The organism is Pseudomonas sp. PS01300 (assembly GCF_029960155.1).
GTDB classification, from domain to species: Bacteria; Pseudomonadota; Gammaproteobacteria; order Pseudomonadales; family Pseudomonadaceae; genus Aquipseudomonas; species Aquipseudomonas palmensis.
Genome location: NZ_JASCPN010000007.1, coordinates 56385 through 108900, shown reverse-complemented (window position 1 = coordinate 108900; position 52516 = coordinate 56385). Strand labels below are relative to the sequence as shown.

66 protein-coding genes and 1 pseudogene (2 of these 67 only partly in view) are annotated in these 52516 nt (G+C 63.5%); 31 read left to right on the top strand and 36 right to left on the bottom strand.

Annotation, left to right across the window (positions count from 1 at the left end; translation table 11 throughout):
- Together sulA and lexA are read right to left on the bottom strand one after the other, a co-directional pair.
- A protein-coding gene (gene sulA, locus QMX96_RS06580; RefSeq protein WP_054916190.1) for an SOS-induced cell division inhibitor SulA crosses the window boundary here: on the bottom strand, positions 1 to 207 show its beginning. It extends 276 nt beyond the left edge of the window; 207 of the gene's 483 nt are visible here — the first part of the coding sequence; the start codon lies at positions 205 to 207; its stop codon lies off the left edge, out of view.
- A 12-nt stretch (positions 208 to 219) separates the two neighbouring features.
- A complete protein-coding gene (lexA, locus tag QMX96_RS06575) occupies positions 220 to 828 on the bottom strand; it encodes a transcriptional repressor LexA (protein ID WP_043864563.1) in 609 nt (202 codons plus the stop codon).
- 228 nt (positions 829 to 1056) lie between these two features.
- Here lexA and QMX96_RS06570 point away from each other — a divergent pair, with 228 nt between their 5' ends.
- The 3 genes from QMX96_RS06570 to nagZ are packed head-to-tail and all read left to right on the top strand — an operon-like array spanning position 1057 to position 3361.
- Entirely contained in the window at positions 1057 to 1770 is a 714-nt protein-coding gene (locus tag QMX96_RS06570) for a TetR/AcrR family transcriptional regulator (RefSeq protein WP_043864562.1), read from the top strand.
- 45 nt (positions 1771 to 1815) lie between these two features.
- Positions 1816 to 2340, top strand: coding sequence for a L,D-transpeptidase (locus QMX96_RS06565; RefSeq protein ID WP_177333000.1), 525 nt, complete (start codon positions 1816 to 1818; stop codon positions 2338 to 2340).
- A gap of 22 nt (positions 2341 to 2362) precedes the next feature.
- Positions 2363 to 3361, top strand: coding sequence for a beta-N-acetylhexosaminidase (gene nagZ / locus QMX96_RS06560; RefSeq protein ID WP_173925092.1), 999 nt, complete (start codon positions 2363 to 2365; stop codon positions 3359 to 3361).
- 73 nt (positions 3362 to 3434) lie between these two features.
- Here the strand turns inward: nagZ and QMX96_RS06555 are convergent, their stop codons facing one another.
- From QMX96_RS06555 to mfd, 3 genes are read right to left on the bottom strand one after another with little or no spacing between them, the layout of a single operon-like run.
- Positions 3435 to 6089 (bottom strand): DEAD/DEAH box helicase, encoded by a 2655-nt coding sequence (locus QMX96_RS06555; protein WP_282361459.1) that lies wholly within the window; start codon positions 6087 to 6089, stop codon positions 3435 to 3437.
- Between the two features lie 4 nt (positions 6090 to 6093).
- The gene (locus QMX96_RS06550) at positions 6094 to 6666 is read right to left on the bottom strand and encodes a CsiV family protein (protein WP_043864559.1); all 573 of its coding nucleotides are present in this window, start codon (positions 6664 to 6666) and stop codon (positions 6094 to 6096) included.
- Positions 6667 to 6676: 10 nt separating this feature from the next.
- Positions 6677 to 10126 carry a transcription-repair coupling factor gene (gene mfd, locus QMX96_RS06545; RefSeq protein WP_043864558.1) on the bottom strand — a complete coding sequence of 1150 codons (3450 nt, stop codon included), beginning with the start codon at positions 10124 to 10126 and terminating at the stop codon, positions 6677 to 6679.
- Between the two features lie 180 nt (positions 10127 to 10306).
- On the opposite strand from mfd, the gene QMX96_RS06540 reads away from it, so the two are divergent.
- From QMX96_RS06540 to sthA, 3 genes are all read left to right on the top strand, one after another.
- Positions 10307 to 11770, top strand: coding sequence for a glyceraldehyde-3-phosphate dehydrogenase (locus QMX96_RS06540; protein ID WP_043864557.1), 1464 nt, complete (start codon positions 10307 to 10309; stop codon positions 11768 to 11770).
- A 166-nt stretch (positions 11771 to 11936) separates the two neighbouring features.
- Positions 11937 to 12848, top strand: a complete 912-nt coding sequence (locus QMX96_RS06535) for an FAD:protein FMN transferase (RefSeq protein WP_282361465.1) — start codon at positions 11937 to 11939, stop codon at positions 12846 to 12848.
- A gap of 187 nt (positions 12849 to 13035) precedes the next feature.
- Entirely contained in the window at positions 13036 to 14430 is a 1395-nt protein-coding gene (gene sthA / locus QMX96_RS06530) for a Si-specific NAD(P)(+) transhydrogenase (protein WP_043864555.1), read from the top strand.
- A 42-nt stretch (positions 14431 to 14472) separates the two neighbouring features.
- On the opposite strand, the gene QMX96_RS06525 is transcribed toward sthA, so the two are convergent.
- Positions 14473 to 15195, bottom strand: coding sequence for a glycerophosphodiester phosphodiesterase (locus tag QMX96_RS06525; RefSeq protein WP_043864554.1), 723 nt, complete (start codon positions 15193 to 15195; stop codon positions 14473 to 14475).
- A 27-nt stretch (positions 15196 to 15222) separates the two neighbouring features.
- On the bottom strand, positions 15223 to 15810 hold the full coding sequence (locus QMX96_RS06520; RefSeq protein ID WP_043864553.1) for a PilZ domain-containing protein: 588 nt from the start codon (positions 15808 to 15810) through the stop codon (positions 15223 to 15225).
- Between the two features lie 94 nt (positions 15811 to 15904).
- On the opposite strand from QMX96_RS06520, the gene QMX96_RS06515 reads away from it, so the two are divergent.
- From QMX96_RS06515 to QMX96_RS06505, 3 genes are all read left to right on the top strand, one after another.
- The gene (locus QMX96_RS06515; protein ID WP_054916186.1) at positions 15905 to 17155 is read left to right on the top strand and encodes a lipoprotein-releasing ABC transporter permease subunit; all 1251 of its coding nucleotides are present in this window, start codon (positions 15905 to 15907) and stop codon (positions 17153 to 17155) included.
- A 7-nt stretch (positions 17156 to 17162) separates the two neighbouring features.
- The gene (gene lolD, locus QMX96_RS06510) at positions 17163 to 17846 is read left to right on the top strand and encodes a lipoprotein-releasing ABC transporter ATP-binding protein LolD (RefSeq protein WP_173925058.1); all 684 of its coding nucleotides are present in this window, start codon (positions 17163 to 17165) and stop codon (positions 17844 to 17846) included.
- A gap of 72 nt (positions 17847 to 17918) precedes the next feature.
- Positions 17919 to 19163, top strand: coding sequence for a lipoprotein-releasing ABC transporter permease subunit (locus tag QMX96_RS06505; RefSeq protein ID WP_043864660.1), 1245 nt, complete (start codon positions 17919 to 17921; stop codon positions 19161 to 19163).
- 36 nt (positions 19164 to 19199) lie between these two features.
- Here QMX96_RS06505 and QMX96_RS06500 read toward each other — a convergent pair whose 3' ends face one another.
- Positions 19200 to 20558 carry a heavy metal sensor histidine kinase gene (locus QMX96_RS06500; protein ID WP_088514228.1) on the bottom strand — a complete coding sequence of 453 codons (1359 nt, stop codon included), beginning with the start codon at positions 20556 to 20558 and terminating at the stop codon, positions 19200 to 19202.
- Complete coding sequence (locus QMX96_RS06495; protein WP_043864549.1) at positions 20555 to 21235, bottom strand: heavy metal response regulator transcription factor; 681 nt, start codon at positions 21233 to 21235, stop codon at positions 20555 to 20557. The genes QMX96_RS06500 and QMX96_RS06495 overlap by 4 nt, the downstream gene beginning before the upstream one ends.
- 152 nt (positions 21236 to 21387) lie before the next feature.
- Here QMX96_RS06495 and QMX96_RS06490 point away from each other — a divergent pair, with 152 nt between their 5' ends.
- Together QMX96_RS06490 and queF are read left to right on the top strand one after the other, a co-directional pair.
- A complete protein-coding gene (locus QMX96_RS06490; protein ID WP_123752344.1) occupies positions 21388 to 21909 on the top strand; it encodes a cupredoxin family protein in 522 nt (173 codons plus the stop codon).
- A 57-nt stretch (positions 21910 to 21966) separates the two neighbouring features.
- On the top strand, positions 21967 to 22797 hold the full coding sequence (gene queF / locus QMX96_RS06485; RefSeq protein WP_282361457.1) for an NADPH-dependent 7-cyano-7-deazaguanine reductase QueF: 831 nt from the start codon (positions 21967 to 21969) through the stop codon (positions 22795 to 22797).
- Positions 22798 to 22846: 49 nt separating this feature from the next.
- On the opposite strand, the gene QMX96_RS06480 is transcribed toward queF, so the two are convergent.
- Both QMX96_RS06480 and QMX96_RS06475 read right to left on the bottom strand, forming a co-directional pair.
- Complete coding sequence (locus tag QMX96_RS06480; RefSeq protein ID WP_043864546.1) at positions 22847 to 23110, bottom strand: DUF4404 family protein; 264 nt, start codon at positions 23108 to 23110, stop codon at positions 22847 to 22849.
- Positions 23111 to 23234: 124 nt separating this feature from the next.
- Positions 23235 to 23822: a phosphonoacetaldehyde phosphonohydrolase-related protein gene (locus QMX96_RS06475; protein ID WP_282361456.1), complete on the bottom strand. Its 588-nt coding sequence runs from the start codon at positions 23820 to 23822 to the stop codon at positions 23235 to 23237.
- Between the two features lie 206 nt (positions 23823 to 24028).
- On the opposite strand from QMX96_RS06475, the gene QMX96_RS06470 reads away from it, so the two are divergent.
- Entirely contained in the window at positions 24029 to 24733 is a 705-nt protein-coding gene (locus tag QMX96_RS06470; RefSeq protein ID WP_043864544.1) for a VacJ family lipoprotein, read from the top strand.
- Between the two features lie 50 nt (positions 24734 to 24783).
- Here QMX96_RS06470 and QMX96_RS06465 read toward each other — a convergent pair whose 3' ends face one another.
- On the bottom strand, positions 24784 to 25083 hold the full coding sequence (locus QMX96_RS06465) for a PilZ domain-containing protein (RefSeq protein ID WP_043864543.1): 300 nt from the start codon (positions 25081 to 25083) through the stop codon (positions 24784 to 24786).
- A 270-nt stretch (positions 25084 to 25353) separates the two neighbouring features.
- Between QMX96_RS06465 and rssB the strand changes: the two genes are divergently transcribed.
- The gene (gene rssB, locus QMX96_RS06460) at positions 25354 to 26538 is read left to right on the top strand and encodes a two-component system response regulator RssB (RefSeq protein ID WP_282361455.1); all 1185 of its coding nucleotides are present in this window, start codon (positions 25354 to 25356) and stop codon (positions 26536 to 26538) included.
- Positions 26535 to 27017 (top strand): anti-sigma factor antagonist RssC, encoded by a 483-nt coding sequence (rssC, locus tag QMX96_RS06455; RefSeq protein ID WP_043864541.1) that lies wholly within the window; start codon positions 26535 to 26537, stop codon positions 27015 to 27017. The genes rssB and rssC overlap by 4 nt, the downstream gene beginning before the upstream one ends.
- Positions 27018 to 27057: 40 nt before the next feature.
- On the opposite strand, the gene QMX96_RS06450 is transcribed toward rssC, so the two are convergent.
- The 3 genes from QMX96_RS06450 to dusA form a co-directional block, all read right to left on the bottom strand.
- Positions 27058 to 28944, bottom strand: a complete 1887-nt coding sequence (locus tag QMX96_RS06450; protein ID WP_282361454.1) for an alkaline phosphatase D family protein — start codon at positions 28942 to 28944, stop codon at positions 27058 to 27060.
- A gap of 174 nt (positions 28945 to 29118) precedes the next feature.
- A complete protein-coding gene (tal, locus tag QMX96_RS06445; RefSeq protein ID WP_236176614.1) occupies positions 29119 to 30045 on the bottom strand; it encodes a transaldolase in 927 nt (308 codons plus the stop codon).
- 120 nt (positions 30046 to 30165) lie between these two features.
- Complete coding sequence (gene dusA, locus QMX96_RS06440; RefSeq protein WP_282361453.1) at positions 30166 to 31176, bottom strand: tRNA dihydrouridine(20/20a) synthase DusA; 1011 nt, start codon at positions 31174 to 31176, stop codon at positions 30166 to 30168.
- Between the two features lie 101 nt (positions 31177 to 31277).
- Here dusA and QMX96_RS06435 point away from each other — a divergent pair, with 101 nt between their 5' ends.
- Positions 31278 to 32420 carry a tyrosine-type recombinase/integrase gene (locus QMX96_RS06435; protein WP_282361451.1) on the top strand — a complete coding sequence of 381 codons (1143 nt, stop codon included), beginning with the start codon at positions 31278 to 31280 and terminating at the stop codon, positions 32418 to 32420.
- Here QMX96_RS06435 and QMX96_RS06430 read toward each other — a convergent pair.
- From QMX96_RS06430 to QMX96_RS06410, 5 genes are read right to left on the bottom strand one after another with little or no spacing between them, the layout of a single operon-like run.
- Positions 32389 to 32667, bottom strand: a complete 279-nt coding sequence (locus tag QMX96_RS06430; RefSeq protein WP_253086303.1) for a pyocin activator PrtN family protein — start codon at positions 32665 to 32667, stop codon at positions 32389 to 32391. The two genes, QMX96_RS06435 and QMX96_RS06430, sit on opposite strands and share 32 nt — an antisense overlap.
- Positions 32668 to 32705: 38 nt before the next feature.
- Complete coding sequence (locus QMX96_RS06425; protein WP_282361450.1) at positions 32706 to 33023, bottom strand: hypothetical protein; 318 nt, start codon at positions 33021 to 33023, stop codon at positions 32706 to 32708.
- Between the two features lie 52 nt (positions 33024 to 33075).
- Positions 33076 to 33273 (bottom strand): hypothetical protein, encoded by a 198-nt coding sequence (locus QMX96_RS06420; RefSeq protein WP_176515927.1) that lies wholly within the window; start codon positions 33271 to 33273, stop codon positions 33076 to 33078.
- A 43-nt stretch (positions 33274 to 33316) separates the two neighbouring features.
- Positions 33317 to 33703, bottom strand: a complete 387-nt coding sequence (locus QMX96_RS06415; protein ID WP_282361449.1) for a phage protein NinX family protein — start codon at positions 33701 to 33703, stop codon at positions 33317 to 33319.
- On the bottom strand, positions 33700 to 34026 hold the full coding sequence (locus QMX96_RS06410) for a hypothetical protein (RefSeq protein WP_282361448.1): 327 nt from the start codon (positions 34024 to 34026) through the stop codon (positions 33700 to 33702). The genes QMX96_RS06415 and QMX96_RS06410 overlap by 4 nt, the downstream gene beginning before the upstream one ends.
- A 183-nt stretch (positions 34027 to 34209) precedes the next feature.
- Here QMX96_RS06410 and QMX96_RS06405 point away from each other — a divergent pair, with 183 nt between their 5' ends.
- Complete coding sequence (locus tag QMX96_RS06405; protein WP_282361447.1) at positions 34210 to 34506, top strand: hypothetical protein; 297 nt, start codon at positions 34210 to 34212, stop codon at positions 34504 to 34506.
- Between the two features lie 3 nt (positions 34507 to 34509).
- Here QMX96_RS06405 and QMX96_RS06400 read toward each other — a convergent pair whose 3' ends face one another.
- From QMX96_RS06400 to QMX96_RS06325, 16 genes and pseudogenes are all read right to left on the bottom strand, one after another.
- Positions 34510 to 34803, bottom strand: coding sequence for a hypothetical protein (locus tag QMX96_RS06400; RefSeq protein WP_078479657.1), 294 nt, complete (start codon positions 34801 to 34803; stop codon positions 34510 to 34512).
- Positions 34804 to 34893: 90 nt separating this feature from the next.
- Positions 34894 to 35721, bottom strand: a complete 828-nt coding sequence (locus QMX96_RS06395) for a hypothetical protein (protein ID WP_282361446.1) — start codon at positions 35719 to 35721, stop codon at positions 34894 to 34896.
- Positions 35718 to 35891 carry a hypothetical protein gene (locus tag QMX96_RS06390; protein WP_282361444.1) on the bottom strand — a complete coding sequence of 58 codons (174 nt, stop codon included), beginning with the start codon at positions 35889 to 35891 and terminating at the stop codon, positions 35718 to 35720. Before QMX96_RS06390 ends, QMX96_RS06395 begins: the two co-directional genes overlap by 4 nt.
- The gene (locus QMX96_RS06385) at positions 35888 to 36202 is read right to left on the bottom strand and encodes a hypothetical protein (protein WP_282361443.1); all 315 of its coding nucleotides are present in this window, start codon (positions 36200 to 36202) and stop codon (positions 35888 to 35890) included. The genes QMX96_RS06390 and QMX96_RS06385 overlap by 4 nt, the downstream gene beginning before the upstream one ends.
- 39 nt (positions 36203 to 36241) lie before the next feature.
- Positions 36242 to 38113 carry a DNA cytosine methyltransferase gene (locus QMX96_RS06380; protein WP_282361442.1) on the bottom strand — a complete coding sequence of 624 codons (1872 nt, stop codon included), beginning with the start codon at positions 38111 to 38113 and terminating at the stop codon, positions 36242 to 36244.
- Positions 38114 to 38183: 70 nt separating this feature from the next.
- Entirely contained in the window at positions 38184 to 38795 is a 612-nt protein-coding gene (locus QMX96_RS06375) for a 3'-5' exonuclease (RefSeq protein WP_282361441.1), read from the bottom strand.
- A gap of 372 nt (positions 38796 to 39167) precedes the next feature.
- Positions 39168 to 39344: pseudogene (locus tag QMX96_RS26955) on the bottom strand (DNA translocase FtsK); the annotation flags it as partial.
- Positions 39345 to 39872: 528 nt separating this feature from the next.
- Positions 39873 to 40073, bottom strand: coding sequence for a hypothetical protein (locus tag QMX96_RS06365; protein ID WP_282361439.1), 201 nt, complete (start codon positions 40071 to 40073; stop codon positions 39873 to 39875).
- A gap of 14 nt (positions 40074 to 40087) precedes the next feature.
- Positions 40088 to 41722, bottom strand: a complete 1635-nt coding sequence (locus QMX96_RS06360) for a YqaJ viral recombinase family protein (protein ID WP_282361438.1) — start codon at positions 41720 to 41722, stop codon at positions 40088 to 40090.
- On the bottom strand, positions 41709 to 42470 hold the full coding sequence (locus QMX96_RS06355) for a hypothetical protein (protein ID WP_282361437.1): 762 nt from the start codon (positions 42468 to 42470) through the stop codon (positions 41709 to 41711). Before QMX96_RS06355 ends, QMX96_RS06360 begins: the two co-directional genes overlap by 14 nt.
- A 124-nt stretch (positions 42471 to 42594) precedes the next feature.
- Positions 42595 to 42954, bottom strand: coding sequence for a hypothetical protein (locus QMX96_RS06350; protein WP_282361436.1), 360 nt, complete (start codon positions 42952 to 42954; stop codon positions 42595 to 42597).
- Entirely contained in the window at positions 42951 to 43100 is a 150-nt protein-coding gene (locus QMX96_RS06345; RefSeq protein ID WP_253086321.1) for a hypothetical protein, read from the bottom strand. The genes QMX96_RS06350 and QMX96_RS06345 overlap by 4 nt, the downstream gene beginning before the upstream one ends.
- Positions 43090 to 43239: a hypothetical protein gene (locus QMX96_RS06340; RefSeq protein WP_282361435.1), complete on the bottom strand. Its 150-nt coding sequence runs from the start codon at positions 43237 to 43239 to the stop codon at positions 43090 to 43092. The genes QMX96_RS06345 and QMX96_RS06340 overlap by 11 nt, the downstream gene beginning before the upstream one ends.
- The gene (locus tag QMX96_RS06335) at positions 43236 to 43487 is read right to left on the bottom strand and encodes a hypothetical protein (RefSeq protein WP_282361434.1); all 252 of its coding nucleotides are present in this window, start codon (positions 43485 to 43487) and stop codon (positions 43236 to 43238) included. The genes QMX96_RS06340 and QMX96_RS06335 overlap by 4 nt, the downstream gene beginning before the upstream one ends.
- A 402-nt stretch (positions 43488 to 43889) precedes the next feature.
- A complete protein-coding gene (locus QMX96_RS06330) occupies positions 43890 to 44231 on the bottom strand; it encodes a Rap1a/Tai family immunity protein (RefSeq protein WP_282361433.1) in 342 nt (113 codons plus the stop codon).
- A 12-nt stretch (positions 44232 to 44243) separates the two neighbouring features.
- Positions 44244 to 44882 carry an XRE family transcriptional regulator gene (locus QMX96_RS06325; protein ID WP_282361432.1) on the bottom strand — a complete coding sequence of 213 codons (639 nt, stop codon included), beginning with the start codon at positions 44880 to 44882 and terminating at the stop codon, positions 44244 to 44246.
- 120 nt (positions 44883 to 45002) lie between these two features.
- Between QMX96_RS06325 and QMX96_RS06320 the strand changes: the two genes are divergently transcribed.
- The 15 genes from QMX96_RS06320 to QMX96_RS06250 all read left to right on the top strand — a co-directional run.
- Positions 45003 to 45248 carry a helix-turn-helix transcriptional regulator gene (locus QMX96_RS06320; RefSeq protein WP_282361431.1) on the top strand — a complete coding sequence of 82 codons (246 nt, stop codon included), beginning with the start codon at positions 45003 to 45005 and terminating at the stop codon, positions 45246 to 45248.
- 2 nt (positions 45249 to 45250) lie between these two features.
- Entirely contained in the window at positions 45251 to 45559 is a 309-nt protein-coding gene (locus QMX96_RS06315; RefSeq protein ID WP_349016781.1) for a CII family transcriptional regulator, read from the top strand.
- Between the two features lie 3 nt (positions 45560 to 45562).
- Complete coding sequence (locus tag QMX96_RS06310) at positions 45563 to 46543, top strand: DnaT-like ssDNA-binding domain-containing protein (RefSeq protein WP_282361430.1); 981 nt, start codon at positions 45563 to 45565, stop codon at positions 46541 to 46543.
- On the top strand, positions 46536 to 47066 hold the full coding sequence (locus QMX96_RS06305) for a hypothetical protein (protein WP_282361429.1): 531 nt from the start codon (positions 46536 to 46538) through the stop codon (positions 47064 to 47066). Before QMX96_RS06310 ends, QMX96_RS06305 begins: the two co-directional genes overlap by 8 nt.
- A complete protein-coding gene (locus QMX96_RS06300; RefSeq protein ID WP_282361428.1) occupies positions 47059 to 47229 on the top strand; it encodes a hypothetical protein in 171 nt (56 codons plus the stop codon). The genes QMX96_RS06305 and QMX96_RS06300 overlap by 8 nt, the downstream gene beginning before the upstream one ends.
- Positions 47222 to 47662: a RusA family crossover junction endodeoxyribonuclease gene (locus tag QMX96_RS06295; RefSeq protein WP_282361427.1), complete on the top strand. Its 441-nt coding sequence runs from the start codon at positions 47222 to 47224 to the stop codon at positions 47660 to 47662. Before QMX96_RS06300 ends, QMX96_RS06295 begins: the two co-directional genes overlap by 8 nt.
- A gap of 43 nt (positions 47663 to 47705) precedes the next feature.
- Positions 47706 to 48335, top strand: coding sequence for a hypothetical protein (locus QMX96_RS06290; RefSeq protein WP_282361426.1), 630 nt, complete (start codon positions 47706 to 47708; stop codon positions 48333 to 48335).
- Positions 48332 to 48673 (top strand): hypothetical protein, encoded by a 342-nt coding sequence (locus QMX96_RS06285; RefSeq protein ID WP_282361425.1) that lies wholly within the window; start codon positions 48332 to 48334, stop codon positions 48671 to 48673. Before QMX96_RS06290 ends, QMX96_RS06285 begins: the two co-directional genes overlap by 4 nt.
- A 176-nt stretch (positions 48674 to 48849) precedes the next feature.
- A complete protein-coding gene (locus QMX96_RS06280; protein WP_282361424.1) occupies positions 48850 to 49095 on the top strand; it encodes a holin in 246 nt (81 codons plus the stop codon).
- Complete coding sequence (locus QMX96_RS06275) at positions 49092 to 49616, top strand: glycoside hydrolase family protein (RefSeq protein ID WP_282361423.1); 525 nt, start codon at positions 49092 to 49094, stop codon at positions 49614 to 49616. Before QMX96_RS06280 ends, QMX96_RS06275 begins: the two co-directional genes overlap by 4 nt.
- Positions 49613 to 50068, top strand: coding sequence for a lysis system i-spanin subunit Rz (locus QMX96_RS06270; protein WP_282361422.1), 456 nt, complete (start codon positions 49613 to 49615; stop codon positions 50066 to 50068). Before QMX96_RS06275 ends, QMX96_RS06270 begins: the two co-directional genes overlap by 4 nt.
- Positions 50065 to 50301, top strand: coding sequence for a hypothetical protein (locus tag QMX96_RS06265; protein ID WP_282361421.1), 237 nt, complete (start codon positions 50065 to 50067; stop codon positions 50299 to 50301). Before QMX96_RS06270 ends, QMX96_RS06265 begins: the two co-directional genes overlap by 4 nt.
- Positions 50302 to 50308: 7 nt before the next feature.
- Entirely contained in the window at positions 50309 to 50851 is a 543-nt protein-coding gene (locus QMX96_RS06260) for a terminase small subunit (protein WP_253086338.1), read from the top strand.
- Positions 50829 to 52325 (top strand): terminase, encoded by a 1497-nt coding sequence (locus QMX96_RS06255; RefSeq protein WP_253086339.1) that lies wholly within the window; start codon positions 50829 to 50831, stop codon positions 52323 to 52325. The genes QMX96_RS06260 and QMX96_RS06255 overlap by 23 nt, the downstream gene beginning before the upstream one ends.
- 12 nt (positions 52326 to 52337) lie before the next feature.
- On the top strand, positions 52338 to 52516 hold the 5' portion of the coding sequence (locus tag QMX96_RS06250) for a hypothetical protein (protein ID WP_282361420.1). It continues 85 nt past the right edge of the window; the window shows 179 of its 264 coding nt (coding positions 1–179); its start codon is at positions 52338 to 52340; the stop codon falls past the right edge of the window.

Below are 52516 nucleotides of genomic sequence, written 5' to 3'. Positions count from 1 at the left end.
ACTCAGTTCGCTCAGGTCGCGTAGCACCGGTGCCAGCAGGCTTTGGCAGTGCTCCAGCGCGCCACGCAAGGACAGCTCGCTGAATGCCTGAGGCTTGTTGCTTTGCCGGGCGGGCTGCCTGGTTTTGACCCGCGGCAGTACCGGCTGGGCCAGGAATGCTTCGAACAAGGGCAACTGTGCTTGCTGTGGTACGTGGGGGAACTGCATGACGCCTCCTTATTAGCGGCGGATAACGCCGACGCTCAAGCCCTCGATGACCAGGTCCTGCTCTTTCAGGTTGACTTCGATAGGGGCGAATTCGGGGTTCTCGGCGATCAGCCAGACCTTGTTGCCTTCCCGTTTGAAGCGCTTGACCGTGACTTCGTCACCCAGGCGGGCTACGACGATCTGACCATTGCGCGCTTCGCGGCAGGTGTGTACGGCCAGCAGGTCGCCGTCGACGATGCCGACGTCCTTCATGCTCATGCCGTGCACGCGCAGCAGGTAGTCGGCGCGGGGGTGGAAGAAGGCCGGGTTGATGGCGCAGGATTCCTCGATGTGCTGCTGGGCGAGGATAGGGGCACCCGCGGCCACGCGGCCAATGATGGGCAGGGCGTTTTCATCGGGCTTGCTCTCGAGCCCCGGAATGCGGATGCCGCGCGAGGCACCAGGGGTCATCTCGATTGCACCCTTGCGGGCCAGTGCCTTCAGATGCTCTTCGGCGGCGTTGGGGGATTTGAACCCCAGTTCCTGGGCGATTTCCGCGCGGGTGGGCGGGAAGCCGTTGTCTTCGAGGCAGCGCTTGATGAAAGCCAGAATCTCAGCTTGGCGTGGCGTCAGTTTTAGCATGTCGATCGCTCTGTCTTTTTATACAGTGACTGGGATTATATACAGTGATAGCGGCAAGCTACAAGCGGCAAGCTTCAGGCATGCCCGCAGCTGCCTGCCGCTTCCGGCTTGTGGCTTGTCGCTGCCTTCAATACCATGACCGGCCGGGCACAAAACGCCCGTGCGTACTTGACAGAACCCTGCCTTGAAACGTATGTTTCAAACAAGTGTTTGTCTCGCGGAGTAGTCATGGCCCAGTCGGAAACCGTTGAACGCATTCTCGATGCTGCCGAGCAGCTGTTCGCGGAAAAAGGTTTCGCCGAAACCTCATTGCGGCTGATCACCAGCAAGGCCGGCGTCAACCTGGCGGCGGTGAACTACCATTTCGGTTCGAAGAAGGCGCTGATTCAGGCGGTCTTCTCGCGTTTTCTAGGGCCGTTCTGCCAGAGCCTGGAGCGTGAGCTCGAGCGGCGCCAGGCGCGCCCCGAGCACAAGCCCAGCCTTGAAGAACTGCTGGAGATGCTGGTCGAGCAGGCGCTGGTGGTGCAGCCGCGCAGCGGCAATGACCTGTCGATCTTCATGCGCCTGCTGGGCCTGGCCTTCAGCCAGAGCCAGGGCCACTTGCGTCGTTACCTCGAAGACATGTACGGCAAGGTGTTCCGCCGCTACATGCTGCTGGTCAACGAGGCCGCGCCGCAGATTCCTCCCCTTGAACTGTTCTGGCGCGTGCATTTCATGCTCGGCGCTGCAGCGTTCAGCATGTCGGGCATCAAGGCCCTGCGCGCGATTGCCGAGACCGATTTCGGGGTCAATACCTCGATCGAGCAGGTCATGCGCCTGATGGTGCCGTTCCTGGCCGCCGGCATGCGTGCCGACAGCGGGGTCACGGACGAGGCGATGGCGGCGGCGCAGTTGCGTCCGCGCAGCAAGACCAGCCACGCCCCGGTGCCGGCAAAGGCCTGATTCCCCGGCTGGGCGGCACAGCCGGCTTCGGCTAAGCTAGCGCCCATGCCTATTCTCGATTTGCTGCACATTTCCATCGCCGACCAGTGCCTTTATGGGTTCGCCCAGGGGCGACTGGCGGTGCGTCTTGCGGTGTCCACCGCACTCAATGGCCCGGGCGAGCACAACGGCTCCGGTTGTACACCGCGCGGGCTGCATCAGGTGCGTGCGAAGATCGGCGCGGGCTTGCCCCAGGGCGCGGTGCTGCGCGGGCGTCGCTGGACCGGCGAGGTCTGGACGCCCGACCTGCACGCGCAGTTCCCTGGGCGCGACTGGATCCTCTCGCGCATTCTCTGGCTCAGCGGTCGCGAGCCGGGGCGCAACCGCCTCGGGCCGGTGGATACGTTCCGCCGCTATATCTACCTGCACGGCACGCCCGACAGCGAACCCATGGGTGTGCCGTTGTCCCACGGCTGCATACGCCTGCGCAACGCCGACCTGGTAGCGCTGTTCGACCGGGTGCCTGTGCATTGCCCGGTACAGATCGAAGAAGCCGCCTGCCCCCAGTGGGCGAGCGCGCCCCTCAACTGAAGGATCATTTATGAGTACCCGCCTGCAAGGCTCCCTGATGGTCGACGTGGCCGGCACCTGGCTGACTGCCGAAGACCGCCACCTGCTGCGTCAGCCCGAAGTGGCCGGCCTGATCATCTTTGCCCGCAACATCGAATGCCCGCGCCAGGTGCGCGAACTGAGTGCGTCTATCCGTGCCGTGCGCCCGGACCTGATCCTGGCCGTGGACCAGGAGGGTGGTCGCGTACAGCGCCTGCGCCAGGGCTTCGTGCGCTTGCCCGCGATGCGTGCGATTGCAGACAACCCCAATGCCGAGCGCCTGGCCGAACACTGCGGCTGGCTGATGGCAACCGAAGTGCTGGCGGTAGGGCTCGACTTGAGCTTTGCCCCGGTGCTGGACCTTGACCACCAGCGCAGCGCGGTGGTTGGCAGTCGCGCCTTCGAGGGTGACCCGCAGCGCGCCACCTTGCTTGCCGGTGCCTTCATTCGCGGCATGAACGCGGCGGGCATGGCGGCCTGCGGCAAGCACTTCCCGGGGCATGGCTGGGCCGAGGCGGATTCGCATGTGGCGATACCCACCGACGAGCGCAGCCTGGAGCAGATCCGCGCAGCCGACCTGGTGCCGTTCACGCGCCTGAGCGGGCAGCTGGCGGCGGTGATGCCCGCGCACGTGATCTATCCACAGGTCGATAACCAGCCGGCCGGCTTCTCGCGGCGCTGGCTGCAGGAGATTCTGCGTGGCGAGCTGGGCTTTGACGGGGTGATCTTCAGCGATGACCTGTCGATGGCCGGTGCGCATGTGGTGGGGGACGCCGCCAGCCGTATCGAGGCGGCGCTGAGTGCCGGTTGCGACATGGGCCTGGTGTGCAATGATCGGGCGGCTGCCGAGCTTGCGTTGTCCGCGGCGCAGCGGTTGAGGGTGAGGCCGTCGCCGCGGATCGCGCAGATGCGCGGGCAGGGTTTTGCGCGTACCGATTACCGCCAGCAGCCCCGCTGGCTGGAGGCGCTTGGCGCGCTGAAGGATGCACAACTGATCGACTGAGGTCCTGCGCCGGCAAGGCTGGCTCCTGCAGGTGCTGCGATACCTGTAGGAGCCGGCCTTGCCGGCGAAAGGCTCAACTAGTTTTCGCGGCCTGCCGCTTCCCGGGCAACGGCGCAAACAGCGCATCAATGTCTTCATCCGCCAGCTTCCAGTCCCCCGCCTGACGCCCCTCCAGCAAGCCTGCAGCCAGCGCTGCCTTCTCCTGTTGCAACTTCTGGATCTTCTCTTCCACCGTGCCCCGTGTAATCAGCTTGTAGACGAACACCGGCTTGTCCTGGCCGATGCGGTAGGCGCGGTCGGTGGCCTGGTTTTCGGTGGCCGGGTTCCACCACGGGTCATAGTGGATCACCGTGTCGGCCGCGGTGAGGTTGAGGCCGGTGCCGCCCGCTTTGAGGCTGATCAGAAACAGTGGCGTCTGCAGGCTCTGGAACTGCTGCACCGGGGTGCGCCGGTCGCGGGTTTCACCGGTCAGCAGGCTGTAGCGGACGCCACGCTTGTGCAGCTCCTGCTCGATCAGTTCGAGCATCGAGGTGAACTGCGAGAACAGCAGGATGCGTCGCCCTTCGCTGAGCAGTTCGTCGAGCATCTGCATCAGGCTGCCCAGCTTGCCCTTGTCCGAATGGGTGGTTCTTGGCGCAATGCTTTTGACCAGGCGCAGATCGCAGCACACCTGACGCAGCTTGAGCAACGCATCCAGAATCACGATCTGGCTGCGTGCCGCGCCGTTGCGGGTGATTTCCTCGCGGACCTTCCTGTCCATCGCCACCCGCACCGTTTCGTAGGTGTCGCGCTGCGCGTCGCTCAGCTCCACCCAATGCACGATCTCGGTCTTGGCCGGCAGTTCGCGGGCCACCTGTTCCTTGGTGCGGCGCAGCAGGAATGGCTTGATGCGCGCGGCAAGATGCGCCATGCGCTCGACGTCGCCATGGCGTTCGACAGGGGTGCGGTAGTCGCGGCTGAAGGCCTTGCTGTCGCCCAGCCATCCGGGTAGCAGGAAGTGGAAGATCGACCACAGTTCGCCCAGGTTGTTTTCCATCGGTGTGCCGGTCAGGCACAGGCGCTGGTTGGCCTGGATCTCGCGCGCCGCTTCGGCGGCCTTGCTGTTGGCGTTCTTGATGTTCTGCGCTTCATCCAGAATCAGCAGGTGCCAGGGCTGCGCGGTGAAGTGAGCCAGGTCGCGGGGCAGCAGGGCGTAGGTGGTCAGTACCAGGTCGTACTGGTCAAGGTCGGCGAAGTGTCGGGTGCGGCCGGGGCCATGCAGGGCCAGCACGCGCAGCTGCGGGGTGAAGTGCTGCGCTTCGTCGAGCCAGTTGGGGATCAGGCTGGTCGGCATCACGGCCAGGGCAGGGCGCTGCAGGCGCCCCGCGTTCTTTTCGGTGAGCAGGTGCGCCAGGGTCTGCAGGGTCTTGCCCAGGCCCATGTCGTCGCCCAGGATCCCGCCGACCTCCAGTTCGCGCAGGGTCTGCAACCAGTTCAGGCCTTCGAGCTGGTAGGGTCGCAGCGTGGCGTTCAGGCCCTCGGGGGCGGCGATGTCGGTACGCCTGGACTCGCGCAGGCGGCGGGCAAAGTCGCGTACCCGGTCGCCGCCGCGCCAGGTCAGCGCCATGTCGTCGATGCTGCTCAGGCGCGCGGCATCCGGCGCTGCCAGGCGCAGCGAAGGCCCGCTGTCATTGCCCAGGTACAGCTCGCCCAGGGTGGCCATCAGCGGCTTGATGCGTGCGTAGGGCAAGGCCACGCGCAGCGCCGGGCTGTCATGGCGGGCGCGGTTCAGGTCGATCAGCAGGTGCTCGTCGTCGCTGCGCCGGGCCAGTTCGCTGGGGCGCAGCAGTTCGGGGTTGCTGCGCAGCAGGTGCAGCACGATCGGCAGCAGGCTGTGGCGCTGGCCGTTGACCACGATGCCCAGCTCCAGGTCGAACCATTCGCGCCCCGGCGCTTCCTCGACATCGGCGTACCAGTCGTCGATGTCATGCAGGTTGAAGGCGAAGTCGGGCCTCACTTCCACCTCCCAGCCGGCTGCACGCAGGGTATCGATGCCGGTGCGGGCGAACTGCAGCCAGGCCTGGTCGTCGGCCATCTGCAGCATTTCGCCGGCGCTGTCGGGCAATGCCTTGCTCTGGCGCGTGGCAACGCTGAAGCCCATTTTCTTCAAGGTCTGGCGCAGCGCCTTTTCGGCGTCTGGCTGACGCTGGATACGCTGGCGGACGTTGCCGTCGATACGGATGACTTCGCTGCTGCTCTTGTCGCTGGTGCGCTGCCCGTCATAGGTGAACGCCAGTGCCGCACGGTGTTGCAACTGGCGCTGCATCTTGCCGGTCTTGGGCATGTAGGCGGTGAATTCGTAGCTGCCCAGGGTGAGGTGCGCAACAGCCGGTACATTTTCGATGACCTGGTTCTGGTAGGTCGCCGTGGCTGGAGGCGGCGGAAAGTCGTTGGCCGTCAGCCGCTCCGTCAGGGTGTACAGCGCCGCTGCGCAATGCTTGCAGTTCTGGCGGACAGGGCAGCTGCAGGTGGCGATCAGGAGGGGGTGAACGTCGCCTTCGATCAGCAGGGTCTGCCGGTAGAGGTTGCCGCCGGACCCGTGGCACAGGGTGGTCGCGCCCTTGTCGTCAACCGAAACGAGCCTGACGCGCTTGTTGTCTGCATAGTCAAGCCCTCGGGTGAGGGTCTTGGGGCCGAATTGTTCGCGCCAGAGCTTGCTCTTGAGCGCGCGCTGCAGTGTGGTCGACATGGCTCTACTGTTCCATCATCTCCGCTTCAGCAGGAGAGGTGGTGCGTGTGCCGGCGGCGATCACTTTGAACAGGACCGCCAGGTGCCCGCCATCGAGGAAGGTCAGTTCGTTGTTCTTCACCGTGCTGTTGACCTGCCTGAGCTGTTCGCTCTGGATCACGCTGCCATTGCCATCGAGCTGGTTGACCCAGAAATTGGCCTGCACTTCGATGAAACGGCCCTGCCTGAGGCTGACATTGCCTTCGACCGGGAAGTGGCCGAACTGCTCCTGGCCCTCGCTGATGGCAACCCGCGACGGTTCGCTGCCTACCTGCTGCTGCCAGGCCTTGTGCAGCAGCACGGTGTAGTTGCTGTCGGCGGCCAGCTTTTCGGCCTGTGCGGTCAGCACCGGCTTGCGCACGTCGTAGTCGCTGGGGGCCTTGGCGCCCTGGCGCCAGTCTTCCGGGGCGAACTGGCTGGTGATCGCGGGCACCGCATTCTGGCGCAGCAGGAACATCTCGACCTGGTACTGGCTGTCGGCAAAGGCGGCCGGCGCAATCAGCGCCAGCAGCAGGGTCAAGCTACGAATTGCACGCATGGATCATCCTTCAAGCGGGTTTCGGGGCGAGTCGTTCGAACAGCGCCTCCACTGTAGTAAAGCGTTCATCGGCGCGTTCCATGGGCACCATGAACTTGAACATCGTCGCGCCTTCGAACTTGTAGCGCTTGGGCTGGCCCTGGATCAGCTTGATCAGCACCAGCGGGTCGACCGGGGTCTCGGCCTCGAATTCCACCCGTCCGCCTTGCGGGCCGGCGTCGACCTTCTTGATGCCCAGCTTCTCGGCCTGCAGCTTGAGCAGGGTCAGGCGCACCAGGTTCTTGGTCGGCTCGGGCAGCAGCCCGAAACGGTCGATCATCTCCACCTGCAGATCCTTCAGGCCATCTTCGTCCACCGCCGAGGCGATGCGCTTGTACAGGATCAGGCGCGCATGCACGTCGGGCAGGTAGTCCTCGGGGATCAGTGCCGGTACGCGCAGGTTGATCTCCGGGCCGCCGCCCAGGGGCTGGTCGAGGTTGGGCTGGGTGCCCTTGCGAATCGCCTTGACGGCGCGTTCGAGCATTTCCATGTAGAGGGTGAAGCCCACCGCCTGGATCTGCCCGCTCTGGCCTTCACCCAGCAGTTCGCCGGCGCCGCGGATCTCCAGGTCGTTGGTGGCCAGCACGAAGCCTGCGCCCAGGTCCTGGGTATTGGCGATGGCCTCCAGGCGCTTTTCGGCGTCGGGGGTGATCTGCTGGCGTGGGGGCGTCAGCAGGTAGGCATACGCCTGGTGGTGGCTGCGCCCCACGCGGCCGCGCAACTGGTGCAACTGGGCCAGACCGAACTTGTCGGCACGCTCGATGATGATGGTGTTGGCGCTGGGCACGTCGATGCCGGTCTCGATGATGGTCGAGGCGATCAGCACGTTGAAGCGCTTGTGGTAGAAGTCGCTCATCACCTGTTCGAGTTCGCGTTCGCGCATCTGCCCGTGGCCGATACCGATGCGCGCCTCGGGTACCAGTTCGGCGAGGTCGGCGGCGCACTTCTCGATGCTCTTCACGTCGTTGTGCAGGTAGTACACCTGGCCGCCACGCAGCAGTTCGCGCAGCAGCGCCTCCTTGATGGTGCTCTTGTTCTGCTCCATCACGAAGGTGCGCACCGACAGCCGGCGTGCCGGCGGGGTGGCGATGATCGACAGGTCGCGCATGCCCGCCACCGCCATGTTCAGCGTGCGCGGGATCGGCGTGGCGGTCAGGGTCAGGATGTCGACTTCGCTGCGCAGCGCCTTGAGCTGCTCTTTCTGGCGCACGCCGAACCGGTGTTCCTCGTCGATGATGACCAGGCCCAGGTCCTTGAACTTGACGTCGTCCTGCAGCAGCTTGTGGGTACCGATGACGATGTCGATCTTGCCTTCGGCAAGGTCCGCCACGGCGGCACCGACTTCCTTGGCCGACTTGAAGCGGCTCATCACTTCGACAGTTACCGGCCAGTCGGCAAAGCGGTCGCGGAAACTGTTGTAGTGCTGCTGGGCGAGCAGGGTGGTGGGCACCAGGATCGCGACCTGGCGCCCGCCGTGCACGGCGATGAAGGCGGCGCGCATGGCCACTTCGGTCTTGCCGAAGCCGACATCGCCGCACACCAGGCGGTCCATCGGCTTGGCGGCGAGCATGTCCTCGCGTACCGCTTCGATGGCCGACTGCTGGTCCGGGGTTTCCTCGAACGGGAAGCCGGCACTGAAGGTGGCGTAGTCCACCGACGGGTCGGCAAACGCATAGCCCTTGCGCGCGGCGCGCCGGGCATAGATGTCGAGCAGCTCGGCAGCCACGTCGCGCACTTGTTCGGCTGCCTTGCGCTTGGCCTTCTGCCAGGTCTCGGAGCCCAGACGGTGCAGCGGTGCCAGCGCATCGTCGCTGCCGGTGTAGCGCGCGATCAGGTGCAGGTTGGCCACCGGCACGTACAGCTTGGCGCCTTCGGCGTATTCAAGGGTGAGAAACTCGGCGGCCTGGCCGTCGATCTCCAGTGTCGCCAGGCCCAGGTAGCGGCCCACGCCATGGTCGATATGCACCACCGGGGCGCCTTCGCGCAGCTCGGTAAGGTTCTTGATCACCGCGTCGTTGTTGACGTCGCTGCGCTTTTCGCGGCGCCGACGCTGCATCACGCGCTGGCCGAACAGCGGGCTCTCGGCAACCAGAGCCAGGGCCGGATCGTCCAGCAGCAGGCCGTCGTCCAGTGGTGCGATGGTGATTGCCAGGCGCTGCTTGCTGGCGACGAACTCGTGCCAGCCATCGACGGTTTGCGGGCGCAGTTTCAGGCGTTCGAGCAGTTCCAGCAGCACTTCGCGGCGCCCGGCCGATTCGGCGGTGAACAGCACGCGGCCGGGGAATTGCTCGAGAAACCCCGACAGCGCCGCCAGGGGCTGGTTGGCCTTGGCTTCGATGGCGAGGTTGGGCAGCGTCTGCGCGGCAAAGCGCTCGCGGCCGGGGCCGGCGTCGATGTCGTCCTGGCTGACCACCACCCGTGGCCAGCCCTTGAGCCGGGCGAAGCAGTCTTCCACCGGCATGAACAGCTCGGCAGGCGGCAGCAGAGGGCGGTTAGGGTCGATGCGCCGCTCTTCATAGCGGTTGCGTACATCGCTCCAGAAGTGCTCGGCGGCCTGTTCCACGCCGGGCAGGGAGAACACCTGGGTGTTTTCCGGCAAGTAGTCGAACAGGGTCGAGGTTTCCTCGAAAAACAGCGGCAGGTAGTACTCGATGCCGGCCGGCACGATACCGCTGCTCAGGTCCTGGAAGATCGGGCTGCGGCGAAAATCCACGTCGAAGCGTTCGCGAAAGCGCGCTTTGAAGCGGGTGACTTCGTCTTTTTGCAGCGGGAACTCGCGGGCCGGCAGCAGGCGTACCGAGTCGACCTTGTCGATCGAGCGCTGGCTCTCCGGGTCGAAGGTGCGCAGGGTCTCGATCTCGTCATCGAACAGGTCGATGCGGTACGGCAGCTTGCTGCCCATCGGGAACAGGTCGATCAGGGCACCGCGCACGGCGAACTCGCCATGCTCGTACACGGTGTCGACGCAGCGGTAGCCGCTGGCCTCCAGGCGCGTGCGCATCTGTTCCACATCCAGCTTCTGGCCGATGTCCAGCACCAGGCTGCTGCCCAGCAGAAAGCGCGTGGGCGCCAGGCGGTGCAGTGCGGTGGTGATCGGCACCACGAGGATGCCGTGGTCCAGCTCCGGCAACCGGTACAGGCTGGCGATCCGCTGCGAAATGATGTCCTGGTGCGGCGAGAACAGGTCGTAGGGCAGGGTTTCCCAGTCGGGGAACGGCAGCACGGCCAGTTCCGGGGCGAAGAAACGCAGCTCCTGCTCCAGCCGGTCGGCGCTCTGGCTGTCGGCGGTCAGCAGCAGGGTGAAGCGCTTCGCGGCGCTGGCGGCCTCGGCGATGGCCAGGCTCAGGGCGGCACCGGGCAGGTTGCCCCAGGTGTGTTTGCCGGCACTGGCCGGCAGGTGAGGTAGACGCAGAACAGGCACGGGAGGTCGAGCTCCAAGCGTTGCGACAAAACGCCGATTGTACCGGGCGCGGGGCATTGCTGTCAGGTTTCAGCCGCCTGAATGTGGGGCCCGGATCATGCCGTGCGGCGCCGGCGACAGGCGCTCATTGCTCGAAGCGACGCGGGGCGTCATAATGTAGCCCCTTTTTTCTGTCCCTACATGTGGAAGGTTCCCGTGACTCAGAAGCCCGACCAGTGTCTTGGTGAGTGGATCGATCGTGAAGCGCTTGCAGAAGCGATGATCCCGCTTATCGGTCAGCTCTACCGCAATAACAATGTGGTGAGCTCGATCTATGGCCGTAGCCTGATCAACCGTTCGGTGATCGCGATCCTCAAAGCCCACCGCTTTGCCCGTCATCGCCAGACCGACGAAACCGAACTGTCTGTCCACGAGACATTCCCGCTGCTCAAGGCCATGAGCGAGCTCAAGCTGGGCGCCGCTTCGGTCGACCTGGGCAAGCTGGCCAACAAGTTCAAGCAAGAAGGCAACGGCCGCAGCGCCGAGCAGTTCGTGCGTGAAGAAATGGCCGACGTGGTTGGCCAGCAGAACGCCTCCGCACGCAAGGGCACCGACGTGGTCCTGTACGGCTTCGGTCGTATCGGCCGTCTGCTGGCGCGTATCCTGATCGAGAAGACCGGTGGTGGCGACGGCCTGCGCCTGCGTGCCATCGTGGTACGCAAGGGCGCCGAGAACGACCTGATCAAGCGTGCCAGCCTGCTGCGTCGCGACTCGGTGCACGGTCCGTTCGATGGCACCATCACCATCGACGAAGAAAACAACACCATCACCGCCAACGGCAACCTGATCCAGGTTATCTACGCGAAGAACCCGAGCGAAGTCGACTATACCCAGTACGGTATCGAGAACGCCCTGGTGGTCGACAACACCGGCGTCTGGCGCGATGCCGACGGCCTGGGCCAGCACCTGGCCTGCCCGGGTGCCGCACGCGTTATCCTCACCGCACCGGGCAAGGGCGCGCTGAAGAACATCGTGCACGGCATCAACCACGCCGACATCAGCCCTGACGACAAGATCATCTCGGCGGCTTCCTGCACCACCAACGCCATCGTGCCGGTGCTCAAGGCAGTCAACGACAAGTTCGGCATCGTCAACGGTCACGTCGAAACCGTTCACTCGTACACCAACGACCAGAACCTGATCGACAACTTCCACAAGGGCAGCCGCCGTGGTCGTTCCGCTGCGCTGAACATGGTCATCACCGAGACCGGCGCCGCCACTGCCGCCGCCAAGGCGCTGCCAGTGCTCAAGGGCAAGCTGACCGGTAACGCGATCCGCGTTCCGACGCCGAACGTCTCGATGGCGATCCTGAACCTGAACCTGGAAAAGGCCACCAGCCGCGACGAGATCAACGAGTACCTGCGCCAGATGGCCATGCACTCGGACCTGCACAAGCAGATCGACTTCGTCAGCTCGCAGGAAGTGGTTTCCAGCGACTTCGTCGGCTCGCGTCACGCCGGTGTGGTCGATGCCGAGGCCACCATCTGCAACGACAACCGCGTTGTACTGTACGTTTGGTACGACAACGAGTTCGGTTACAGCTGCCAGGTAGTGCGCGTGATGGAAGACATGGCCGGGGTCAACCCGCCAGCGTTCCCACGCTAAGCATCACGTTGCGTTGAAAGAACGGGAGCCTGCGGGTTCCCGTTTTTTTGGGCTTCAGAAAAGGAGGCGTCGTGTGAAAAAGGGATGGGCTGCGCTGCCTGCCCTGGTGGCATTGCTGGTCGGTTGCGAGCACAGGGATTCGATCGAGCGCATCAGTGGCCCGACCATGGGCAGCAGCTACACCGTGCAGTACGTGCGCAAGGCCGGCGGCCCGACGCCTGGGCAGGTGCAGCAGGAGGTCGAGGCGATCCTGCAGGGCATCGACCAGCGCTTCTCCACCTACCGCAGCGATTCACTGGTGGGGCAGTTCAACCAGTTGCCCGCCCACCGCTGCCAGGCGATGCCGGCCGACGTGCTGCAGCTTGTGCGGGTAGGTGAGCAGCTCTCGCGCCAGAGTGACGGGGCCTTCGATCTCACGGTGGAGCCGCTGCTCGACCTGTGGGGCTTCGGCCCCCAGGCGCGTGAAGAGAAGGTGCCCGATGCCCGGCGGCTGGCGCAGGTGCGCGAGCGGGTGGGGTATACCCACTTGCGTATCGAAGGCCAGCAACTGTGCAAGGACGCTGGCGTCGAGGTCGACTTCAACAGCATCGCCGCCGGGCATGCGGTCGACCTGATCGTGGCACGTATGCAAGCCCTGGGGGTCGAAAGCTTTCTGGTGGAGGCTACCGGTGAGCTCAAGGCAATGGGGCGCAAGCCCGATGGCAGTGCCTGGCGCATTGCACTCGAACTGCCGCGCGACGATCTGCAGATAGCCCAGCAGGTGTTGCCGCTGGAGGGGTACGGGGTGTCCACGTCGGGTGACTACCGCAATTATTTCGAGGAGAATGGCCAACGTTATTCGCATACCTTCGATGCGCGCCTGGGCACCCCGGTGGCCCATGCGTTGGCGGCGGTGACGGTGCTGGCGCCCACTGCGCTGATGGCTGACGGGTACTCGACCCTGTTGCTGATCCTGGGCCCGGAGCAGGGTTGGCGCTTCGCGCTCGAGCATCGGATTGCGGCAGTGTTCGTGAATCGGGTCGAGGGTGGGTTCGTTTCCCGGGCCACGCCAGCATTCAACAGCATTGCGGGGAGATGAAAGGCTTCGCCAGCAAGGCGGCCTACATGTAGTGCAGAGAAAAATAGCCTACGACGCGACCAAGGGTTAATGTGCGCGGCGTTCAAGCTTGATTAGACTGCACCCGAATTTTTGCATGGCGCCGATGGCGGCATGATGTAGCCCCGGAGGTCAATCTGGCGTCCGGGCCTGTTCTGAAGGAGTACGCATGGCTGTCTACAACTACGACGTAGTGGTGCTGGGTTCCGGCCCGGCAGGAGAAGGGGCGGCAATGAACGCCGCCAAAGCAGGACGCAAGGTAGCGATGGTCGATAGCCGTCGCCAGGTCGGCGGTAACTGCACCCATCTGGGCACCATCCCGTCCAAGGCCCTGCGTCACTCGGTGCGCCAGATCATGCAGTTCAACACCAACCCGATGTTCCGGGCCATCGGTGAGCCGCGCTGGTTCTCCTTCCCCGACGTGCTCAAAAGCGCCGAGAAGGTCATCTCCAAGCAGGTCGCCTCGCGCACTGGCTACTACGCCCGCAACCGCGTTGACGTGTTCTTCGGCACCGGCAGCTTCGCCGACGAGCAGACCATCGAAGTGGTCTGCGCCAACGGTGTGGTCGAGAAGCTGGTAGCCAAGCACATCATCATCGCCACCGGCTCGCGCCCGTATCGCCCGGCCGATATCGATTTCCACCACCCGCGCATCTACGATAGCGACACCATCCTGAGCCTGGGTCACACCCCGCGCAAACTGATCGTGTACGGCGCCGGCGTCATCGGCTGCGAGTACGCCTCGATCTTCAGCGGCCTGGGCGTGCTGGTGGAACTGGTGGACAACCGCGGCCAGCTGCTGAGCTTCCTGGACTCGGAAATCTCCCAGGCCCTGAGCTATCACTTCAGCAACAACAACATCACCGTGCGCCACAACGAAGAGTACGAGCGCGTCGAAGGCCTGGACAACGGTGTGATCCTGCACCTGAAGTCGGGCAAGAAGATCAAGGCCGACGCCTTGCTGTGGTGCAACGGGCGTACCGGCAACACCGACCGCCTGGGCCTGGAAAACATCGGCGTGAAGGTCAACAGCCGTGGCCAGATCGAAGTGGACGAGGCCTACCGCACCTGCGTGCCGAACATCTATGGCGCCGGTGACGTGATCGGCTGGCCAAGCCTGGCCAGTGCCGCCCACGACCAGGGCCGCTCGGCCGCAGGCAGCATCGTCGACAATGGCAGCTGGCGCTTCGTCAACGACGTGCCGACCGGCATCTACACCATTCCGGAGATCAGCTCGATCGGCAAGAACGAGCAGGAGCTGACACAGGCCAAGGTGCCGTACGAAGTGGGCAAGGCGTTCTTCAAGGGCATGGCCCGGGCGCAGATCGCCGGCGAGCCGCAAGGCATGCTCAAGATCCTGTTCCACCGCGAGACGCTGCAGATCCTCGGCGTGCACTGCTTCGGCTACCAGGCCTCGGAGATCGTGCACATCGGTCAGGCGATCATGGGTCAGCCGGGCGAGCAGAACACGTTGAAGTACTTCGTCAACACCACCTTCAACTACCCGACCATGGCCGAAGCCTATCGGGTTGCCGCCTACGACGGTCTCAACCGGCTTTTTTGAGCGGCTCCGGCCGGTGGCCTGAGCCGGCCGGGGAGACCGATTTCAGCGATTCTCGAGGGTGGCGCTGGCCAAACCGGGAAAGTCTGTAATCAGGCTGTCTACGCCGAAGTCGGCGAGTCGGAGCATCAGCGCCGGCTCGTTGACTGTCCACACCGACACATGCAACCCCTGACGCTGGGCCTTGGCCAGGCGCTCGGGGGTGCAGTGCGTCCAGTTCAGCGCCAGCAGTTCGCAACCGTAGTTCTGCGCGACCTTCAACGGGTCGAGCCAGGTGTATTCCGCGACCAGCCCGCGGGACACGTCCGGGGTCAGCTCCAGGGCGGCGCCCAGCACCTCCCGCGAGCTTGAGGTGATGGTGACCTTGTCCAGCAGGCCGAAGCGCTGGGCCATTTCGCGAATCGCCAGCACCGTGGTGGCAGCGCGGGTGCGCGAGGCACTCTTGACCTCCAGCTGCCAGTGGTCGAAATCACATTTCTCGAACAGCTCTTCCAGGCGTGGAATCGGGCAGGGGTTGACCCAGCCTGGGCCGCCCTTGCGCGCATCGTAGGTCACCAGGTCGGCGGCGCTGTGCTCCACCACCTTGCCGCCACGGCCGGTGGTGCGCTTGAGGCTGGGGTCATGAATGACCATCAGCTCGTTGTCGGAGGACAGGTGCAGGTCCAGCTCGCAACGGCGAACGCCGTGGCTCAGGCATTGCTGGAAACTGGTCAGGGTATTCTCGGGGGCTTCGCCCTTGGCGCCGCGGTGGCCGTAAATCAGGGTCACGTTCGTTCCTTCAAGCAAGACGGAAAATCAGGAGGCAGGCGGGGTGTTCTGTTCCAGTGCCTGGCGGCGTTGCAGTGCCTGTTTCTGCAGGATATAGCGCGCCAGCAACTGGCGCTGGGCGTCGGTCATCTCGACGAATTCGGCGCCGATGTCGAACAGGCCATCAGCGGCCTTGTCGCAGTGGGTCACCTTGGCCCGCAGCAGCAGGCCCAGGGCCTGGGGCATCAGCACCATCTTCACCGAGACGCGGCTGCCGGCGGTGATGGCCTGGGCCTGGTGCACCTCGACGCCACCTTCGGAGAGAGTCACCGGGCGCGCCTCGCCGATCTGCCCCAGCAGGGTTTGCGCAACCACGGCGCTGAGCAGGTCGATGCGTTTGTTCTGGGCCTTGAGAAAGGCTGCCAGGGTGCGGTCCTTGTCACTGAGCTGGCGCAGCAGGTGCTGGGACTCGAACTCGCTCAGGTGCAGTTCGCTGAGCAGGTTGAAGAGTGGTGAAGCATCTTGCAACAACTCGCCGCCCAAGGCCTCGGCGGCGCTCAGAGGGGTAATTTCCAGTGCGATCCTGTCCTCGATACGGTAGTATTCGCGGCGATCTTCTTCATCTAATGTCGACATGGCGAACCCATGGTAGCGGCGGTGGTCTGAGTGTAAAGCTGCTATTCAAGCCCCGCCACAAGGACGTTCCTCTTTCCTCCGAACAAGCCCCGACATGTTCAGACCTCTTTTCGTATTTATCGGTACGCGTTACACCCGTGCCAAACGTCGCAATCACTTCGTCTCGTTCATTTCGCTGACCTCGATGATCGGCCTCGCCCTGGGCGTGGTGGTGATGATCGTGGTGCTGTCGGTGATGAATGGCTTCGATCATGAAATGCGTACCCGCGTATTGGGCATGGTGCCCCATGCCACCCTCGAGACCGGACAGCCGATCAGCGACTGGCCAGCCCTTGCCGATACAGTAAAGCAGAACCCGGCGGTGCTGGCGGTGGCGCCGTTCACCCAGATGCAGGGCCTGCTGACCCATGACGGCAAGGTACAGAAGGTGCTGCTCAACGGTATTGACCCGGCGCAAGAGCGCAAGGTGTCGATCATCGACGACTTCGTGCGCGAGGGTAAGCTCGACGCGCTGGCGCCGGGCAGCTTCGGCATCATGATCGGCGACAAGGCCGCAGCCAAGCTGGGCGTGGGCATCGGCGACAAGCTGACCTTCGTCGCCCCCGAGGTTACCGTGACCCCGGCCGGCATGTTCCCGCGCATGAAGCGCTTCACCGTGGTCGGCATCTTCCACGTGGGCGCCGGCGAGATCGACGGCTACCTGGGCCTGACCAACCTGTCGGACCTGTCGCGCCTGCACCGCTGGAAGGCCGACCAGGTGCAGGGCCTGCGCCTGAAGTTCGACGACCTGTTCCAGGCACCCCGCGAGGCCTGGAACATCGCCCAGAAGCTGGGCGAGCACGAGTTCTACGCCCGTGACTGGACCCGCAGCCACGGCAACCTGTACCAGGCCATCCGCATGGAAAAAGCCATGATCGGCCTGCTGTTGCTGCTGATTGTCGCGGTGGCGGCGTTCAACATCATTTCCACCCTGGTGATGGTGGTCAACGACAAGAAGGGCGACATCGCCATCTTGCGCACGCTGGGCTCCACGCCGGGTCAGATCATGGCCATCTTCATGGTGCAGGGCACCGTGATCGGCGTGGTCGGCACCCTGATCGGCGCCGTGGTCGGCATCGCCGCCGCGCTCAACGTGAGTGCAGCGATTGCCGGCCTCGAGCGGTTGATGGGGCACAAGTTCCTCAACGCCGACGTGTACTTCATCGACTACCTGCCGTCCCAGGTCATGGCCGAAGACGTGTGGATGGTCTGCGGTGCGGCGCTGGTCCTGAGTTTCCTCGCCACCCTGTATCCGGCCTGGCGTGCGGCGCGCACCCAGCCTGCGGAGGCGCTACGTTATGAGTGAGTTGGGCATGAGTGATAAAGCAGTGCTGAGTTGCCGCAACCTGGGCAAGTCCTACGAGGAAGGCCCGGAGTCGGTGCAAGTGTTGTCGGGCCTGCAGCTGGAGCTGCACCCGGGTGAGCGCGTGGCGATCGTCGGCAGTTCGGGGTCGGGCAAGAGTACCTTGCTCAACCTGCTGGGTGGCCTCGATACCCCGACCCAGGGCAGCGTATGGCTGGCCGGTGAAGAACTGTCGGCGCTGGGCGAGCGTGCACGTGGCCTGCTGCGCAACCGCGCACTGGGCTTCGTCTACCAGTTCCACCACCTGCTGCCGGAGTTCACCGCGCTGGAGAACGTGTGCATGCCGCTGCTGATCGGCCGCACGCCGATCCCCGAGGCGCGCGAACGTGCCGAGGCGCTGCTCACGCGTGTCGGCCTGGGCCATCGCCTGACGCACAAGCCATCCGAGCTGTCCGGCGGCGAGCGTCAGCGCGTGGCGATTGCCCGGGCGCTGGTCAACCGGCCCGGGCTGGTGATGCTCGACGAGCCTACCGGCAACCTCGACCACCACACCGCACAGGGCATCCAGGACCTGATGCAGGAGCTGAGCAGCTCCTCGCAGACCGCGTTCCTGGTGGTGACCCACGACCTCAACCTGGCGCGGCAGATGGACCGTGTGCTGCGCCTGGAAGACGGGCGTCTGGTTTCGATCTGACCTGGCAGTACAGGTGGCCCGCCGTGCATGGCGGGCCCCTTGTCTCTTTTCTTTACCTGGGTGCTTCAGTTCATGTTCAGACCCTTGTCAATTTTCATCGGTGCGCGTTACACCCGTGCCAAGCGCCGCAACCATTTCATCTCGTTCATCTCGATGACCTCGATGATCGGCCTGTCCCTGGGCGTGCTGGCGATGATCGTGGTGCTGTCGGTGATGAACGGCTTCCAGCGTGAAATGAGTGCGCGGATCCTGGGCATGGTGCCGCATGCCGCCGTGCTGGGCGCCCAGCCGCTGGACAACTGGCAGGCGGTGGCCGATGCCGCGTTGAAGAACCCCGAAGTGCTGGCCGCTGCGCCGCTGACCGAGATGGAAGGCATGCTCTCCTACAAGGGCGCGATGCAGCCGATCCAGATCAGCGGCATCGACCCTGCGCAGGAAGGCAAGGTCTCGATCGTGGCCGACCACATCGTTCAGGGCCGGCTCGACGACCTAAAGCCGGGCGAGTTCGGCGTGGTGGTAGGCGAGATGACGGCGCGTCGGTTTGGCCTCAGGGTCGGTGACAAGCTGACCCTGATCGTGCCCGAGGTGAGCACCGCGCCTGGCGGCATCACCCCGCGCATGCAGCGCCTCAACGTGGTCGGCGTGTTCAAGGTGGGCGCCGAGCTGGATGGCTCCATGGGCCTGATCCACATGGCCGATGCGGCGAGCATGCAGCGCTGGGCGCCAAACCAGGTGCAGGGCGTGCGGCTCAAGGTCAAGGACCTGTATGCCGCGCCGCAGGTGTCCAGGGCGATAGTGGGCGAACTGGGCGAGCAGTACCGTGCCGATGACTGGACCCACACCCAGGGCAGCCTGTTCAGTGCCATGAAGATGGAAAAGACCATGATCGGCCTGCTGCTGATGATGATCATTGCGGTGGCGGCGTTCAACATCATCGCCACCCTGATCATGGTGGTGAACGACAAGGGCGCGGACATCGCCATCCTGCGTACCATCGGCGCGACGCCGGCGCAGATAATGGGTACGTTCATGGTGCAGGGCAGCCTGATCGGTGTGGTGGGCACCTTGATCGGTGGTGTGCTCGGCGTGATCGCGGCGCTCAATGTGAGCCAGATCGTCGGCTGGCTGGAGCGGGTCAGCGGGCAGCATATCTTTACCTCGGACGTGTACTTCATCAGTACGCTGCCATCGGAACTGCAATGGGGCGATGTGGCGCTGATCTGCACGGCGGGGTTGGTGATGAGCTTTCTGGCCACCCTGTATCCGGCGTGGCGTGCTTCGCAGGTCGAGCCGGCGTACGCCTTGCGGTACGAGTGATGCCACCGCTCTTGTAGGAGCCGGCAACGCCGGCTCCTACAGGGCTGCGTTGTGTTCCGGCAAGTCGATCAGGAACCGCGTCCACCCCTGCGCCGATTCGGCACTGATCACCCCACCGTGCGCCTGCACGATCGAACGGGTGATCGCCAGCCCCAGCCCCGCATGTTCGCTGCTGCCTTCCCGGCGTGCCGGGTCGGCCCGGTAGAACCGGTCGAACAGCCGCGGCAATAGCGCTGCATCGATCGGCGCCCCGCGATTGGCCACCACCAGGCGAACCCTGCCATCACCCTGCGCAATCTCGACCCGTATCTCGCCCTGTGCCGGGGTAAAGCGCAGCGCGTTGTCCAGCAGGTTGGACAGGGCCCGTCGCAGCATGTTGCGGTCTCCCGTCAGCTCGGCCAGCCCTTCGCGGCTCAGGCTGATCTGTGCATCCTCGGCCAATGGCGCGTAGTACTCGATCAAGGCATCGGCCTCCTGGTCCAGCGCCAGGGGCTCGCGATTGGGCATCAGCAAGCCGTGGTCGGCCTTGGCCAGGTACAGCATGTCGTTGACCAGTTGCGCCATCCATTGCAGTTCCTCGAGGTTGCCGTGCAATGCCTCGCGATACTCCTCCAGGCTGCGCGGGCGGGTGAGGGTGACCTGGGTGTGGGTCAGCAGGTTGGACAGCGGCGTGCGCAGCTCGTGGGCAATGTCGGCCGAGAAGGCCGACAGGCGCTGGAAGGCATCGTCCAGACGTTCGAGCATGGCATTCATGGTGCCGGCCAGTTGCGCCAGCTCTGGCGGCATCTGGGCCTGGGGCAGGCGTGTGGTCAGCGAGCGCGCCGAAACGCCGGCTGCCACCTCGCCCATCCGGCGCAGCGGACGCAAGCCACGGCGCACGGCCCAGGCACCGAGCAGCGCGGTGGCCAGCGCCGAAAGGCCCATCGTCAGCCAGATCAGGCGCTGCATGCGTTGCAGAAAGTGCTGGTGGTGGGTGATATCCAGAAACAGGGTGAGCCGGCTGCCGCCTTCAAGCACCACGCACAGGCTGCGAAAATCCATGCCCTCGCTGCGCAGGGTGCTCAGGCCCGGTGTGTCGGGTGCGTCAGGCAGGCCGGGGCGGCTGGCAAACCACTGCGCCCCGTCGCTGCCACGAATGCGCAGTGCAAGGTCGGCCTGGTGGCTCAGTTCGCCGCGCAGCAGCGGTAGCCGCGCTGCCAGGCTCGGGCGGTCGTGCACGCCAACGAGCGCCTGGCGCAGTACCGACAGACGACTGTCGAGCAACTGCTGATCGAGCTCGATGAAGTGCGCCTCGCTGGCCCGGCTGAACAGAAGCCCCGCCGCCAGTGACACCGCCGCCGTGCAGGCGGCGAACAACAGCGCCAGGCGTGCGCCCAGGGACAATCTGCGCATCACGCCGGGCGCTCCTCGAGCACGTAGCCCATGCCGCGCACGGTGTGGATCAGCTTGTTGTCGTGGCCATCGTCGACCTTCAGACGCAGGCGCCGGATCGCCACTTCGATCACGTTGGTGTCGCTGTCGAAGTTCATGTCCCACACCTGCGAGGCGATCAGCGATTTGGGCAGCACCTCGCCTTGGCGGCGCAGCAGCAGTTCGAGCAGGGCGAACTCCTTGGCGGTGAGGTCGATGCGTGCCCCGGCGCGTTCCACCCGGCGGCGAATCAGGTCCAGGCGCAGGTCGGCCAGGTTCAGGGTGGTTTCCTGGGGCGGGCTGGCGCCGCGGCGCAGCAGGGTGCGGACCCGCGCCAGCAGTTCGGAGAACGCAAAGGGTTTGATCAGGTAGTCGTCGGCGCCCAGTTCCAGGCCATGCACGCGGTCCTCTACCGCATCGCGGGCCGTGAGGAACAGCACCGGGGTGTCGAAGCCGGCCTCGCGCACGGCCTGCAGAATCTGCCAGCCGTCACGCCCGGGGAGCATCACGTCGAGAATCAGCAGGTCGTAGTCGCCGCTCAGGGCCAGGTGCTGACCGGTATCGCCGTCGGTGGCCAGTTCGGTGCTGAAGCCGGCTTCGTTGAGGCCCTGGCGCAGGTAGAGGCCGGTCTTGGGCTGGTCTTCGACGATCAACAGTTTCATGGGCTTCTCGGCAGCGTTGGGGGCTGGGTTTATACCCTGTGGCAGGGTGCGCGGGGCAAAGCTGACAAAGTTGTAATGTTTTCGTCAGGTGGTTGCCAGCGGCAGTTTTCTACAGTGCGGGGCATGAGCTTGCACATGATAGAGGATGCACGATGAAACACTTGATGATCGCGAGCGCCCTGGCGCTGTGGAGCCTGCCGCTGCTGGCGGCACCCGGGCACGAGTACGCCTTCGGCAAGCCGGCTGCGGCGGCGCAGGCCACGCGCACGGTGGAGGTCGTGATGGGCGACATGTACTTCGAGCCGCGCGCGCTGCAGGTCAAGGCCGGCGAAACGGTGCGTTTCGTGCTGGTGAACAACGGCCAGGTGCCCCACGAGTTCAACCTGGGGGATGCGGCCATGCACGCCCGGCATCAGCAGGAGATGCTCGCCATGCAGGGGCAGATGGATCATTCTGCAATGGGACATGGCGGCATGAATCATGGCGGTGATGATCATGGTGCGATGGGTAGCGGCGGCATGCAGCATGACGACCCGAATATGGTGATGGTGGCGCCGGGCAAGCGCGCCGAACTGACCTGGACCTTCAGCCAGAGCACGCCGATCGAGTTCGCCTGCAACGTGCCGGGGCATTACCAGGCCGGCATGGTGGGCAAGCTGACTATCGCCAAATGACCAATGCAGCGCGCAAACCCGATAAACTAGACCAATTTCGTCCTTCAGGTTTGAGCCATGCATCCCGCCGCCGAACATTCGCCACTGGGCAAGTCCAGTGAATACATCAGCACCTACACGCCGTCGCTGCTGTTCCCCATCCCGCGTGCAGCCAAATGGGCCGAGCTTGGGGTCACCGCGCAAACGTTGCCGTGGTCGGGTGTGGATTACTGGAACTGCTTCGAGCTGTCCTGGCTGCTGCCTTCGGGCAAGCCGGTGGTGGCCATCGGCGAGTTCGCCATCCCGGCCGATTCGCCGGCCATCATCGAGTCCAAGTCGTTCAAGCTGTACCTGAACTCGCTGAACCAGACCGAGTTCGCCTCGGCGCAGGCGGTGCAGGCCTGTCTGGTCAAGGACCTGTCTGCGGCAGCCGGCAAGCCGGTAGGGGTGCGTATCCGCAGCCTGGCCGAGGTTCAGCGCGAGGGTGTGATGGCGCTGCCGGGCACCTGCATCGATGACCTGGAGGTCAGCATCAGCAACTACGAGCAGCCCCAACCGGAGCTGCTGCGCTGCGCTGCCGAGCGTGTGGTGGAAGAGACCCTGCACAGCCATCTGCTCAAATCCAACTGCCCGGTGACCGGGCAGCCGGACTGGGGCAGCGTGACCGTCCATTACCGTGGCGCGGCGCTGGACCATGCCAGCCTGCTGACCTACCTGATCAGCTTCCGTCAGCATGCCGACTTCCACGAGCAATGCGTGGAACGTATCTACCTGGACCTCAAGCGCCTGCTCAACCCTGAGACCCTCACGGTGTATGCGCGCTACGTGCGCCGGGGCGGGCTGGACATCAACCCGTACCGCAGCACCGGGCCGGTCACCCTGAAGAACCTGCGCCTGGTTCGCCAGTAACGAAAAAGCCCCGTCCAGTGTGACGGGGCTTTCGTTTTTGCCGCGGGGTTCAGATGCCCATGCTTTGCAGGCTCTGAACGATGTTGCGCAGGGTGGCGGTCAGGCCCGGGTGCTCGACCTCGAAACGTTCGACGGCGAGGTTGACGCCGTCGACCAGGTTGTTGTCCGGGGTTACGGCCTCCAGTTCGATTTTTGCTTGGATCTGCGCCATCAGTTCGTGCAGCTCGACACGCTCCTGTTCCGAGAGCGGTGGGTTTTGCTCCAGTTGCTCGCGCAGGGCGTCGAGTTGCGCTTGAAGTTCGCGGGCAGGCATGGGTGTTCTCCCTCTATGAATAGGCTCAGACATGGACCCCGCGCGCGGGCGAAAGGTCCGTGCCTCGCTGTTCAGGTTAATCCACCCGGCGCCGCTTTGCATGACCCTGATCAATGTGCCTGTATCAGGGTTTTTCGCCCTTGAGGCGGCGCAGGCCGATATCGGCCAGGCAATCGGCCAGTTGTTCCAGCTGGTCGATCACCGAATGCACCCCCAGCCCGAACAGGTGAACGGTAGCCTTGCCTCGCTTGAGTTCGCGCTCGCGTTCCTCCAGTGCCTGCCAGGTAGCCTCGTCCAGCCCGCACAGCGAGCCGCACGAGGCCAGGCCCACGGTCCACAGCCCGGCGTTGAGCCCGGCCTGCAGCAGGCGCGGCTCGCCGCTGACCAGAACGCAGCCATCGAGCCGGTCGGCCTTGAGCTGCATCAGGGCGTGCCAGCAGGCATCCGGCGCGGGCCAGGGCGCGTGGCCGGTGGTATCCGGTCGGCGCACCCAGGCGGGCAGCGCCTGGCTCAGGTGCTGGCCCAGGGCAGCCGGCAGTTCGTCGAGCCAGGCACAGGGCACGCCGTGTTCCCGCAGCCAGTGCAGGGCGGGCAGGGCGCCTGGTGTAGGCCTGGACGGTGCGTTGCCGGGCGCCTGGCATCGTGCGCCGAAGTCGACCAGGCAGCCGCGCAGGCCGAACAGCACGGCGGTGAAGGCGGGGGAATGGGGCATGGCAACGTCCCTGAAATAACCAGCAAGGCTAACGTCGGGGTGTGACCGTGGCGTGACGCTTTGATGACCTTCAGGCGGCTTTCACAAAATATCGACGCAGGTTGGAGGAAGCTGCCTAATCTGCCAGAGAGGCTTTATACTTGTTTCCTTTTGGCTGTCGACGGCCTGATGCCGGCGCAGTGCAATGTTTGCCTAGGAGAAATTTTATGCGTGGGATCGGTGCTGGCGTGATCGATCGTATGACCCGTGCCTGTGTCTGCGCGAGCCTGCTGCTGGCGCCGGTACTGGCCCAGGCGGCGACCGAGGAAGACCCGTGGGAGAGCATCAACCGGCCGATCTTCCGGTTCAACGACACGATCGATACCTACGCGCTCAAGCCGCTGGCCCAGGGCTACCAGTGGGTGACGCCGCAGTTTCTCGAGGACGGCATCCACAACATGTTCCGCAACCTCGGTGACGTGACCAACCTTGCCAACAACGTGTTGCAGCTCAAGCCCCACGCAGCCGGCGTGGATACCGCGCGGTTGATCGTCAACACCACCTTCGGCCTGGCCGGCTTCTTCGATGTGGGTACCAAGATGGGCCTGCAGCGCAGCGACGAGGACTTCGGCCAGACCCTCGGCTACTGGGGTGTAGGCAGTGGCCCGTACGTGATGCTGCCGCTGCTTGGGCCGAGCACCGTGCGCGATGCGATCGCCAAGTACCCGGACACCTACACCGAACCCTACCGCTACATGGACCATGTGCCCACCCGCAATACCGCAATCGCGGTGGACGTGGTGGACACCCGTGCCAGCCTGCTGTCGGCCGAGAAGATGATCCGTGGCGACAAGTACAGCTTCATCCGCAACGCCTACCTGCAGAACCGCGAGTTCAAGGTCAAGGACGGGGATGTAAAAGACGATTTCTGATCGTGATGCATGAAAAAGGCGGCCATGGCCGCCTTTTTCATGCCTGCTGTTCAGCTCATCGCAAGGATCTTGAGGCCCAGCTTCTGCTGGCCCTGGGGCTGATCGGCAATCCACACCACTTGCGTTGTGGCGTGCAGGCCCTTGAGTGAAGGGTGGTCCGAATCGATGCTGACGCTGAGGTTGTCTCCAACCTGAAAGGTTTTCGCTGCCTGTACCTGCATGCCGCTGCTCGAGAGGTCCAGGCACACCGCCGCAATCACTTGTTCGGCATGTATCAGGGTAACGTCGGTATCTACCCGCATCCTGATGAAATCACGCTTCTCGCTATAGTCGGCGTGGTTCTGGCTCATGCCTGCATCCTTCCATTGGGTTGCGATAGAAGGGGTTTTTATAACTCCCGGTGATTTGTGCTGTAAAGAGCACAGGCGACCATCGGTGCATGCTTGAAACCCCCGGCGGATGGGAGTACCGTCTGCGCCTTACAGGGCACCTCTGACATTTGCCGGGCAGGCCTTTTGTCCTACACCTGAAATGCAAGAGTGGCTAGAAGTGAATCCAGTAAGCGGGCCTCGTTTTGCCTGGCCGCCTACCCCAACCTATTTCTGGCGCCGTTTGCCCACATGCAGAAAAACAGTGCAACGCTGCTGATAATCGATGATGACGATGTAGTGCGTGCGAGCCTCGCCGCCTACCTGGAAGACAGCGGCTTCAGCGTCCTGCAGGCAAGCAACGGCCAGCAGGGTCTCCAGGTCTTCGAGCAGGAACAGCCTGATCTGGTGATCTGCGATCTGCGCATGCCGCAAATGGGCGGCCTGGAGCTGATTCGCCAGGTTACCGAGTGTGCCCCCGACCTGCCGGTGATCGTGGTGTCGGGCGCGGGCGTGATGAACGATGCCGTCGAAGCGTTGCGCCTGGGTGCTGCCGACTACCTGATCAAGCCCCTGGAAGACCTGGCAGTGCTGGAGCACTCGGTTCGCCGGGCGTTGGATCGGGCGCATCTGGTACTGGAAAACCAGCGTTACCGCGACAAGCTCGAAACCGCCAACCGTGAGCTGGAGGCCAGCCTGCACCTGCTGCAGGAAGACCAGACTGCCGGGCGCCAGGTGCAGATGAACATGCTGCCGGAGAACCCGTGGAAGGCCGGAGACCTGCGTTTCGAACACCAGATCATTCCGTCTCTGTACCTGTCTGGCGATTTCACCGATTACTTTCGTGTCGACGAGCGACGCGTGGCGTTCTACCTGGCCGACGTGTCCGGCCATGGTGCCTCCTCGGCGTTCGTGACTGTGCTGCTCAAGTTCATGACCACGCGCCTGCTGTTCGAATTCAAGCGCGCCGGCACCTTGCCCGAGTTCAAGCCGTCCGAGGTGCTCGGGCATATCAACCGCGGCCTGATCAATTGCAGGTTGGGCAAGCACGTGACCATGGTGGGCGGCGTGATCGACGAGCACACCGGCCTGATGACCTACAGCATCGGCGGCCATCTGCCGTTGCCGGTGCTGTACACCCCGGACGACACCCGGTACCTCGAAGGGCGCGGCCTGCCGGTGGGGCTGTTCGACGAGGCCACCTACCAGGATCACGTTCTGGAGTTGCCGCCGCAGTTCAGCCTCACATTGCTGTCTGATGGCATTCTGGACCTTTTGCCTGGCGACACACTCAAAGATAAGGAGGCTGCCTTGCCTGAAATCATCAAGGCAGCAGGTGGCAGCCTGGATGGGCTGCGCCAACGATTCGAATTGGCTACGCTTGGGGAGATGCCGGATGATATCGCCCTAATGGTGTTGAGCAGGAACCTTCAATGAGTACTGGAAGAATCCAGTTTGCCGAGCAGAATGGCACCTTTGTTCTGAAGTTCGTCGGTGAAGTGCGTCTGACCCTGTGTTCGGCGCTGGATGCAACGATTGAAAAGATCTTCACGGCGCTGAATTTCTCGGCGATCGTCATCGATCTTACCGAAACCAACAGTATCGACAGCACCACTCTGGGCCTGCTGGCCAAGTTGTCGATCCTGTCGCGGCAGAAGGTCGGCCTGCTGCCCACGGTGGTGACTACCCATGCCGATATCACCCGGCTTCTGCAGTCGATGGGCTTCGATCAGGTGTTCAACATCGTCGATCGTCCAATCCCGTGCCCTGAGTGCCTGACCGATCTGCCGTCCCAGGACCAGAACGAAGAGGTAGTGCGCGCCAAGGTGTTGGAAGCGCACAAGATCCTCATGGGCCTGAACGACTCCAACCGCGAAGCCTTCCACGACCTGGTCAACGCCCTGGAGCGGACCTGATCGATCCTGGCGCCCTGTAGCGGGCGCCGAACTCACCTTTTCATTCAGCCTCGCGGGGAAACTCCGTGGGCGGCGCGCCGTTGGCGTTGAGCTGGAAGATGCGCTCGGGCTGCCCCTGCGCGTTGAAGAACACCTGGCCCAGCCCGGCGCTGTTCCACAGGCGCTCGCCGGCCTTGCTGTGCGCGGGTGTACGCGGCACCACCTGCATCAGGCGGCGCTTGGTGAACCAGTTCAACGGTGATCGTGGGGCATAGAGCCAGCGATTGAGTCGGTCGAACACATCGAGCAGTCGGCGCGGGAATTCGTTCTTGATGCCGCTGCTGGTGATCTGCCACAGGTGCGGGGCGCCGCGTTTGTGACGAATCATTACCTCGTACACGAAGGAATAGTGCACGTCGCCCGAGAGGATCACGTAATGCCCTGGCGTGCGCGAGTGACGGAAGATATTCAGGATCACCTGCGCCGCCCCCCGGTGCGCCATCCAGTTCTCGGCGTCCACCAGCAGCGGATAGCCGCACCAACTGAACACGCGCTGGATGGTTTCGATCAGCTTCACGCCAAACAGCGGGGCGGGGGAGACGATGATGGCCGAGGGGTGGTCCAGCAAGGCCTGCTGCAGTTCGCACAGCGCTTCCCAGTCCAGCAGCCCGGAGGGCTTTTGCAGCTTGCTCTCGCTGCGCCAGCGGCGTGTGCGGGTATCGAGTACCAGCAGCGCAGGCTGGGTGGGCAGCACGAAGTGCCATTCCTGAAAGCGCAGCAGCTGTTTGATCAGGCCATCTTGCGCGGCGCGGTCGAAATAGCCGTCGTCATCGGCGCTGTGGCTCAGGGCCTGGCAGCTTTGCAGCAGCTCGCCAAACACGTCCGGGTTGTTGCCCCAGCCCTGGCAGAGCATGTAGCCGATCAGCGCGTTGCCGATGATGCGCCGCGAGAAGGCGTGCCCGTAGGCGGTTTCTTCCCATTGGGCCGAGAGGTTCCAGTCGTCGGTGATGTCGTGGTCATCGAAGATCATCAGGCTGGGCAGGTGCGCCAGTACCCGCGCCACGCCGTCCAGCCCTTCGACGAAGCCCTTCAGGCAGTGCTGTTCGCGCTGGTAGCGGGCCTGGCGCTGGGTGGTCAGGCCTGATGGCATGGGGGTGTCGACCAAGGTCCAGGGCACAGGCGACCAGACCAGCAGGTACATGGCCATGATCTCGGCCAGGGTTACCAGGTGGTTGTCGGCGTTGCTGCTGGTGAAGATGGGTTTGCGCGTGCCGCCGAAAAAGCGCTCGCGCAGGGTTTCGTTGCTCTCCAGGGCTGGCAGCAGGTCGGCACGGTGATAGTAGCTGGCCGGGTGGCGGTACAGCTCGGCGCTGTTCTGCACCACGGCGCCTTCCAGGTGCTCGTGGTACAGGCCCAGCCGCTCGATCAGCCCGTGGATGGCCCGCAACATGGGGCCGGCCACATCGTCGGCGTACACCTGGTCGCCGCTCATCATCAGCAGCGCCGGGCGCTCGGCGGGTGCGTGGGGCGCGGCCAGCAGGCGGTCGGCGCACAACAGGCCATCGGCGGCGGGGTGGTGCGGCTTGCGGCACGAGCCATGCAACAACTGGTCGAGACGCTCGCGTATCACGAAGTTGGGCAGGCGGGCGCCTTCATACAGCAGGTGTGGGGCCCAGGTGGCGATGCCCTGGCCGCCGACCAGCACGTCGTAGTCGATCTGCACGTCGGTGGGCAGTGGGGTGTTCAGCTGGATATCGAGCAGGTGCACGAAGGCGTGCTGGCCGATGGGGATGACCTGACAGCTCAGGGTGTGTTCGGTGGAGTGTTGCAGGTGCAGTTCGGGCTGCAACGGCTGTGAGCCGACCAGCCACAGGACCATGCGCGCGGGCTCCAGGCGGCGCAGCAACGGGCCGGCCAGTACCAGGGGCAGCGGGGTGTTTTCGGGCATTGATTACTCGAAGATGGATGGGTGCGCCTTCGGCGCTTCGCCGGCAATGCCGGCTCCTACAGTATCGTGCAGCCCTGTAGGAGTCGGCGTTGCCGGCGAAGAGGTCTGCAAGATCCAGCGTGCAAAACCACTAATGCTCCGCCTTCACACCTTGCCTGGCAAACCGTATTTGTATCAGGCCTTTGCAGCCAACAACGCCTCGAGTTTCTCCTGATCCCGCGCAAACTGGCGGATGCCTTCGGCGAGCTTCTCGGTGGCCATGGCATCTTCGTTGGAGAGCCAGCGGAACTGGCTTTCGTCGAGTGTCAGACGTGGCTCGCCAGCCTTGCCCGGGGTGAGCTTGCGCGCCAGGGTGCCCTGGTCATCGCTGAGCTGCTGCAGCAGCTCAGGGCTGATGGTCAGGCGGTCGCAGCCGGCCAACTGCTCGATCTGGCCGATGTTGCGGAAGCTGGCGCCCATGACCACGGTGTCGTAGCCGTTGGCCTTGTAGTAATCGTAAATACGCGTGACCGACTTCACGCCCGGGTCTTCGGCCCCGACATACTCCTTGCCGGTCGATTTCTTGTACCAGTCGTAGATACGGCCCACGAACGGCGAAATCAGGAACACCCCGGCATCGGCACAGGCAGCCGCCTGGGCGAAGGAAAACAGCAGGGTCAGGTTGGTCTGGATGCCTTCCTTTTCCAGCACCTCGGCGGCGCGGATGCCCTCCCAGGTGGAGGCCAGCTTGATCAGCACGCGGTCGCGGCCGATGCCGGCCTTGTCGTACAACTCGATCAATTGGCGCGCCTTGGTCAGCAGGGCAGGTTGGTCGAAGGACAGACGGGCGTCCACTTCCGTGGAAATACGGCCCGGGATCACCTTGAGAATTCCGCTGCCCACCGATACCGCGAATGCATCGCAGGCAAGGCCCAGGTCGCCCTTGCTGTGCTTGAGCGCATCATCGAGCAGCTCGGCATAGCCGGGCATGGCGGCGGCCTTGAGCAACAGGGACGGGTTGGTGGTGGCGTCGACCGGCTTGAGCCGGCTGATCGCATCGATATCGCCGGTGTCGGCGACGACCGTGGTGAACTGCTTGAGTTGTTCCAGCTTGGAAGTCATGAGCGTGCTCTGTCCTGTGCGGTTGGACGACATTACCCGAGCGCTGCCGGCCGCTCAAGGGCTGTGCGGCAGGCTATCGGGGGAGGGTAACGATTGGAGTGTCCAGCCGCGCGCAGGTTCCTAGCGTCCTTCCAGCAGCAGCCCCACCTGGTCGAGCAGGCCCAGGGGGTCGGTGCTCTTGTGAATGTCCACCGACAGCAGCTGGCGGAACTTGCGAGCGCCAGGGAAGCCCTGGCCCAGGCCGAGGATATGCCGGGTGACATGGTGCATGGCGCCGCCGTTCTGCAGGTGCTGGGCGATGTACGGGCGCAGCCTGGCCAGCGCTTCGCTACGGCTGATCACCGGGGCGTCGCTGCCGAACAGCTGCTGGTCGACTTCGGCCAGTACATAAGGGTTGTGGTACGCCTCGCGGCCGAGCATCACGCCGTCGAAGGTCTGCAGGTGCTGCTGGCATTCGGCGAGGGTCTTGATGCCGCCATTGAGAATGAACTCCAGGTCCGGGAAGTCGGCCTTGAGCTGCGCGGCAACGTCATAGCGCAGTGGCGGGATCTCGCGGTTCTCCTTGGGCGAGAGGCCCTCGAGGATGGCGATGCGCGCGTGTACGGTGAAGCTGCGGCAGCCTGCGTCGCGTACCTGGCCGACGAAGTCGCAGAGCTCGGCGTAGCTGTCGCGGCCGTTGATGCCGATGCGGTGTTTGACCGTGACCGGGATCTGCACTGCGTCGAGCATGGCCTTGACACAATCGCCCACCAACCCCGGATGGCCCATCAGGCAGGCGCCGATCATGTTGTTCTGCACGCGGTCGCTGGGGCAGCCGACGTTGAGGTTCACTTCGTTGTAGCCGGCGTTTTGCGCGAGTACGGCGCAGGCGGCCAAGTCCGCCGGCACGCTGCCACCCAGTTGCAGGGCCAGCGGGTACTCGGCTTCGTCATGGCGCAGAAAACGCTCGGCGTCGCCATGCAGCAGGGCGCCGGTGGTGACCATTTCGGTGTAGAGCAAGGCATTGCGCGACAGCAGGCGCAGGAAGAAGCGGCAGTGGCGGTCGGTCCAGTCCATCATCGGTGCAACAGAAAACCTCCTGACTACCGTATTGCCTGGAGTTGCTGGGGTTTGTGCCTGAATCTGTTGCATTTGTGTGTCTCTGATTGATTCCGGATTGTTCCGGTTCTTTCTGGTTTTTCTTTGCTCGTTGCTACAATGTAGCAACCTCCAGCAGTCGTGTAGCAAAATCCATGGGAACCATCACGCAGCGCAAGCGCAAGGACGGATCGACGGCGCACACCGCGCAGATCCGGATCATGAAAAAGGGTGAGACAGTCTATCAGGAAAGCCAAACGTTCGACCGGAAGGCGACGGCCCAGGCCTGGATCAGGAAGCGCGAGGCGGAACTGTATGAGCCAGGCGCGATCGAGAAGGCCAGCCGGGCAGGGGTAACGGTCAAGGAGATGATCGAGCGGTACCTGGACCAGTACGAGAAGCTGCGCCCGCTCGGCAAGACCAAGCGCGCAACGCTCAACGCTATCAAGGAGACGTGGCTGGGCGATGTGGTCGACACGGACCTCACCAGCCAGAAGTTGGTGGAGTACGCCATGGGCCGCATGGAGAAGGACGGCATCCAGGCCCAGACCGTAGGCAACGACCTGGCGCACCTGGGCGCCGTACTGTCGGTTGCCCGTCCGGCATGGGGGTATGAGGTCGACCCGCTGGCCATGCCAGACGCGCGACGCGTGTTGCGCAAGATGGGGGCCGTGACCCGTAGCAACGAGCGAAACCGCCGGCCTACGCTCGATGAGCTGGAGCGCATCCTCAAGTACTTCCAGGAGGTGCGTGACCGTCGCAAGCAGGAGATCGACATGGTGCGGGTGGTCGTCTTCGCGCTGTTCTCTACGCGGCGACAGGAGGAGATCACGCGCATACGCTGGAGCCTGCTGAACGACGAAGAGCAGTCAGCGCTGATCACCGACATGAAAAACCCAGGCCAAAAGTATGGGAACGACGTCTGGTGCATCATGCCGGATGAAGCCTGGCGGGTGCTGCAGTCAATGCCCAGGGTTGCCGACGAGGTGTTCCCGTACAACTCGAGGTCGATATCGGCATCGTTCACCAGGGCGTGTAACTTCCTGGAGATCGACGACCTGCACTTCCACGACCTGCGCCATGACGGCGTGAGTCGGCTGTTCGAAAAGGGGTGGGATATCCCGAAAGTGGCCTCTGTTTCCGGTCACCGGGATTGGAATTCGATGCGGCGCTATACGCACCTGCGGGGGAAGGGTGACCCATATGAAGGCTGGGCCATGCTGGAAGAGGTGATAGCGGGCCCCGTGATCGAGGCCCGGAAGAGAGTCAAGAGGCGCGCCGAAGACCCCGCCCCATGAGTTTGTCGTGCTCGGCCTTGGCCTTGGTGTGCTGGTCGTCGATGTAGGCCGCCAGGTCGTTCAGGTGGACGCCGCGTGCACCTTTCTGGCTTGGCTCCATCCAGACCAGCGGCAGGTTGATTTCGCCCCGGGCCACCTTGGCCTTGAGCTTGGTTGGCGTGATGTCGAAGTAGTCCTTGCAGACCAGTTCGATGGGGATGATTGCCTGGCCGTTGTACTGGGCCATCAGCAGGAATGCTGTGTTCATAGATGGTCTCCACGCCGCCGGTGGCGGCAGGTTGGTGGTCAGTAGCAGTTGCTGGAGCTAGACCCGCTATCGCTGGAACTGCTGCTGTCGCTCGACGAGTAACTGCCGCCGCTGTCGTAGCTGCTGTAGTCACGGCTGGAGCAGGAACTGCTGGTGCTGCGCGGTGGTTCGTAGCTGTCGGCCTGGTAGGCTGGATGCAACGGGCTGACCGGGCTCAACGGGTTGAGCGGATCAAGCATCGGATCTTGCCTTCCGACTGCCGGGCTGTGGCCGCGGGCATACCCGGTCGGGCCGAGCGCGGCGCGTTGTGCCGGCTTCTTCTTGCGCTTAAACAGACGGGCCAAGAAGTTGAGCATGATTCTCTCCATGCCCGCGCATGTCGGCGGGCTTGAGTTGTAGGGGGAGGGGTTAGGCGAGTTCGGCGGCGAACGCGTCGACCAGGGCCTGGCTGGTGAAGTTTATCGGGAGAGCGTCGGTGCTCTTTCCGTCGCTGATGAGTACCCAGCCGTTTTTGTACAAGGTGCAGGTGTTGCGGCCGTGTTGGATCTTGGCGATCGGCAGGCCGCCGAATGGAAGCCAGCGATTGATGCGGTAGAGCAGCTTCATCACGGCCCCCTGTAGATCAGGTAGGCCATGTAGGCGAGGGCGATCATGGCATCAGCTCCTTGGGCACTTGGACTGTCCATCCGGTGATTTTGGTTATGACGGCTCTGCAGATGGCGATGAGTGGAGTTGCGCCTATCAGCCAGTCGGTGGGCTCATTCGGCCTGCTGGGGTAGGCCGTCCAGCCGCCCCGCACTGGGCCATCGCCGATCTGGTGTTTCGTCTTCAGCGGCCCGCCAAGCACCCAGTTCTCGTGAGGGTTGTACCGCTCGCACCGCTCGGTTGCTTCGCCGCGGTAGTATACGAACACCCTGGTCGGTGCGCCGTAGTGCGGCTTGGCCACATGCACATCCAGCCCTTCGGCCTTGGCGACCGCCCAGGCCAGTTGCTCGCCCACCAGGTCGGCCGTCTTCAGTTCGATCAGGTCGGTCATGGCGTCACCACTCTACGACCCCACCAGCACACCGGACCGTCGTCGGTGTCGTGGATTGCCAGGCAGAACCAGCCATCACCATCGGGCCGGTAGGGTTCCCAGTAGCTGCAGTCCGGGTCGTGGCTTTCGAAGTACCTGTCAGCTATAGCCTCGTCGGCGTATTCCAGGCTGACCTTGCCGACCTCCAGGCCCTGCTCAGCAATCCAAGCCTTGCACTTGTCGCCATCACCCTCGTCGAAGTCGGGTAGGTCCGGGTGCTGGAACATTCCATATTCGTCGCGCACAACCGGCGTCGGCTGGATCAGTTTGATTTCTTCAGGCATGACTCTCTCCTGCCGCAGGCCGCAGCAAATGATTGAAGTTGTACGTTTATTTGTATGTGTACAGGTTGTGTAAAAGTTGCTTAGCCGGTCGTCTGAAATACGAAAAAGAGCTTCCTAACAGGCTGGCCAGACTCGCCATTTTGAATACGATCAAATGCTAACAACCGGAAAAAGGAGTCCGAAATGAGACATCGCGGGGAGTGTTACTGGGCGTGGGCGGATCCTCGATTGCACACCAGAACTCACGACGAAATGCTCGACGACGGTACAACCATCGACGTTCAGGTGAGGCTGTCGAGGACTGGCGCCACACAACTGTTTATCGGTGTGTATGCCGCATGTGGTGTGGCCATTCTCGAAGAGGCTTACGATTCACGCCCGCAAGAATCAATGACACGCGCCTTGGCATGGGGCGTAGGTAGAGCTCGCCGCATTGCAGTCGAGCCGGAACCAGCTCGTGCAGTTGCTAAGCAGGCCTAAATCTCAAGGGATGCGAACCCACCAACTCTGGGCGTAAGCAACGCCTTCGATGATCTCGATTCCTGTGAACGTCGCGCCCAGAGTGGACATACCAGTCATGACTGCTTCATACAAGGGCGGCAGATCAGGCTCGCCCGGGTGAACTTTGAGGATCGACGCCGAGTTCGAAGCCCGACCCAGCGGCGCGAACTCATCCAGGCGTAAATGCACGTCACCGCGGATCGGATTGAATGCGCGGATCTCTTTCTGGCTACGCGGCACGCCGCGCACGCGCATTGGAACGATGAGGAAGTGCATAGAGAGTACTGTTCAAATAAACAGTATTTTGTGCCCGCTTCGCGCGGTCGTCGATGGCGCTTCGTCGGGTGGAGTACAAATGTTCTCCTGCTATGGCATGCGCTCCAGGGCGGCGCGGGCTTGCCATCCTTCCCATGATGACTGGACGTACGGATTTCCGTACTCCCCGAGCATGCCAAGCACGGTTTTCCGGTTGAAGTTAAAGCGTTTCGCCACATGAGCAGACTCAAACTCCGCCCGCTCATCCCGCTCAACCTGCGCGCTCGGCTCTGCCGGTAGCTTGCGATCTTCCGGTACGGGCGGATAGCCAGGGAACGGGATCGGCTCTGCGCTGGCGGATAGGGCGATACGGATGGCGGCAGCAGTTACAGGATTCAGCCCTTGCTCGCGGACGATACGCAGCAGCGCATCCCGCTCGGCCAGCTGGGCGCGCAGGGCGTCAATCGTCCGCATGTCTGCACACTGCTGCTTCAGTGACTCGGCGAGATCGGTAGCAAGGGACTTTTCGCTTGCGCGCAGCCGCTCAACCTCGCCAGCGTTTGCGTAGAGCGGCACCAGTTGGTGGGCGCCATGGTCTTTAAGCGAGCGCAGCCAGTTTTCATCTGTGATGGTCAGCGCTGCGTTGCGGTCGGCGCCAATCTCGACACGCGCCACCGGCTCGCCCTGGTGGTGGGCGTGGCCGTAAACGGCAGTCAGCTCAATGCCCTCGGCGCGCAGGTCGTGTGCGCGATCAGGATCGCTGGTGAACTCTTGACCGCCATCGTAGACCCAGCCCATGGGCTGCCCGGATGGCTTCGGCGCATTCTTCAACAGTGCACTCCAGAGGGACCTTGCAAGGTCCGGGTGCATGCACACGCCATTGAGCATTTCACGAGTCGGCACGCGCGGCACGCTGACCATCTGTTCGGTGTTGCTCACGATTTGTTCTCCTTTGCCCGCCGCTCTTCGGCCATGGCCTTGCGCGTTGCGCTGCATTTCTGGTGGTTGCCGTGTGCCCGCGACTTGTTGCAGATGTCGAAGATCACGTTCAGGTCGAGAGGCCCCATCGGGCGCCCGCGGATCTTGGTCTTGCGGCGAAAGGCGGTCATTCGGCGTGTGCCTCCAGCCATTCGATGATGTCCTGATAGCCGGCGACGTGGCTGTCAGGCCTGCCCACCGCTGCCAGTTTGAGCCGCGTGATCACCTGGGCCAGGCCATTGGGCCAGGCCAGCGTCGCGCGCATCGACAGCACCAGGTCGCGGGCTTCCTCGCGCGCCTGCAGGCGCATGAAGTGGTTGATAGGGCCGGTGATCGCCGGCAGCGTGATGGGCTTGTTTGGCCGGGCCGCCTCCGTGGAGAAGACAGGCGCAGGGGTAGGCTGGCGGGCCCGGTCAAGGGCCGCCTGGGCGGTGGGGTTCATGAGTGCTCCAGGCCGGTGGCTACACCGGCGGTCGTGGTTTCAGGCTGCTGCGGCTTGAGCTTCAACGGTTCGCCATGGATCGTTGGCCCGGGCCAAGGCCGCCATCGGCGGTGGGCTGACGCTGTTCCCGCACATGTGCACCTGTTCGGTCTTGGTGAACGGCTTTCCGTCGGCGCCCTTGTCGATGATGTAGCTATCTGGGAAGCCCTGGGCTCGGTAGAGCTCGTGTGGCTGCAGCATGCGAAGGCAGATGTCGACGATCACGTAGGGCGTGCCTTTCACGAACACCGTGACCAGGGCCAGGCGGTCCCTGGTGGTGATCGTCGGCGCCGGCTCGGCAGCATCACTGGCGTGGCTGGCGCCGTAGTAGCTGATCAGGAAGGCCGCGACGCGCAGGGCGCCTTCCTCATGCTCCGGCGACAGCTTGTACTCGACCAGGGCGTGGTGCTCGGCACCGGCGGTCATTGTCGGCACCAGGTCATCTACTGCACGCCCGATGCAGTTGCGGCGCAGCGTGGCCAGGCTGGCGGTGGCCAGGCGCTGCTGGCTGCCTGTGTTGGTGACCGTGGTCAGCGGCTCGTCCGCGCCCTTGGCTGGGGTGGTGTTGAAGCCGCCGTTGGCTTGCTCGATGAACGCTGTGCAGATGCCCATGGCGTGCGCAGCGCCCGCCGGCCGCTTGTAGTTGCCGCCGCTGGTGATAGTCGGAACCGGTCCGGTGATCGGAGAGCCCTCGCTGTTGAACCTGAACTTAACCAGGTGGGCCGATGCCAGTGCCGTGTCGGCCTTGGCGGTTATGGTGTACATCGGGTCATCGCCTCGGCGCGGCTCGGTCTGCCCTGCTCGGCCGCCAACCCCGACTAGGGTGGGGCTGGCCATGGCGAACGATCCGCCGCGCGGCCAAGAGGTGATGGTGCGCAGAGGCTCGTGCGCTGACTGGGCGAGTTCGCCAGACCAGTTCGCGATCGGCACGATGAAGGGTTGCGGGTTGTCCAGCACGAACTTCTTCATGCCCTTGGCTACCCGGCGCAGCGTGGCGTCGGCCAGCGCCTTCTTGCGCCCGAAGATGCTCTTGCTGGGCAACGTCCAGTCGATGCAGTCGGCGGCCGTGCGCCACTTCTGCTGGCCCTTGGAGGGCTTCTTCGCGTGTGTTGGCTCCGGCCACACGATGGGTTGGCCGTCGCAGCGGGCGATCATGAACAGCCGTTCCCGGCTGGTCGGCGCGCCGAAGCCGCAGGCCTTGATAATGCGCCATTCCACCTGGTAGCCCATGCCTTCCAGCAACTGGACGAAGCGGCGCCAGGTGATGCCACGGCGCTTGGGGTTCGGTACCAGGAACTGATTGGATGCCGGTACCTGTTCGCCTGGCTCGGCCACGCGGTTTACGGTCTTCTTCGGATTGGACGGATGCGGTACCAGGTCAAGGGTAACCACGCGTCCGGTCGCCTTGTCGCGCTTTGCGATCAGCGGGCCCCATTGCAGGATCTGCTTCACGTTCTCCAGGCTGATCACCCGTGGCTTCTTCTTGCCGGCCCACTTGAGGCCGATCCAAGACAAGTTGCGGATCTCGCGTTTGCGCGGCTGGCCGCCGGCCGCCTGGCTGTGGTGAGTACAATCCGGGCTCATGTGGAACCAGCCCACCGGCCGGCCCTGGCATTCCTCGTCCGGGTCACCTTCGAAGACGTCGGTGGTGTAGTGCCTGGCGTGGGGATGGTTGGCGGTGTGCATGCTGATTGCTGCGGGGTTGTGGTTCTTGGCCACGGTCACCGCGCGGCCCAGTCCCATCTCCAGGCCAGTACCGGCACCGCCGCCACCGCAGAAGAAATCAACCACGATCTCATCGTCTTGTGGGCTGAAACCCAGGTTGTACTGGGTCTTGAAGTCGAATGGGGGCATTTTCTGAAGTGCAGACATGGGCGTTCCTCGCCGGGTTGGCGTGATTCGTTGAGGCGGGGTAGGCGCTGGCGGGCAGCGCCGAAAGAGGTCAGGCCGCCGACTGGTAGGCCTGGAGCGCGAAGTACACGCGGGCGCAGGCCTCGGTGTCTGGCCGGGCGCGGTGGCCGCCGACCAGGTCTTCGCCGGTGAAGAACTTCAGGGCCTCGGCCACGGTGGGCTGCTTGAACTGCTTGCCCCGTCCGGCGGCGATCATCTTGGCAGTGGGCGGGCACTGCACGATGTTGGTGGTGGTCTGGCAGGTGCAGAACTTGTCGCCGGCGCGGTATTCGTCGGCCACCTCGGTACCGAAGAAGCGCATCAGGCCGATGCGCAGGATGCGATCGTCGAACGACACGTTGTGGGCTGCACGCAGGCCGGCCTGGCGCCAGATGCGCATGAAGCCTTCCAACGCTTCCTGCTCCGGGATGCCGTGCTCAAGCGCGAGCTCGTTGGTGATGCCGTGGATGACCGAAACTTCGTTGGGAATGTCCCAGCCGTCTGGGCGCACCATTGCTTCGAAGCTGTCGACCAGATCGCCCTGGGGGGTGTAGAGCAGGGCGCAGATGTCGACGATGTGCGGCTGGCGCGGATCGTCGCTGGGGTCACGGAACAGCGGCAGGCCGGTGGTTTCGGTGTCGAAGATGCAGATCAGATCGGACATGGTGATTTCCTTCAGGCAAAAAGAAGGCGCCCGGAGGCGCCTGTGGGTGTTGCTGCGATGGGCTGAGGATCAGGCGACCACGTCTTCCAGGGTGGCCACGACCTTGTAGCTGTGGTCCAGGGCCGATTCGCCCTCGGCTTCCACCTCGATGACGTTGTCGTCGAGCAGGCGCACCAGCAGGGTAGTTACTTGTTCGCTGCTGATCGCCAGGCGGCTTTGTACCCAGTGCGGCTTGAATGGCTTGGCCTGGGCCTTAAGCACGATCAGCTGCTTGGCGTCGTCGTAGTTGAAGTCGCCGAATTCCTTGCCCAGAACGGTGCTGCCGGTGCTGTCCTGCTCAAGGATCTTGTCGACCGGGTGTTGCTCAGACTGCGCGATCACCTCGCGGGCGCCGGTTGTGTTGATGGCGGTGACCACACCGTCGGCTTCCATCTGCTCGAGCATGCGTGCTGCGCGGTTGTAGCCGATCTTCAGGTGCCGCTGGACCACCGAGATTGAAGGTCGACGGGTCTCCCGCACGAAGACCAGCGCTTCCTGGTAGAGCGGGTCAGGCCCGTCCGGCAGTTCCTCTTCCTCCTGCTGGCGCTCAAAGCCCATGCCGGCCACGATCTCGGAAGCGCTCAGCGGCAGTTCATGCTGGTCGCGCTCGGCGCGGATACCGTCCTTGCCTTCGTTATAGTCGGCCGGGGCCAGCACCATCAGGCACAGCTTTCCGGCAACATCGATCAGGCCATGCCGGTTGGGGTCCTGGGCATCGATGGACGCGGTCACCGTGATGGCCTTCGCCTTGAACTTGGCGTCGACCACAGTCATCGGGATGGTGTCGACACTGCGGGTGCTGATGATGCCGACGGCGGTCATCACCGCCTCTTCAGCAATTTTGGTGATGCGGTCGATCACCTCCTGCTGATCGTCTTCGCCCAGGCGGCTGAACGGCACTTTCACGTTGCGCAGTTCGAACAGCGCCGCCTCCACCAGGTCGTGCACCATCAGCTCGTGGGCAAAGACCATGGGTTGGATGCCGTGGCGGCGAGCGCGGTCGATGGCTTCTTTGTGTTCAACTTTCATGGGTGATCCTCAGTATTTGCCGATTTGTTCCAGCTTTTTCTGCTGGTGTGGACTCAGAAGGGTGCGCGGGCCATGGCGCTTGAAGTTGGCTCGCAGGCTCTCGACGAACTCGTCTTCCCAAGCGCCCGACGCGTGAAGTTCCGCGGCGGCAAGCAGGGCGCTGAATTCCTCGACTCGGTCGTACAGCTCTTCCACGGTCTGGGCGGCCATGGCTGGTTCTCCTGTCAGGCAGCGGCGCGGCTGGCCTGCACAGCTTGGATGTGGTTGATCAGCGCGGCGCAGATGCGCGGGAAGTCGCTGGCGCGGTACAGCTTTGCCGAACGCTCCGTTGCAACGGCGTCGAAGCCAAGCGAGCTCAGGAAGTCTGCCGGCAGCGTGAAGCCAAGGCGGGCGCTGATATCGCCCAGCTTGATGCGCTGGCCGTCGTCAGTGACCGCCTGGGTAACCGGCGTTGCACTGGTGATCGGCGTTGCCGCAGCCACTGGTTCAGGGTCTGGGTTGTGGATCTGTTCGACCGCTGGTTGCTTGGCTTCTTCCTGCTGGCGCTGCTGCTCGCGGGCCAGCTCAGCATCGCGGCGCTTCTGCTCTTCCTGCTCGTGCTCGTTGATCCGCACCTTGATCAGCGCGACCAGGTCGTCGTTGGCCTTCAGCACCAGTTCCTGGGCATCCGCGAACAGGAACTTATGGTTGGCGGCCAGTTCGTTCAGGCTGGCCAGGTTGGTGCGGATGCCATCTCCGATGCGGCTGGCCCCGATCTTGGCCCGGGCCAGCTCGGCCCCGGCGGCTTCATTGAGGCTGGCAACAGTCTTCTTGCCTTTGATGGAGCCGGCGAAGTCCGCCGGAACGCGCGGCATGCGGATGCGACCGCCGAGCGTTCCGTTGATCTGGTCGATATGGTCCTGAAGGGCCTTGGCCGAATCCATGACGATATCGCTACGGATGGTGTCCTTGCGGTTCTTCACCAGCTTTTCCAGCTCCAGACGCTTGCGTCGGGCTTCTTCCTTGATATCGTCGATCGCCTTGAACAGAGCGTCGATACTCTCGGTCTGGCTCAGGGCGTGCTGTTTGGCAGCTTCCAGCCGGGATTCGACATCACCGCACCACTTCACCGTTTTTTCAGCGTCTGCGAAGTCTTGGTCATCCTTGAGGTCGGTGTTGATGCTGCTGAACACCTGCAAGGCGTGGGACTTGAAAGCGTCCAGGTTGCTCGCGGTAACCATGCCGGTGACTTCGATGCGCAGGGCCGGCAACTGGTCAGGCGCAGCGCCGATCACTTCGGCCTTGGCCTCTTTCACCTCGAGCGCACCCAGGTCTTCCTCGAACTGGGCCCAGCCGGCCACCAGTTGCTCCCGGCGGCCGGCCACGGGCCGGTATTCCAGGTGCTCGAAGTTGGTCTTCGTGCCATCCGAGCACACGAATATCACGCGTTCGGCGCCACTGACCAGCAGCTGCTGCTCCAACTGCCAGTAGTAGTGGGGTTGCAATTCGCCGGCGCGGATCTGCGCGACTACTCCCTGGTTCCACAGCTTGTGCTCGAAGAGTGTGTCACCCAGCATCGTGGCCCCGTCCATCGAGGCCAGCAGGTTGCCGCTTGTTCCAACGATGGGGTAGAGCTCTTCGCCCAGCATTTCCTCGACCAGGGGGCGGGCCAGCTCTTCGGTAGCATGGCCACGGTCGAAGATGGCCTGCTGCTGCGGGGTTACCTCTTCGACGATGCCAGTCTTCTTCATGGCCAGCAGGTCGGTGCGGGTCTGGTACTTCGAGGCGCCCATCATCGCGGGCGCCTCCGAAGCTGTGAAGTAGCTTGCGCGGAGGGCGTGCCACTCAGGCGTGCCCTGCTGAACGTTATGCACTTGCATCGGTGTGATCTCCTTCAATGGGGGCAAGCGCCTGGATGCGCTCGATCTGCTCGGGGGTAACGGTGTACTTGCTGGTCAGGTTCGCCAGCAGGTGATCGGGGCTGGTGCGGCCGGCGCCGATCATCGAGCGCCAATTGTCCGCGTTCTCTTCGAGCTTGCTGTCGGGGTAGGCCGGCAGTTGCTTAGGCTCATCGTCCTTGCGCACGTGCGCCTGGTTCAGTTCCCGCTCTGTCGGGATGTCCTGCAGCTCTTCGGCCATCGGCATGCCGCGCAGCACATCGGGGAATACGTCGCGCAAAGCAAAGGCTCGGGCCCGCAACTGGCGCATCCGCTTCGGGTACTGGGACCAAGGGCCGGACTTGCCGGACAGGCCGGCCAGCTTGGCGTCTGTCATGCTGAACGTGCGCGACTGTTCTTCCTCGCCGCGCCGCTTCACGCGGCAGGTGGCCGTCTCGCCGTCGTCGCTCTCGTAGATGTATTCGCAGAGCGGCGAACTGCGGGCCAGGGCGATCACCGCGTCACCCCACAGCGCCGGTCGACCGTTGATGACGGCGATGTTCTGCATGGCCTGCATGGGCTGCAGGCCCAGTTCCATCCCCCACTGAATGGCAACCAGGATGTTGCCGGCGTTGTTGGCGAAGTCCTTCGGCACGATGGTCGACTTGGACAGGTAGTCGGCGAATTTCAGCGCCTCATCGATGTTTTGCGGCGCCAAACTGAACGTGGGTTTGATTGCTAAATCGCTCATGAGCGGGGTTCCTATCGGGTGACAAGGTCAGCCAGCCCGATCAGCAGCAGCCAACCGGTCCAGCCAAGAAGGGAGTTGAGGGCGCCGCGCCAGATCAGGTGGCGACGTTGGCGTTGTGCATGGGTCATTGCGGCGGTAACCGGCGAAAACGTTGGTCGTATAGGTAAGCGGCAAGCCGGTTATCGATGTCGTATGGGTCGTCGCGGCCCATATACCCGGCAATTTCATGGGCGAGGTCATCAACCCCAACTTGCCTGGCTTCGGCCTGCATCTGTTCAGGCGTACGCACCATGCGAGCTTGGAAGCAGCAGCAGATGCCTTCTTCCTGGTGCTCAACGGCAACCATCAAGGTGCCATCGGTATCGAAGACCGCGCAGAGCGTGCAGTTAGCCCCAATGAACTGCTCGGCCTCTGGCCAGATGGGGAGGCCAATTTTCACGATCGTCACGGTTGAGCCGAGTGGGGGAAGACTCATTTCGCTCATGGAAACCTCACGACGAACATGCGGCGGCGAATGCTGATCTTGGTGCCCGCCGGCAGATCGCCGACCAGAAAAAAGCCCTGACGGTGCAGGGCTTCGATCATTGCTTGGGCGGTGGGGGCGATGAAGCCCAGGCACTTACTGGTCATAGCGGGTCTCCAGCTGAATGTCGCGCTCATCAGAGCGCCAGTCGCCGGCCTGGAACGGGTGATCGTCCGGCTCGGCATCGTCTTCGAAGGGGGCCGGCTCGTCGTCGGGCGGGTCGAGCCACAAGTCGTAGGCGCTCACTGCTGCGCCACTCGTTCGATGCGCTCGTTCCGCAGCGTGCGGGCCAGAGCGCTGTAGCGCGCCATGTCGATGCGCATGAGCATCAGGTTGTGTTCTTCGCTGCCGATATCGCCACGGGCCAAGGCGTAGGCAACCATGCCGGCGGCGTAGCTGAGTTCACTTTCGGTGGCCACCAGGTCAACCGGCGGCGCCTCCAGCACCTTGCGAACACGTTCATTGAACAGGGGTAGGGCGGTTGGGTTGAACATGGTGGTGTCCTCGGTTGATTCCCCGATGCACCCGGTCGCCCAGGTGCAGAAGTGGAATGTTCCTTGGAGCTGGCCTCCGTTTCACGCCACGGTGGGCTGGGCCGAACTGCCGAGGATTTCTCGGTAGTTCATCTCGGGGGCTCTGAGAGCCCGACAGCCGACCACGCTCTGCATGCTGTCGGCTCTCGTTTATGCGGTGCTCGACGCTGCGCACCTGGGGTGAGGCTTCCCCTGTACCGAATAGGCTTCGGCTCGCTGCCATCCCTTGCGTGAATTTGCGTAGTGCGCAAGGTATGGATTGCATTATGCGCAAAGTTTTGTTTGCGTCAAGCGCAAAAAATAATGTGAGAGCAAAAAAAATCCCGCCGAGTGGCGGGACTGAGGGCTACAAATTTCGTGATATCAGGTTTTGCAGGCTGGATAAGCTGTTAGCAAAGCTGCCACGACGAGATCGGAAGCCTGCTCCGACCATCTTTCTGGATTGGCTCGGATGAACTTCGAAACGATCGCTGCGCCCTGTAGGTGAGTCGCTTTAGTCGTGGGGCATATCAGAATTCCACGAACCGTCTCTGCGACTCCAGCCACGTAACCAACCAGCATGCTGCTCTTCCAGTCCAAGGTACGGTTCTGCTGGCTCAACTCAAACGACCTGGCCCAGTCCTGAAGCTCGTTCCCGGTATAGGCAAAACTTGAAATGGGGGCAGTGAGCGCCACCGCAAGGGAAAGTCCTTTCAACAAACGCATGGGCCGATCTCCTTATAGACCTGTCATTTTTGCGTCAATCACACGGCCGATGAACCTGCAGTTGCCGTTGATCTCGATCGTGCGGTAGTTCGGGTTCAGGGGGCGCAAGTACTTCAGGCCCGCATCTTCCACGTACTGCTTGAAGGTCTTCTCGCCGCTGTCCAGCATTTCAACGACGTAGTACTTGCCGCTGATCACATCCGCTTCTGGACGCACCAGGATCAGTGATCCCGCCGGAAAGCTTGGATTGCCAGCACAGGTCATCGAGTCGCCGCGCACGTTGAGCCAAAACCCGTGGTTGCCTGCGTTCTCTGTCGATGCAACCCAGCTTTCGGCGTCGCCAGGGTGGCAGTTATCGGGCGACTCGGTCCAGTCCCCCGCGATAACCCAGCTGATCAATGGGTACTCCTTGTCCTTGCGTGTTGGCTGAAGAGCTACAGCCACGTTGCTTCCTTCGTCGAGCTGCCCGGCCTGGGTCAGGCTGATATTCAGCTCGTTGAGCACCTTCGCCAGCAACTCTCTGCTCGCGCCTTGTTTTCCCCGCTCCAGGCGCGACATGTTGCCGGCGTCTGTACCGATCCGGTGTGCGAGCTCTTCCAGCGTCCAGCCCTTGGCCTTTCGCGCCTTTCTGATGATTTGTCCGATATCCATGTGCTGATTCTTCTTTTCTGATGCGTGGCACGCAAAGCGCTCTGCGCAAATTTCCGCTTGCGCTTTATTTGCGCATTGCGCAAACTTGCTGCGGAACCATACCCATATAAGGCGATTGCCATGTCCCCGCTGAAACGAGCACGACTGTCCCGCAATTGGACGCTGGCCGATGTAACGGCCCGTCTGGCTGCCCTGGGCGACCGCGTCGACTCGGGAAACCTCTCCCGCGTTGAGGGTGGTGCCCAGCGCGCTTCGACTGGCCTGGCTGAAAAGCTGGTCCAGGTCTTCGAAGGCGACCTGACCGAGATTCACATCCTGTACCCGGAGCGTTTCACCAGCACCGGGACTGACGAAGCGGCGGCCTGACCATGTCGACAACCGCATTAAGCCAGGACCAACTTGTAAGGTCCCGCAAGAACATGGCCGTTCTCATGCAGCGGCTTGCGTCGGTTGGTAATGGCCCGGTTGCGCTTGCAGTCGGTTGCGATGAAGCAACGATCAGCCGCATGAAGCCGGAGAAGTTCCAGCAGTTCGCCGAGATCCTTGCAGTGCTCGACCTGAAGATCGTCCCGATGGAAATGCGCTGCTTCAACCAGCGCGACATTGAAGCGATCCTGCACCAGGCCAAGCGCTGGATGGAGCATGTGCAGCACGTCGACCAGTTGGACGAGGAATAGACCGTGCCTGCCTTCCAGATCAATGACGCAGAGTGGGGCGCCCTTGCCGATGAGCCGGCGGACGTCTTCAAGCTGTACTGCGCCATTCGCCGGTTTATGGACTACAGGACCGGGGTATCTGGTGTCGTTCGGCGCCTCAGCGAACAAATGTTCCGTGAAGAGCTGTATATTGCCCCTACACGCGGGCGGCATGAGTCTGGATCCCCTACCAGGCAGAAGGTCCGCTCGCTCGTTGATCGCCTGATCAGCATCGGTGTCATCACCCCCATTGGGCCCCTTGTTTTCCAGCTGCCAAACGCGGACTGGGATGGTGCGTCCAAACGATCAGCAACCGATGAACATCCCGATCAGCAACCACATCAACAACCACAGGAAGAATCGCCAGAGGCCACGGAATCAGAGGGTTTCAGCGATCTAGAAGATGGATCAGCAACCGCATCAGAATCAGCGGGAACGCCGATCAGCAACCTACCTCCGATATCCGTTAATCCTATGGTAGTACTACCGCGCGAGGGGCATTTTCCGATGCCGCTCGATGGCTGGGAACCCGTCCAGAAATCCTTCAAGGCAATCGCCTTCAAAAATTCCGTACCGGTCGATGCGCTCACTCCCGAGCGCCTGGCCGCGTTCTGCTCCTACTGGCACGTCAGGCCACAGAAAGAGCAATCCCAAGCCCAGTGGGAATACCAACTGGTCGACCACTTGAAACACCAACTTCGCCAGGCCCAGGCCGGGGGGTATACCCATGGATCTTCCAAAGCAAACACCAATCCGCACCGCACCGGGAGCCAAGAGCCTGCTGGGCAAGGCGGTGGATACCAGCGCCAAGATCGTTCAGCTGTCGGGCGAGTCAAGGCGGGTATCGCCGAACGACAACGGCGAGAGCAAGCCGAAGCTGCCACTGCCAATGCTGGAGAAGCTATGGCTCAAGATGGCGGAGATGTACGGCCACCGCTGGACGTCGAGTTTTGGAGAATTGGCTGACCCCAATCACTCCTGGGCCACTGTGCTGGCAGGCCTGGACAGATTCCAGTTGGCCGCGGGCATGAGCGCGCTGGTCGAGCGCGGGCAGGAATTCGACTGGCCACCACCGGCAAACGTCTTCCGTTCGCTGTGCCTGCAGATGCCCGGGTTCCCGCCCGAGGCCCAGGCCTGGATCGAGGCTCTGGCCGGCAAGTACAGCCATGAGGCCGTACGCGTTGCCGCCGAACAGACAGGCTTGTTCGAACTGCGCACCGCCACGCCGAGCAACAAGCTGGTCCGCCAGCACTTCGAACGCAACTACGCCATCGTTCTGCGCCGCGCCCAGAACGCCCAGCCGCTCGACGGCAAGATCCCGGCCGGTATCGGTCACGACTCGCAGAAGTCCGAGCTTGAACTGGCGATGGAGCACGCCGACTGGCGCCAGAACCAGATCATCGCCGCACAGAACATACCAACCGACCCGAAGGCCGCGCGCGCTCTGCTGCTGGCCAAGATGGGCATCCGGAGAGACAACCATGCATGACGCAAAGAATTTCTATGGACGTATTGACGAACTGTTAGCCGAGCAGGCCGAAGAGGTCGCAATAGCAAACGTCCACTTGGACCGCGCTGGGGAGATACAGGCGCAAATTCGCCGCTTGCTCGATACCCGTGATGCCTTGGGTAAGGCGGCAGCCAATGAATGACCTCAAGCCAGTTTCGTTCCTGGTCCCGGGCGAGCCAGTAGGGAAGGGCAGACCACGGGTCAGCACCATCGCCGGGCATGCCCGCATGTACACGCCGGCCAAGACCGCCGGCTACGAAGGCCTCATCGCCATGGCCGGCACCACCGCAATGGCCGGCCGCACGCTGCTGGAAGGCGCTGTGCTGGTTGAGCTGCGCATCGTGATGGCCGTGCCTGCATCGAAGTCGAAGCGCTGGAAGGCCCAGGCCCTGGCCGGCGAGGTATTTCCAACCAAGAAGCCCGACATGGACAACGTGATCAAGGCCATCTACGACGGCCTCAACGGCGTTGTGTGGAAGGACGACGTGCAGGTCGTGGATGCGTTCGTACGCAAGCGCTACGGCGAAGTGCCGGGCGTTCACGTCCGGATTGTGCCGCTGGAGAGTGCAGCTTGACCCGCAACACAACGATCTACGCAGAACTACGCAAGGGGGCGGTATGAAGCTTTTCAGTGCAAGGCTCGCATGGCACGACGCGTTCTACACGCCCTGGGACAGCGTCATGCACCACGGCCTGGAGGGGGCGAAGCTGGCCATGCGGGGCTTTGTGGCCAACGAAACACGGCCCGAGCGGTGGGAGAACCTGGGCAAGACCGCTCACATGGCACTGGCCGGCCGTGTGCAGCACGCGATTTCCAGTCTGCCGCCGATGTACCAGGTGTTCGGGCATCACCTGTACGCCCCGGTGGTGGACACGCCGACTTCGAACAACTGGGAAGAGGCGGCCGTTGCCCTGCTGGCGGGTGCTGTGGAACTGGAGCTGGAGCGACGCGGGCAGAAGCGCCTGTGCGACTTCGGCAGCCGGGAGTGGTACGTGGCCCGTGGCGTGCTCACCCGGTATCGGCACATGGTGCAGGGCGGCATGGGCGCCAACCCTGACCCGATGAGCGACCCGTGGGTGTTCCGCGCTTGGCTGGCCGATAAGCACGGCGTCGAGCTAGACAGCCGCAACTGGGCCCGGCAGTGGGGTTGGCTGGTGCAGCTCATGTTCGATCAGGCTGGTATCATCGACGGCATGTGCTTGCGCCCAGTCGGGCGCGTGCTGAGCGAGGAGAGGGAAGCCGCGTGACATTGGATGAACTGCTGAGACTAGCCGCGAAGTCGGCCAACATCGATCTGGTGTACCAGAACGGCCAAGCCGGCCGGTACAAGGAGTTCGGCGACTCCAGAGCCTGGGTGCCTTGGGCGCCGCACCAGGACGGCAGCGACGCCATGTGGCTGGTTGCGGTGCACGGCATGCAGATCAACAGCGGCAAGATCACCTGCCGCGTGGGCACCACAGCACGAGTGCTACAGGCCAGTTACCCGTATAACCCGCTGGGCGATACCGACCCAGAACAGGTTGCCCAGGCCATCTGCATGGCCATCACCGAACTGGCCGCAGACATCGGTCACCACATGTCTTGACAGCGATGTGCGGGTTTCGGCATGATTTCCCCACGTTGCGAAGTTGCGCACCGAACCCATAAACCCGCCTAGAGCGGGTTTTTTGTTGCCCACGAATTCACACCAGACCCCGCCATCGAGCGGGGTTTGTCGTTTCTGGAGGCCCTATGAAAGCCCCAGCCAGCAGGAGTAGCAGCATGTCGAAACCGGAAGGCATCGTTGAAGCAGTCGGCGCCTCGGTGGCGAACAAAGGCATGCTCGTGGGGGCGTCAGCGGGCCTGGCCGGCTGGCTGTCCCAGGTGAACTGGATCGGGATCATCGGTGTGGCGCTGGCCGCCCTGGGCTTCCTGGTCAACACGTGGTTCCAGATCCGTAAGGACCGTCGCGAGTCAGCCGAGAGCGCCGCCCGGCTCCAAGCCCTGCGTGAGCAGTGCGAGCGATGAGTGCCCGTCAGCGCATTGCTGTTGGCCTGCTGGCTGTCAGTGCTGCCGGTTTCGGCACCTGGAAGGCCAGCGAGGGGTTCACCGACGTGGCGGTCATCCCCACCAAGGGTGACGTGCCCACCATCGGTCACGGCAGCACCCGCTACGAGGACGGCACCAGGGTCCGCATGGGTGACACGATCACCCGCCAGCGCGCCGAGGTGCTGGCCCGGAACCTGCTGACCCAGGACGAGAAGGCATTCGCCGCCAGCCTGCCGGGCGTCAAGCTGCACCAGGACGAGTTCGACCTGTACATGGACTTCGTCGGCCAGTACGGCATGGGCACCTGGCGCGCAGGCTCGCCCCGCCGTGACCTGCTGGCCGGCAACTACGCCCAGGCCTGCCACGACCTGCTCAAGTACCGGTTCGCCGCCGGCTACGACTGCAGCACCAAGGTCAACGGCCAGCCCAACAAACGCTGCTGGGGCGTCTGGCAGCGCCAGCTCGACCGACACGCCAAGTGCATGGCGGCTCAGCAATGACCCGCTACCTGATAGCCGCCCTGGTCGCCTGCGGCCTGCTCATGTACGGCGGCTGGCAGAAGATCCAGCACCAGGCTGGCCAGCTCGATCGGCAGGCCCAGGACATCGACACCCTGCAGCGCGCGGCCGAGTCCCGCCGCAACACCATCAAGCTGCTGGCCGACCTCGACACCCAGCACACCCAGGAGCGCGAACGTGCGAACCAGACCAATGCCAGCCTTCGTGCTGATGTCGCTGCTGGCCAGCGCCGGCTGTCAGTCCTCGCCACCAGTTGCACCGCCACTGGATCTGCCACCGCCGCCGGCGTGGGCCATGCAGAAGCGCGAGCCGAACTTGACCCAGCGGCTGCTGAACGAATTGTCCGAATCGCCAACGACGGCGACGACGCCATCCGCCAACTGAACGCCTTGCAGGACTATGTCCGCACGGCTTGCATAGGAACTGCCCAATGACCAATTACGAAGTGAAAACAGCGGATGGCGTGTTGCACAGCATTGAGGCCGTGACGCATGTGCACGACTCGTTTGGTTTGACCCTGTACCTGTCAGCAGGTCGCGCGGCGGCCATCTTCCCGAAGTTCGAGTGGATGCGGCAGACGGCTGTCGCCGCTGAGCAGGCACCTACTGCCGGCACTGCCAGCACCAACAGCGGCGAGGTTGTACCCCCGGCCGCAACCGGCGAGTAATCCACTGATGGCCCTGACCGCAAAGCAGCAGCGTTTCGTCGTCGAGTACCTGGTCGACCTGAACGCAACGCAAGCGGCCATCAGGGCCGGGTATGCCCCAGCAAGGGCCCGTGAGCAGGCCTACCAGCTGATGAAGCGGCCAGCAGTCAAGGCAGCCATAGAGCAGGCCATGGGCGACCGCAGCAAGCGCCTGAAGGTAGATGCCGACTACGTGCTGCAGCGGCTCGTCGAGATCGACCAGCTCGACGTGATCGACATTCTGGAGGACGACCTGTCCCTCAAGCCGCTCAAGCAGTGGCCCAAGGCCTGGCGCCAGTACCTGGTCGGCTTCGACCTGGCGGAAATGTTCGAGGGCCAGGGCAAGGAGCGGGACATGGTCGGCATCCTCAAGAAGATCAAGTGGCCCGACAAGGTCCGCAACCTGGAACTGCTGGGCAAGCACGTCAACGTGAACGCCTTCAAGGAGCAGGTTGAGGTGAACGTGACCGGGCTCGCCGACCGAATGGCCAAGGCCAAGGCGCGTGCCCGTGACCGCTCCAGCCGAGATTGACTACGAGCAGGAGCTGGCGGACGACATCGCCAGTTTCACTGACGACCCGCTGGGCTATGTCCTGTATGCGTTTCCGTGGGGAGAGGAAGGCACAGAGCTGGCCAACAAGACCGGCCCCCGAAAGTGGCAGCGCGAGGTGCTGGATTCGATCGGTGAGCAGTTGCGTGCCGGCGCCAGAGATCGCGGCGAGGTAATTCGCGAAGCTGTGGCCAGCGGCCACGGTATCGGCAAGTCTGCGCTGGTGTCCTGGATCATCAAGTGGGCGCTCGACACCGAGGTCGACACCCGTGGGGTGGTCACGGCCAACACCGAAAGCCAGCTGCGCACCAAGACCTGGCCAGAGGTGGCCAAGTGGAACCGCCTTTCGATCACCGCCCACTGGTTCAAGCTGACCGGCACCGCGCTGATCAGCACCGACCCGGGCCACGAAAAGAACTGGCGCATCGACGCGGTGCCTTGGTCCGACACCAATACCGAGGCCTTCGCCGGCCTACACAACGAAGGAAAGCGCATCCTGCTGATCTTCGACGAGGCATCGGCCATCGCCGACCTGGTGTGGGAAGTGGCAGAAGGCGCGCTGACCGACGCCGACACAGAAATCATCTGGGCTGCCTTCGGCAACCCGACCCGTAACAGCGGCCGATTCCGCGAGTGCTTCACCAAGTTCAAGCACCGCTGGCGGCACCGCCAGGTCGACAGCCGCACTGTCGACGGCACCAACAAGACGCAGATCGCCAAGTGGATCGCCGACTACGGCGAAGACAGCGATTTCGTCCGTATCCGCGTTCGTGGCATGTTCCCGAGGGCTTCCGACTTGCAGCTGATCCCAACCGACTGGGTGGCCGAGGCCATGCGGCGCGAAGGCGTGTTCGGCATGGACGACGCCCTGGTCTGCGGCATCGACATTGCCCGCGGCGGCATGGACAACAACGTCATCCGGTTCCGGCGCGGCATGGATGCCAAGAGCATCAAGCCGATCAAGATCCCCGGCAGCGAGACGCGCGACACCACACCGTTCATTGCCAAGGTCTGCACCCTGGTGGTCGAGCACCGGCCTGATGCGGTGTTCGTCGACTCCACCGGGGTGGGCGGCCCGGTCGCCGACCAGCTTCGGCGCCTGCTGCCCGGCGTGATGATCATCGACGTGAACTTCGCCAGCCAGGCGCCCGACCGGCACTACGCGAACATGCGGACCTACATCTGGTGGCGCATGCGTGAGGCTATCAAGGCAGGCCTGGCCATCGAGAGCGACACCGAACTCGAAACCGAACTCACCAGCCCCGAGTACGACCACAACGCGTCGGACCAGATCGCGCTGGAGAAGAAGAAAGACATCAAGAAGCGCCTGGGCATCAGTCCAGACGACGGAGACGCGCTGGCCCTGACCTTCACCATGCCGGTGATGAAGAGCCAGTACCAGGCCGGTCGGGGTGGCAGCAGCCACGTGTCCGACTACGACCCATTCAACAACTGAGGATTTCCCCCCATGGGCGGAGCAGTCAAGAAAGCGGCCAGCGTTGCAACGCTCGGGCTGAGCGACGCTGTGCTCGGCGACTCATTCAGCACGCCGAAAAGCAACGACACCACTGCTGATCAGGTCGACACCAACGATGTGTCCACCGCAGATGCTGAGGGCCTGGCCGCAGACAAGCGCCGGCGTGCCAA

Coding starts and splice junctions, on each gene's coding strand:
- rssB (WP_282361455.1), top strand. CDS start 25,354: ATGCAGAAAAACAGTGCAACGCTGCTGATAATCGATGATGACGATGTA.
- QMX96_RS06430 (WP_253086303.1), bottom strand. CDS start 32,667: ATGAACACAGCATTCCTGCTGATGGCCCAGTACAACGGCCAGGCAATC.
- QMX96_RS06520 (WP_043864553.1), bottom strand. CDS start 15,810: ATGTCGACATTAGATGAAGAAGATCGCCGCGAATACTACCGTATCGAG.
- QMX96_RS06420 (WP_176515927.1), bottom strand. CDS start 33,273: ATGAAGCTGCTCTACCGCATCAATCGCTGGCTTCCATTCGGCGGCCTG.
- QMX96_RS06425 (WP_282361450.1), bottom strand. CDS start 33,023: ATGCTCAACTTCTTGGCCCGTCTGTTTAAGCGCAAGAAGAAGCCGGCA.
- QMX96_RS06410 (WP_282361448.1), bottom strand. CDS start 34,026: ATGCCTGAAGAAATCAAACTGATCCAGCCGACGCCGGTTGTGCGCGAC.
- QMX96_RS06450 (WP_282361454.1), bottom strand. CDS start 28,944: ATGCCCGAAAACACCCCGCTGCCCCTGGTACTGGCCGGCCCGTTGCTG.
- QMX96_RS06350 (WP_282361436.1), bottom strand. CDS start 42,954: ATGAGCGAAATGAGTCTTCCCCCACTCGGCTCAACCGTGACGATCGTG.
- QMX96_RS06385 (WP_282361443.1), bottom strand. CDS start 36,202: ATGAACCCCACCGCCCAGGCGGCCCTTGACCGGGCCCGCCAGCCTACC.
- QMX96_RS06380 (WP_282361442.1), bottom strand. CDS start 38,113: ATGTCTGCACTTCAGAAAATGCCCCCATTCGACTTCAAGACCCAGTAC.
- QMX96_RS06480 (WP_043864546.1), bottom strand. CDS start 23,110: ATGCCTGCCCGCGAACTTCAAGCGCAACTCGACGCCCTGCGCGAGCAA.
- QMX96_RS06490 (WP_123752344.1), top strand. CDS start 21,388: ATGAAACACTTGATGATCGCGAGCGCCCTGGCGCTGTGGAGCCTGCCG.
- QMX96_RS06300 (WP_282361428.1), top strand. CDS start 47,059: ATGCATGACGCAAAGAATTTCTATGGACGTATTGACGAACTGTTAGCC.
- QMX96_RS06505 (WP_043864660.1), top strand. CDS start 17,919: ATGTTCAGACCCTTGTCAATTTTCATCGGTGCGCGTTACACCCGTGCC.
- lolD (WP_173925058.1), top strand. CDS start 17,163: ATGAGTGATAAAGCAGTGCTGAGTTGCCGCAACCTGGGCAAGTCCTAC.
- QMX96_RS06325 (WP_282361432.1), bottom strand. CDS start 44,882: ATGGATATCGGACAAATCATCAGAAAGGCGCGAAAGGCCAAGGGCTGG.
- QMX96_RS06540 (WP_043864557.1), top strand. CDS start 10,307: ATGTGGAAGGTTCCCGTGACTCAGAAGCCCGACCAGTGTCTTGGTGAG.
- QMX96_RS06330 (WP_282361433.1), bottom strand. CDS start 44,231: ATGCGTTTGTTGAAAGGACTTTCCCTTGCGGTGGCGCTCACTGCCCCC.
- QMX96_RS06495 (WP_043864549.1), bottom strand. CDS start 21,235: ATGAAACTGTTGATCGTCGAAGACCAGCCCAAGACCGGCCTCTACCTG.
- QMX96_RS06400 (WP_078479657.1), bottom strand. CDS start 34,803: ATGCACTTCCTCATCGTTCCAATGCGCGTGCGCGGCGTGCCGCGTAGC.
- QMX96_RS06320 (WP_282361431.1), top strand. CDS start 45,003: ATGTCCCCGCTGAAACGAGCACGACTGTCCCGCAATTGGACGCTGGCC.
- QMX96_RS06290 (WP_282361426.1), top strand. CDS start 47,706: ATGAAGCTTTTCAGTGCAAGGCTCGCATGGCACGACGCGTTCTACACG.
- QMX96_RS06405 (WP_282361447.1), top strand. CDS start 34,210: ATGAGACATCGCGGGGAGTGTTACTGGGCGTGGGCGGATCCTCGATTG.
- QMX96_RS06570 (WP_043864562.1), top strand. CDS start 1,057: ATGGCCCAGTCGGAAACCGTTGAACGCATTCTCGATGCTGCCGAGCAG.
- QMX96_RS06295 (WP_282361427.1), top strand. CDS start 47,222: ATGAATGACCTCAAGCCAGTTTCGTTCCTGGTCCCGGGCGAGCCAGTA.
- QMX96_RS06345 (WP_253086321.1), bottom strand. CDS start 43,100: ATGACCAGTAAGTGCCTGGGCTTCATCGCCCCCACCGCCCAAGCAATG.
- QMX96_RS06270 (WP_282361422.1), top strand. CDS start 49,613: ATGACCCGCTACCTGATAGCCGCCCTGGTCGCCTGCGGCCTGCTCATG.
- QMX96_RS06475 (WP_282361456.1), bottom strand. CDS start 23,822: ATGCCCCATTCCCCCGCCTTCACCGCCGTGCTGTTCGGCCTGCGCGGC.
- QMX96_RS06355 (WP_282361437.1), bottom strand. CDS start 42,470: ATGAGCGATTTAGCAATCAAACCCACGTTCAGTTTGGCGCCGCAAAAC.
- QMX96_RS06265 (WP_282361421.1), top strand. CDS start 50,065: ATGACCAATTACGAAGTGAAAACAGCGGATGGCGTGTTGCACAGCATT.
- QMX96_RS06390 (WP_282361444.1), bottom strand. CDS start 35,891: ATGACCGCCTTTCGCCGCAAGACCAAGATCCGCGGGCGCCCGATGGGG.
- QMX96_RS06470 (WP_043864544.1), top strand. CDS start 24,029: ATGCGTGGGATCGGTGCTGGCGTGATCGATCGTATGACCCGTGCCTGT.
- tal (WP_236176614.1), bottom strand. CDS start 30,045: ATGACTTCCAAGCTGGAACAACTCAAGCAGTTCACCACGGTCGTCGCC.
- QMX96_RS06515 (WP_054916186.1), top strand. CDS start 15,905: ATGTTCAGACCTCTTTTCGTATTTATCGGTACGCGTTACACCCGTGCC.
- sthA (WP_043864555.1), top strand. CDS start 13,036: ATGGCTGTCTACAACTACGACGTAGTGGTGCTGGGTTCCGGCCCGGCA.
- QMX96_RS06550 (WP_043864559.1), bottom strand. CDS start 6,666: ATGCGTGCAATTCGTAGCTTGACCCTGCTGCTGGCGCTGATTGCGCCG.
- lexA (WP_043864563.1), bottom strand. CDS start 828: ATGCTAAAACTGACGCCACGCCAAGCTGAGATTCTGGCTTTCATCAAG.
- QMX96_RS06360 (WP_282361438.1), bottom strand. CDS start 41,722: ATGCAAGTGCATAACGTTCAGCAGGGCACGCCTGAGTGGCACGCCCTC.
- QMX96_RS06315 (WP_349016781.1), top strand. CDS start 45,251: ATGTCGACAACCGCATTAAGCCAGGACCAACTTGTAAGGTCCCGCAAG.
- rssC (WP_043864541.1), top strand. CDS start 26,535: ATGAGTACTGGAAGAATCCAGTTTGCCGAGCAGAATGGCACCTTTGTT.
- QMX96_RS06365 (WP_282361439.1), bottom strand. CDS start 40,073: ATGGCCGCCCAGACCGTGGAAGAGCTGTACGACCGAGTCGAGGAATTC.
- QMX96_RS06465 (WP_043864543.1), bottom strand. CDS start 25,083: ATGAGCCAGAACCACGCCGACTATAGCGAGAAGCGTGATTTCATCAGG.
- QMX96_RS06435 (WP_282361451.1), top strand. CDS start 31,278: ATGGGAACCATCACGCAGCGCAAGCGCAAGGACGGATCGACGGCGCAC.
- QMX96_RS06565 (WP_177333000.1), top strand. CDS start 1,816: ATGCCTATTCTCGATTTGCTGCACATTTCCATCGCCGACCAGTGCCTT.
- dusA (WP_282361453.1), bottom strand. CDS start 31,176: ATGCAACAGATTCAGGCACAAACCCCAGCAACTCCAGGCAATACGGTA.
- queF (WP_282361457.1), top strand. CDS start 21,967: ATGCATCCCGCCGCCGAACATTCGCCACTGGGCAAGTCCAGTGAATAC.
- QMX96_RS06335 (WP_282361434.1), bottom strand. CDS start 43,487: ATGTTCAACCCAACCGCCCTACCCCTGTTCAATGAACGTGTTCGCAAG.
- QMX96_RS06415 (WP_282361449.1), bottom strand. CDS start 33,703: ATGACCGACCTGATCGAACTGAAGACGGCCGACCTGGTGGGCGAGCAA.
- QMX96_RS06375 (WP_282361441.1), bottom strand. CDS start 38,795: ATGTCCGATCTGATCTGCATCTTCGACACCGAAACCACCGGCCTGCCG.
- QMX96_RS06260 (WP_253086338.1), top strand. CDS start 50,309: ATGGCCCTGACCGCAAAGCAGCAGCGTTTCGTCGTCGAGTACCTGGTC.
- QMX96_RS06535 (WP_282361465.1), top strand. CDS start 11,937: ATGGGCAGCAGCTACACCGTGCAGTACGTGCGCAAGGCCGGCGGCCCG.
- QMX96_RS06280 (WP_282361424.1), top strand. CDS start 48,850: ATGTCGAAACCGGAAGGCATCGTTGAAGCAGTCGGCGCCTCGGTGGCG.
- QMX96_RS06555 (WP_282361459.1), bottom strand. CDS start 6,089: ATGTCGACCACACTGCAGCGCGCGCTCAAGAGCAAGCTCTGGCGCGAA.
- QMX96_RS06275 (WP_282361423.1), top strand. CDS start 49,092: ATGAGTGCCCGTCAGCGCATTGCTGTTGGCCTGCTGGCTGTCAGTGCT.